59 protein-coding genes and 1 pseudogene (1 of these 60 only partly in view) are annotated in these 55,621 nt (G+C 58.0%); 33 read left to right on the forward strand and 27 right to left on the reverse strand.

The window, feature by feature from the left end; translation table 11 throughout:
* Together SJY13_RS12100 and SJY13_RS12105 are read right to left on the reverse strand one after the other, a co-directional pair.
* On the reverse strand, window positions 1-220 hold the 5' portion of the coding sequence (locus SJY13_RS12100; protein WP_377191235.1) for a ChaN family lipoprotein. 596 nt of this gene lie to the left of the window's left edge; the window shows 220 of its 816 coding nt (coding positions 1-220); it begins with the start codon at window positions 218-220; its stop codon lies off the left edge, out of view.
* Complete coding sequence (locus SJY13_RS12105; RefSeq protein ID WP_085822870.1) at window positions 217-1,095, reverse strand: RNA polymerase factor sigma-32; 879 nt, start codon at window positions 1,093-1,095, stop codon at window positions 217-219. The genes SJY13_RS12100 and SJY13_RS12105 overlap by 4 nt, the downstream gene beginning before the upstream one ends.
* Window positions 1,096-1,144: 49 nt before the next feature.
* On the opposite strand from SJY13_RS12105, the gene cobU reads away from it, so the two are divergent.
* The 4 genes from cobU to SJY13_RS12125 are packed head-to-tail and all read left to right on the forward strand — an operon-like array spanning window position 1,145 to window position 4,795.
* The gene (gene cobU / locus SJY13_RS12110) at window positions 1,145-1,717 is read left to right on the forward strand and encodes a bifunctional adenosylcobinamide kinase/adenosylcobinamide-phosphate guanylyltransferase (protein ID WP_377193627.1); all 573 of its coding nucleotides are present in this window, start codon (window positions 1,145-1,147) and stop codon (window positions 1,715-1,717) included.
* Window positions 1,714-2,292: a histidine phosphatase family protein gene (locus SJY13_RS12115; RefSeq protein ID WP_377191236.1), complete on the forward strand. Its 579-nt coding sequence runs from the start codon at window positions 1,714-1,716 to the stop codon at window positions 2,290-2,292. The genes cobU and SJY13_RS12115 overlap by 4 nt, the downstream gene beginning before the upstream one ends.
* A 58-nt stretch (window positions 2,293-2,350) precedes the next feature.
* Window positions 2,351-3,235: a glutathione S-transferase N-terminal domain-containing protein gene (locus SJY13_RS12120; RefSeq protein WP_377191237.1), complete on the forward strand. Its 885-nt coding sequence runs from the start codon at window positions 2,351-2,353 to the stop codon at window positions 3,233-3,235.
* A 45-nt stretch (window positions 3,236-3,280) separates the two neighbouring features.
* Window positions 3,281-4,795: a YifB family Mg chelatase-like AAA ATPase gene (locus SJY13_RS12125; protein WP_377191238.1), complete on the forward strand. Its 1,515-nt coding sequence runs from the start codon at window positions 3,281-3,283 to the stop codon at window positions 4,793-4,795.
* On the opposite strand, the gene gshB is transcribed toward SJY13_RS12125, so the two are convergent.
* The 3 genes from gshB to rsmI form a co-directional block, all read right to left on the reverse strand.
* Window positions 4,792-5,724, reverse strand: coding sequence for a glutathione synthase (gshB, locus tag SJY13_RS12130; protein ID WP_085822873.1), 933 nt, complete (start codon window positions 5,722-5,724; stop codon window positions 4,792-4,794). The two genes, SJY13_RS12125 and gshB, sit on opposite strands and share 4 nt — an antisense overlap.
* Before the next feature lie 61 nt (window positions 5,725-5,785).
* On the reverse strand, window positions 5,786-6,157 hold the full coding sequence (locus SJY13_RS12135) for a YraN family protein (RefSeq protein WP_377191239.1): 372 nt from the start codon (window positions 6,155-6,157) through the stop codon (window positions 5,786-5,788).
* Between the two features lies 1 nt (window position 6,158).
* A complete protein-coding gene (gene rsmI / locus SJY13_RS12140; RefSeq protein ID WP_377191240.1) occupies window positions 6,159-7,016 on the reverse strand; it encodes a 16S rRNA (cytidine(1402)-2'-O)-methyltransferase in 858 nt (285 codons plus the stop codon).
* 87 nt (window positions 7,017-7,103) lie between these two features.
* Here rsmI and SJY13_RS12145 point away from each other — a divergent pair, with 87 nt between their 5' ends.
* Genes SJY13_RS12145 through murJ form a run of 3 tightly spaced genes read left to right on the forward strand, consistent with a single transcriptional unit; the run spans window position 7,104 to window position 12,593 of the window.
* The gene (locus SJY13_RS12145) at window positions 7,104-8,276 is read left to right on the forward strand and encodes a penicillin-binding protein activator (protein ID WP_377191241.1); all 1,173 of its coding nucleotides are present in this window, start codon (window positions 7,104-7,106) and stop codon (window positions 8,274-8,276) included.
* Window positions 8,236-11,055, forward strand: a complete 2,820-nt coding sequence (locus tag SJY13_RS12150; protein ID WP_377191242.1) for a [protein-PII] uridylyltransferase — start codon at window positions 8,236-8,238, stop codon at window positions 11,053-11,055. Before SJY13_RS12145 ends, SJY13_RS12150 begins: the two co-directional genes overlap by 41 nt.
* Entirely contained in the window at window positions 11,052-12,593 is a 1,542-nt protein-coding gene (gene murJ, locus SJY13_RS12155; protein WP_377191243.1) for a murein biosynthesis integral membrane protein MurJ, read from the forward strand. The genes SJY13_RS12150 and murJ overlap by 4 nt, the downstream gene beginning before the upstream one ends.
* Here murJ and SJY13_RS12160 read toward each other — a convergent pair whose 3' ends face one another.
* On the reverse strand, window positions 12,594-13,280 hold the full coding sequence (locus SJY13_RS12160; RefSeq protein ID WP_377191244.1) for a rhomboid family intramembrane serine protease: 687 nt from the start codon (window positions 13,278-13,280) through the stop codon (window positions 12,594-12,596).
* 86 nt (window positions 13,281-13,366) lie between these two features.
* Here SJY13_RS12160 and trpS point away from each other — a divergent pair, with 86 nt between their 5' ends.
* The 13 genes from trpS (at window position 13,367) to SJY13_RS12225 (ending at window position 24,943) form a co-directional block, all read left to right on the forward strand.
* The gene (gene trpS / locus SJY13_RS12165; protein WP_377191245.1) at window positions 13,367-14,395 is read left to right on the forward strand and encodes a tryptophan--tRNA ligase; all 1,029 of its coding nucleotides are present in this window, start codon (window positions 13,367-13,369) and stop codon (window positions 14,393-14,395) included.
* 59 nt (window positions 14,396-14,454) lie between these two features.
* Window positions 14,455-15,318: a branched-chain amino acid aminotransferase gene (locus tag SJY13_RS12170; protein WP_377191246.1), complete on the forward strand. Its 864-nt coding sequence runs from the start codon at window positions 14,455-14,457 to the stop codon at window positions 15,316-15,318.
* A gap of 65 nt (window positions 15,319-15,383) precedes the next feature.
* Window positions 15,384-15,839: a universal stress protein gene (locus SJY13_RS12175; protein ID WP_085822882.1), complete on the forward strand. Its 456-nt coding sequence runs from the start codon at window positions 15,384-15,386 to the stop codon at window positions 15,837-15,839.
* Window positions 15,840-15,848: 9 nt separating this feature from the next.
* Entirely contained in the window at window positions 15,849-16,439 is a 591-nt protein-coding gene (locus SJY13_RS12180) for a 2-hydroxychromene-2-carboxylate isomerase (RefSeq protein ID WP_377191247.1), read from the forward strand.
* 69 nt (window positions 16,440-16,508) lie between these two features.
* Window positions 16,509-17,072, forward strand: a complete 564-nt coding sequence (locus SJY13_RS12185) for a NifU family protein (RefSeq protein WP_085822884.1) — start codon at window positions 16,509-16,511, stop codon at window positions 17,070-17,072.
* Entirely contained in the window at window positions 17,062-17,649 is a 588-nt protein-coding gene (gene tsaB / locus SJY13_RS12190; protein ID WP_377191248.1) for a tRNA (adenosine(37)-N6)-threonylcarbamoyltransferase complex dimerization subunit type 1 TsaB, read from the forward strand. The genes SJY13_RS12185 and tsaB overlap by 11 nt, the downstream gene beginning before the upstream one ends.
* The gene (locus SJY13_RS12195) at window positions 17,646-18,059 is read left to right on the forward strand and encodes a GNAT family N-acetyltransferase (protein WP_377191249.1); all 414 of its coding nucleotides are present in this window, start codon (window positions 17,646-17,648) and stop codon (window positions 18,057-18,059) included. The genes tsaB and SJY13_RS12195 overlap by 4 nt, the downstream gene beginning before the upstream one ends.
* 159 nt (window positions 18,060-18,218) lie before the next feature.
* The gene (locus tag SJY13_RS12200) at window positions 18,219-19,217 is read left to right on the forward strand and encodes a BMP family lipoprotein (protein ID WP_085823037.1); all 999 of its coding nucleotides are present in this window, start codon (window positions 18,219-18,221) and stop codon (window positions 19,215-19,217) included.
* Window positions 19,218-19,302: 85 nt separating this feature from the next.
* Complete coding sequence (locus SJY13_RS12205; RefSeq protein ID WP_377191250.1) at window positions 19,303-20,832, forward strand: ABC transporter ATP-binding protein; 1,530 nt, start codon at window positions 19,303-19,305, stop codon at window positions 20,830-20,832.
* Between the two features lies 1 nt (window position 20,833).
* Window positions 20,834-21,928, forward strand: coding sequence for an ABC transporter permease (locus SJY13_RS12210; protein ID WP_377191251.1), 1,095 nt, complete (start codon window positions 20,834-20,836; stop codon window positions 21,926-21,928).
* Window positions 21,928-22,896 carry an ABC transporter permease gene (locus tag SJY13_RS12215; RefSeq protein ID WP_377191252.1) on the forward strand — a complete coding sequence of 323 codons (969 nt, stop codon included), beginning with the start codon at window positions 21,928-21,930 and terminating at the stop codon, window positions 22,894-22,896. The genes SJY13_RS12210 and SJY13_RS12215 overlap by 1 nt, the downstream gene beginning before the upstream one ends.
* A 356-nt stretch (window positions 22,897-23,252) precedes the next feature.
* Window positions 23,253-24,173, forward strand: coding sequence for a sulfite exporter TauE/SafE family protein (locus tag SJY13_RS12220; protein ID WP_085822890.1), 921 nt, complete (start codon window positions 23,253-23,255; stop codon window positions 24,171-24,173).
* Between the two features lie 2 nt (window positions 24,174-24,175).
* Entirely contained in the window at window positions 24,176-24,943 is a 768-nt protein-coding gene (locus SJY13_RS12225) for a TIGR02186 family protein (RefSeq protein WP_085822891.1), read from the forward strand.
* 3 nt (window positions 24,944-24,946) lie between these two features.
* Here SJY13_RS12225 and SJY13_RS12230 read toward each other — a convergent pair whose 3' ends face one another.
* The 7 genes and pseudogenes from SJY13_RS12230 to SJY13_RS12260 form a co-directional block, all read right to left on the reverse strand.
* Window positions 24,947-25,675, reverse strand: coding sequence for an SDR family oxidoreductase (locus tag SJY13_RS12230; protein ID WP_377191253.1), 729 nt, complete (start codon window positions 25,673-25,675; stop codon window positions 24,947-24,949).
* Window positions 25,672-27,204, reverse strand: a complete 1,533-nt coding sequence (locus tag SJY13_RS12235; protein ID WP_377191254.1) for an ATP-dependent DNA helicase — start codon at window positions 27,202-27,204, stop codon at window positions 25,672-25,674. The genes SJY13_RS12230 and SJY13_RS12235 overlap by 4 nt, the downstream gene beginning before the upstream one ends.
* A 61-nt stretch (window positions 27,205-27,265) precedes the next feature.
* Window positions 27,266-27,904, reverse strand: a complete 639-nt coding sequence (locus tag SJY13_RS12240; protein WP_377191255.1) for an acyl-homoserine-lactone synthase — start codon at window positions 27,902-27,904, stop codon at window positions 27,266-27,268.
* Window positions 27,905-27,988: 84 nt separating this feature from the next.
* Window positions 27,989-28,708, reverse strand: a pseudogene (locus SJY13_RS12245) (helix-turn-helix transcriptional regulator).
* On the reverse strand, window positions 28,647-28,865 hold the full coding sequence (locus SJY13_RS12250) for a hypothetical protein (RefSeq protein ID WP_143534886.1): 219 nt from the start codon (window positions 28,863-28,865) through the stop codon (window positions 28,647-28,649). Before SJY13_RS12250 ends, SJY13_RS12245 begins: the two are co-directional and overlap by 62 nt.
* A 206-nt stretch (window positions 28,866-29,071) precedes the next feature.
* Window positions 29,072-30,358: a crotonyl-CoA carboxylase/reductase gene (gene ccrA, locus SJY13_RS12255; protein ID WP_377191256.1), complete on the reverse strand. Its 1,287-nt coding sequence runs from the start codon at window positions 30,356-30,358 to the stop codon at window positions 29,072-29,074.
* Between the two features lie 111 nt (window positions 30,359-30,469).
* Complete coding sequence (locus SJY13_RS12260) at window positions 30,470-31,858, reverse strand: 1-acyl-sn-glycerol-3-phosphate acyltransferase (RefSeq protein WP_377191257.1); 1,389 nt, start codon at window positions 31,856-31,858, stop codon at window positions 30,470-30,472.
* 129 nt (window positions 31,859-31,987) lie between these two features.
* On the opposite strand from SJY13_RS12260, the gene SJY13_RS12265 reads away from it, so the two are divergent.
* The 3 genes from SJY13_RS12265 (at window position 31,988) to deoD (ending at window position 35,139) form a co-directional block, all read left to right on the forward strand.
* Entirely contained in the window at window positions 31,988-33,970 is a 1,983-nt protein-coding gene (locus SJY13_RS12265; protein WP_377193629.1) for a methylmalonyl-CoA mutase family protein, read from the forward strand.
* 126 nt (window positions 33,971-34,096) lie between these two features.
* Window positions 34,097-34,414 (forward strand): H-NS histone family protein, encoded by a 318-nt coding sequence (locus tag SJY13_RS12270; RefSeq protein ID WP_085822899.1) that lies wholly within the window; start codon window positions 34,097-34,099, stop codon window positions 34,412-34,414.
* Between the two features lie 17 nt (window positions 34,415-34,431).
* Window positions 34,432-35,139, forward strand: a complete 708-nt coding sequence (gene deoD / locus SJY13_RS12275) for a purine-nucleoside phosphorylase (protein ID WP_377191258.1) — start codon at window positions 34,432-34,434, stop codon at window positions 35,137-35,139.
* A 38-nt stretch (window positions 35,140-35,177) separates the two neighbouring features.
* Here the strand turns inward: deoD and SJY13_RS12280 are convergent, their stop codons facing one another.
* From SJY13_RS12280 to SJY13_RS12335, 12 genes are all read right to left on the reverse strand, one after another.
* Complete coding sequence (locus tag SJY13_RS12280; RefSeq protein ID WP_085822901.1) at window positions 35,178-35,369, reverse strand: hypothetical protein; 192 nt, start codon at window positions 35,367-35,369, stop codon at window positions 35,178-35,180.
* 51 nt (window positions 35,370-35,420) lie between these two features.
* On the reverse strand, window positions 35,421-35,567 hold the full coding sequence (locus SJY13_RS12285; protein WP_377191259.1) for a hypothetical protein: 147 nt from the start codon (window positions 35,565-35,567) through the stop codon (window positions 35,421-35,423).
* A 128-nt stretch (window positions 35,568-35,695) separates the two neighbouring features.
* Window positions 35,696-36,475, reverse strand: coding sequence for a succinate dehydrogenase iron-sulfur subunit (locus SJY13_RS12290; RefSeq protein WP_377191260.1), 780 nt, complete (start codon window positions 36,473-36,475; stop codon window positions 35,696-35,698).
* Window positions 36,476-36,571: 96 nt separating this feature from the next.
* A complete protein-coding gene (locus SJY13_RS12295) occupies window positions 36,572-38,230 on the reverse strand; it encodes a glycosyltransferase family protein (protein WP_377191261.1) in 1,659 nt (552 codons plus the stop codon).
* 70 nt (window positions 38,231-38,300) lie between these two features.
* A complete protein-coding gene (sdhA, locus tag SJY13_RS12300) occupies window positions 38,301-40,106 on the reverse strand; it encodes a succinate dehydrogenase flavoprotein subunit (protein ID WP_377191262.1) in 1,806 nt (601 codons plus the stop codon).
* Window positions 40,107-40,124: 18 nt separating this feature from the next.
* The gene (gene sdhD / locus SJY13_RS12305; protein WP_377191263.1) at window positions 40,125-40,496 is read right to left on the reverse strand and encodes a succinate dehydrogenase, hydrophobic membrane anchor protein; all 372 of its coding nucleotides are present in this window, start codon (window positions 40,494-40,496) and stop codon (window positions 40,125-40,127) included.
* Between the two features lie 12 nt (window positions 40,497-40,508).
* Window positions 40,509-40,895: a succinate dehydrogenase, cytochrome b556 subunit gene (sdhC, locus tag SJY13_RS12310; RefSeq protein WP_377191264.1), complete on the reverse strand. Its 387-nt coding sequence runs from the start codon at window positions 40,893-40,895 to the stop codon at window positions 40,509-40,511.
* A 198-nt stretch (window positions 40,896-41,093) separates the two neighbouring features.
* Window positions 41,094-41,756 (reverse strand): DUF1194 domain-containing protein, encoded by a 663-nt coding sequence (locus SJY13_RS12315; RefSeq protein WP_085822908.1) that lies wholly within the window; start codon window positions 41,754-41,756, stop codon window positions 41,094-41,096.
* Window positions 41,757-41,814: 58 nt separating this feature from the next.
* Entirely contained in the window at window positions 41,815-42,843 is a 1,029-nt protein-coding gene (locus tag SJY13_RS12320; RefSeq protein ID WP_377191265.1) for a MaoC family dehydratase, read from the reverse strand.
* Window positions 42,843-43,049 (reverse strand): DUF1737 domain-containing protein, encoded by a 207-nt coding sequence (locus tag SJY13_RS12325; RefSeq protein ID WP_085822910.1) that lies wholly within the window; start codon window positions 43,047-43,049, stop codon window positions 42,843-42,845. Before SJY13_RS12325 ends, SJY13_RS12320 begins: the two co-directional genes overlap by 1 nt.
* Window positions 43,050-43,061: 12 nt before the next feature.
* A complete protein-coding gene (locus tag SJY13_RS12330; RefSeq protein ID WP_377191266.1) occupies window positions 43,062-43,616 on the reverse strand; it encodes an NnrU family protein in 555 nt (184 codons plus the stop codon).
* A gap of 6 nt (window positions 43,617-43,622) precedes the next feature.
* Window positions 43,623-44,480 (reverse strand): HpcH/HpaI aldolase/citrate lyase family protein, encoded by an 858-nt coding sequence (locus SJY13_RS12335; RefSeq protein WP_377191267.1) that lies wholly within the window; start codon window positions 44,478-44,480, stop codon window positions 43,623-43,625.
* A gap of 180 nt (window positions 44,481-44,660) precedes the next feature.
* Here SJY13_RS12335 and SJY13_RS12340 point away from each other — a divergent pair, with 180 nt between their 5' ends.
* Entirely contained in the window at window positions 44,661-44,960 is a 300-nt protein-coding gene (locus SJY13_RS12340) for a hypothetical protein (RefSeq protein ID WP_377191268.1), read from the forward strand.
* Here the strand turns inward: SJY13_RS12340 and SJY13_RS12345 are convergent.
* A complete protein-coding gene (locus SJY13_RS12345; protein ID WP_377191269.1) occupies window positions 44,957-45,712 on the reverse strand; it encodes a sulfite exporter TauE/SafE family protein in 756 nt (251 codons plus the stop codon). The two genes, SJY13_RS12340 and SJY13_RS12345, sit on opposite strands and share 4 nt — an antisense overlap.
* A gap of 161 nt (window positions 45,713-45,873) precedes the next feature.
* On the opposite strand from SJY13_RS12345, the gene mdh reads away from it, so the two are divergent.
* Entirely contained in the window at window positions 45,874-46,836 is a 963-nt protein-coding gene (gene mdh, locus SJY13_RS12350; protein ID WP_377191270.1) for a malate dehydrogenase, read from the forward strand.
* Window positions 46,837-46,841: 5 nt separating this feature from the next.
* Here mdh and SJY13_RS12355 read toward each other — a convergent pair whose 3' ends face one another.
* Entirely contained in the window at window positions 46,842-47,006 is a 165-nt protein-coding gene (locus SJY13_RS12355; protein WP_377191271.1) for a hypothetical protein, read from the reverse strand.
* Window positions 47,007-47,158: 152 nt separating this feature from the next.
* Here SJY13_RS12355 and sucC point away from each other — a divergent pair, with 152 nt between their 5' ends.
* The 8 genes from sucC to SJY13_RS12395 all read left to right on the forward strand — a co-directional run bounded on the left by sucC (window position 47,159) and on the right by SJY13_RS12395 (window position 55,559).
* Window positions 47,159-48,352: an ADP-forming succinate--CoA ligase subunit beta gene (sucC, locus tag SJY13_RS12360; protein ID WP_085822915.1), complete on the forward strand. Its 1,194-nt coding sequence runs from the start codon at window positions 47,159-47,161 to the stop codon at window positions 48,350-48,352.
* 6 nt (window positions 48,353-48,358) lie between these two features.
* Window positions 48,359-48,925, forward strand: a complete 567-nt coding sequence (locus SJY13_RS12365) for a hypothetical protein (RefSeq protein ID WP_377191272.1) — start codon at window positions 48,359-48,361, stop codon at window positions 48,923-48,925.
* Between the two features lie 24 nt (window positions 48,926-48,949).
* Window positions 48,950-49,831 carry a succinate--CoA ligase subunit alpha gene (sucD, locus tag SJY13_RS12370; RefSeq protein ID WP_282021639.1) on the forward strand — a complete coding sequence of 294 codons (882 nt, stop codon included), beginning with the start codon at window positions 48,950-48,952 and terminating at the stop codon, window positions 49,829-49,831.
* 125 nt (window positions 49,832-49,956) lie between these two features.
* A complete protein-coding gene (locus tag SJY13_RS12375; protein ID WP_377191273.1) occupies window positions 49,957-50,265 on the forward strand; it encodes a hypothetical protein in 309 nt (102 codons plus the stop codon).
* Window positions 50,266-50,273: 8 nt separating this feature from the next.
* Entirely contained in the window at window positions 50,274-50,816 is a 543-nt protein-coding gene (locus SJY13_RS12380) for a DUF805 domain-containing protein (protein WP_377193631.1), read from the forward strand.
* Window positions 50,813-53,770, forward strand: a complete 2,958-nt coding sequence (locus SJY13_RS12385) for a 2-oxoglutarate dehydrogenase E1 component (RefSeq protein WP_377191274.1) — start codon at window positions 50,813-50,815, stop codon at window positions 53,768-53,770. The genes SJY13_RS12380 and SJY13_RS12385 overlap by 4 nt, the downstream gene beginning before the upstream one ends.
* 2 nt (window positions 53,771-53,772) lie before the next feature.
* The gene (odhB, locus tag SJY13_RS12390; RefSeq protein ID WP_377191275.1) at window positions 53,773-55,287 is read left to right on the forward strand and encodes a 2-oxoglutarate dehydrogenase complex dihydrolipoyllysine-residue succinyltransferase; all 1,515 of its coding nucleotides are present in this window, start codon (window positions 53,773-53,775) and stop codon (window positions 55,285-55,287) included.
* Between the two features lie 2 nt (window positions 55,288-55,289).
* Window positions 55,290-55,559, forward strand: coding sequence for a hypothetical protein (locus SJY13_RS12395; protein WP_085822920.1), 270 nt, complete (start codon window positions 55,290-55,292; stop codon window positions 55,557-55,559).
* Window positions 55,560-55,621: the final 62 nt, after the last annotated feature.

Raw genomic sequence — 55,621 nt, forward strand, 5'->3', positions numbered from 1 at the left:
CTTCCTCGGTCACCATTTCCCACACCACGGCGGACGGAGAGACAATCGTCAACGCGTCTTTCTGCACAAGATGGTGTTGAGGATTGTCGTGGATTTCCCCAAGGATCACGACATCAGCAGATTTCATGGCTTCTGCCACATCATCAGGGATCAAATCATCGGCCTGGCCAGGTTTGCCCATAACCACAAGAGCGCAAAGCAGAATCGCAAAGTGTTTCATGCGATGAAGTGTTGCACCTCACGCGATTGCGCTTCAAGGTTCTTGCGCATTTTGCCGAAGGCTGCCGCCTCAAGCTGTCGCACCCTTTCCTTGGACAGACCCAGCTCTTGCCCAAGGCTTTCCAATGTCCGCGCCGGTTCGCGCAGCTTGCGCTCGCGCACAATAAACCGCTCGCGGTCGTTCAGCGCTTGCATGGCCGTTACCAGCCAGTCGCGCAGTTGTTCGGTGTCATGGCTGTTTTCCACCCTCTCGGCAGCCTGTTCGCGGTCATCTTCCAGCGCATCGATCCACTCACGCCCGTCTTCGTCGGCCGACTGCACTGCATTCAGCGAGAAATCCGAGCCGGACAGGCGACCTTCCATCATTTCCACATCCCGCAGAGGTACACCAATCTCAGCAGCAATCATCTGGTGCAACTGGTGACGGTCCAGATCCATACCATCGGACGCGGCCTCGCGTTCCAGCCGCGCCTGAACCCGACGCATGTTGAAGAAGAGGGATTTTTGCGAAGAGGTCGAGCCGGTCCGCACCATCGACCAGTTGCGCATGACATAGTCCTGAATGCTCGCCTTGATCCACCAGACAGCATAGGTTGAAAAGCGCACCCCACGATCAGGATCAAACTTGTCCGCCGCTTTCATCAGTCCCAGACCAGCCTCCTGGATCAGGTCATTCATCGGCGCGCCATAGCGTTTGAACTTGGCTGCCATCGAAATCGCCAGTCGCATATAGGCCGTAATGAGGCGATGCAGCGCCCGCTCGTCCCTGTCGTCACGCCACGCATATGCCAGTTTCAGTTCGGTTTCAGCGTCCAGCAGTTCGGCTTTCATTGCCTGCCGAGACAGTGAGAAATCTTTCGCAGTGTCCAGTGCCATGGAAATCTCCCCTTTTCACAGGCGCGGGTCGGGCTTGCCTTGCCGACTTATGGTCGATACGCAGAACAACACCGGGTGGATCACCAGAAAGGTAAGAACAGTGTATCCGGATTTAACCTTTGTGTTGGGCGGGGCGGCCTCAGGCAAGTCGGCATTTGCCGAGCAGGTCGTTGTTTCAGAAGGAAAAAACAAGATATACGTCGCCACATCACAAGTGTTTGATGATGAGATGGAACAGAAGGTTCAGCGCCACCTTGCCCAACGCGGCGCGGATTGGACAACGATTGAAGCCCCTCTTGATCTTGGGCCCGACCTGGCCCGCCTGACCCCGAACGACATCTGCCTGATCGACTGTGCGACCATGTGGCTGACCAATCATATGTTGGCCGAAAACGATCTGGATCAGGTGCAGAGCGCTTTGTTGCAGGCGCTGCGTAGCTGCCGCGCGCCTATTGTCATCGTCTCTAATGAAGTTGGTCATGGGATCGTTCCGGACAACGCTCTGTCGCGCCGTTTCCGCGAAGCACAAGGCCGGCTGAATATCGCGCTGGCGGCGCAGGCTGATCTGGCCGTTCAAGTCACCGCCGGGTTGCCGCTGGTTCTGAAAGGGCAACTGCCATGACGCGGCTGCATCTTGTTCGTCACGGGCCGACCCATGCCAAAACCATGGTTGGATGGTCCGACCTGCCTGCCGATCTCAGCGATCATGCCGCCATCGCCCGCCTGCACGATCACCTGCCAGCGCAGGCTATCGTCATCTCATCCGATTTGTCCCGTGCTGCAGATACAGCCTCGGCCCTTCAGGGAAGCCGCCTTCGCCTGCCCCATCACACAGATTTGCGGGAAATCCGCTTTGGCACGTGGGAGCTGCGCGGCTTTAAAGAGATCGAGGCAGAAGATCCCGAGTTGGCCTTTGCCTATTGGGACAATCCGGGCGACGTGCGCCCGCCAAACGGCGAAAGCTGGAACCAGGTTCGAACCCGCGTCGATGCTGTGATCGACGATCTGATTGCCGCCCACGCTGGGCATGATCTGATCATTGTGGCCCATTTTGGTGTGATTTTGACACAGGTGCAGCGGGCGCTGAATCTGGACGCGCAAGAGGCGTTCAGCCATCGGATCGACAACCTCTCCGTCACCGATATCACCCATCATGGCGACCGCTGGTCGGTGGGGCGGATCAATCACTGTCCGTGATCACACCTCGCACAAATCACTGATTTACGGACCGTTCCGGCCGCGCCATCCTATGCGCATGACTTATGATTTGTTTATCGGAGACCGCCTGTTTTCCAGCTGGTCCTTGCGCGGTTGGCTGATGCTGGAAAAGTTTGGCCTGCCTTACCGAAGCCACATGATCGGCCTGTATTCCGGCACGATGGCCGACGATATGAAGCCCCTCGCCCCGGCCCGATTGGTTCCGGCCTTGCGACTGCCTGATGGCACCGTGGTTGGGGAAAGCCTTGCCATGGCCGAAACACTGGCCGAGCGGCATCCGGAGGCCGGGCTATGGCCCGGTGACCCCTCCGCCCGCGCCACGGCGCGTTGGCTCTGCGTTGAAATGGCCGCTGGGTTCACCGCGCTGCGGGGGGAATGCGCGATGCAGCTCCAGCACTGCTGGCAGGGGTTTGCGCCCTCGGTCGAGACGCAAGTTGATCTGCACCGGATCGAGCACCTCTGGGCGCATGCGCGCAAGGTTTCCGGCGCGGCGTCCGGACCGCTGTTTGGTGTCTACTCGCTGGCCGATGTGTTCTATACCCCGATCGCAGCTCGGATCATCGGCTACGGTTTGCCCGTGTCGGATGCCAATCGCGATTATTGCTTGGAGTTGCTATCAGATCCATCCGTCCGGCAGTGGCGGGCAATGGGACTGACCGTATCATACGAACCGTTTCCCTATGAAACCGGACTGCCAACAGCCCAATGGCCCGTCGGCGAAACGTCAGGAGCTTTCCCTGCGAAGTCCGGGCCGTCAATCAACGCCGCTTGCCCCTATTCAGGCAAACCGGTCACCGATTTTCTGGATCTGAACGGACAAATCTGGGGGTTCTGCAACCCGTTTTGCCGCGACAAAACCGTCGCAGACCCCGAGGCGTGGCCAAAATTCACCGCTATGCGCGCCTCTGTTAACAATTCCTAAACTGCACCCGTGGCAGCAACGACTTGTTAACCAAAAAGGTCGTTCATGGTTGCTCGCGCTCATACTGTCGCTTTCCAAGGGGTAGAAGCTCGTCCGGTTGAGGTGCAATGCGCCGTCTCACCGGGCCTGCCTGCCTTTTCCATTGTTGGTCTGCCTGACAAAGCCGTGTCCGAGGCCCGCGATCGCATCCGCAGCGCCCTCAGTTCCATGGCCATCGCACTGCCCTCAAAGCGGATCACCATCAACCTGTCGCCCGCGGATCTGCCCAAAGAGGGCAGCCATTTCGACCTGCCCATCGCCGTCGCGCTACTCTCCGCGTTGGAGATCATCCCAGCCGACGCTGCCGAAGGGGCGGTGTCACTGGGTGAGTTGTCACTGGATGGCTCTCTGGTGCCCGTGGTTGGCGCGCTGCCCGCCGCCATGACCGCCGCGACCGAGGATCGCGCGCTGCTCTGTCCCCGTGCTTCCAGCGCCGAGGCCGCCTGGGTCGATGCCACACAGGTGATCGGAGCGGGGTCACTGGGCGATGTGGTGCGCCATTTTTCGGGTCAGTCACCCTTGCCCGCGGCACTGCCGGGTGAGGTGAATCTGGCGCTCAGCACCCGCGACCTGCGTGAGGTGAAAGGGCAGGAACGGGCCAAACGCGCGCTGGAGATTGCCGCAGCAGGACGCCACCACCTGATCATGATCGGCACGCCAGGGTCGGGCAAATCCATGCTGGCCGCGCGCTTGCCGGGTATTTTGCCGCCTCTGGCGCCAGCCGAGGCCTTGGAGACGTCGATGATCCAATCCCTGTGTGGATTGCTGGATGAAGGCGGCATCAGTCGCAGTCGTCCGTTTCGCGAACCGCATCACACGGCGTCAATGGCAGCGATTGTCGGCGGTGGTAAAGGCGCCAAGCCGGGCGAGATTTCGCTGGCCCATAACGGGGTCTTGTTCATGGACGAATTTCCGGAATTCCCGCGCACCGTGCTTGAAACCTTGCGCCAGCCGATTGAAAGCGGTGAGGTCATGGTTGCCCGCGCCAATGCCCATGTGAAATACCCCTGCCGGTTCATGCTGGTGGCTGCAGCCAACCCTTGTAAATGCGGATATCTGACGGATCCCGCCCGGGCCTGCTCGCGCGCGCCAGTATGCGGTGAGGACTATCTGAGTCGCATCTCTGGCCCGTTGATGGACCGGTTCGATTTACGGATCGAGGTGCCCCCTGTTGGGTTCACCGATCTAGACCTGCCACCGTCCGGTGACAGCTCGGCCATGGTTGCCGACCGTGTAGATCAGGCCCGTGCCATTCAGGCCGCACGGTTTCGCGAAACGCCCGCTATTCGACAAAACGCGGATGTCGAAGGGTCAGTGCTAGAGGAAATTGCCGCGCCTGACCCCGAGGGCAAAGAGCTGTTGTTGAAAGCTGCTGAGAAATTTGGCCTGTCGGCACGTGCCTTTCACCGCATTTTACGGGTGGCACGCACTATTGCTGATCTGGAGGGGGCCCCGGATGTACGGCGGCCCCATATCGCCGAAGCGCTGAGCTTTCGCATCAGCGGCAGCGCGGCGTCTTAAATCTTGGCCTCAATCGCCTGCCAGATTTTCTCCGCAATGTTGACGCCATCAAACCGTTCCAGCTCTTGGATGCCGGTTGGCGAGGTGACGTTGATTTCGGTCAGGTAATCCCCGATCACGTCAATCCCGACAAAAACCTGGCCTTTTTCTTTCAGCAATGGCCCGATTGCGGCACATATCTCAAGGTCCCGATCTGACAGACCGATTTTTTCGGGCCGCCCGCCCACATGCATGTTCGACCGCGTCTCTCCTTTTGCAGGAACCCGGTTGATCGCGCCGACCGCCTCTCCGTCGACGAGAATCACGCGTTTGTCGCCGTTACTGACATCGGGCAGAAACTTCTGCACAATCAGCGGCTCGCGCGAAAACCCGACGAACAGCTCGTGTAGAGATGTCAGGTTGCGGTCATTGGCATCCAGCCGAAACACACCGGCACCACCATTGCCGTAAAGCGGCTTTAAAATGATATCGCCGTGCTTTTCCTTGAAAACTTTGATCGTCTGAAGATCGCGCGCAATTGTTGTCGGCGGGGTCAGATCGGGGAAGTCCAGCACCAACAGCTTTTCCGGGTAGTTCCTGACCCAGAACGGATCATTGACCACCAGCACCTGCCCCTTGAGGCGGTCCAGCAAGTGCGTCGATGTGATGTAGTGCATGTCAAACGGCGGGTCCTGACGTAGCCAGACAACGTCAAAATCGGCCAGGTCCACTTCGCGCTCAGGGCCTAATTCCGCAGGGTTTCCAACCACCCGCTGGACCGTCATGTCGTGACCACGGGCTGTTATGCGCCCCTCCTGATAGGCCAGCTGGTCGGGGCTGTAGAAAAACAGAGTGTGCCCGCGCGCCTGCGCCTCTTCGGCCAGACGGAAAGAGCTGTCGGCATTGATATCCACGGCCCCGATCGGGTCCATCTGAAAGGCGATTTTCATGGCGTGTCCCTTAGCTTCACGCCAGATACATGGCCCAGCGAGGCCAAGGGTTCAATGGGGGTCAGACCTGATCAAAGGCGTTCTCGATGATTTGAACAGCGCCAGAGGCGTCGACCAGGGCCGCGTCAAAGCGCACATTCGTCAGCTGACCATTTGGTTCATTTTCCAGAAACTGTCCCGCAGACGCACAAATTCGGTCCATCTGGCGGCGATTGATCCGGGCTGCAGCCTTCTCGAAACTTGTGCTTTTCTTGACCTCTATGAACACAAGCCCCTCATCGTTGCGAGCGATCAGATCAATTTCACCACCCACCCCGCGCCAACGGCGGTGCGCAATAATATACCCGCGCCGTTCGTATTCTGAGGCCACTTGATGCTCCGCAGCCTGCCCGGCGTGGTAAGACACCGAACTGCGAACGGATCGTGGCGTCATGTCATCCCTTTCCCAGCTTCAGTGCCAGTTGGTAAATCGGGCGGCGCGGCAGCTTATACATCTGAGACACCAGATCAGCCGCATCCCGCACCGAATGAGTCTCCAGCGCGTGTGTCAACGCCTCTTCTATGTCAGATTCGTTAACGGTTTCCGAATGTCCCCGGTCCACCAGCAGAACAATTTCACCTTTAACCGTCTGCCCGCGGAGGTCCGCGGCCAGATCTGCCAGTGTCCCGCGCCGAACTTCTTCGAACTTCTTGGTCAACTCACGGCACATCGCAGCCTGGCGGTCATCGCCCAAAACCTGAGACAGGTCAGACAGGCAAGCCGCCACACGCTTGGGGGATTCGTAGAAAACCAGTGTACCGGGGACGTCACGCAACGCCTCGATCCGGGTTCGACGTGCGCCGGATGCGTTTGGCAGAAAGCCGGCAAAAAAGAAGGCATCTGTCGGCAACCCCGCCAACGTCAACGCCATCAGCGCTGCAGACGGGCCCGGCGCGCAGGTCACCATATGGCCCTCTTCTGCTGCCTGCCGCCCCAGATCATAGCCCGGATCGGCAATCAGCGGCATTCCCGCCTCGGAGGCGTAGGCCACCGATTTGCCCTGTTGCAACGCGTCCAGTATTTTACCCCGTGCACCAGCGCCGCTGTGGTCGTGATAGGCCTGAATGCGCCGCCCTTCCAACGGGACACCGTGAATTTCCATCAACCGCCGCAGGCTGCGGGTGTCTTCGGCCGCAATCACATCGGCCGAGGCCAGCACGTCCAATGCCCTGAGTGTGATATCGCGCGCGGCCCCGATCGGAGTGGCAACAAAATACAGGCCGGCGCCCAATCTGACGTTTTGGAAATTCAAAGCTGGACCCTCACAGCGTGACGTTTATTATCGCGGCGCAACGAATGGCAGCATCCCAAGCCGCCGGATCAGGGAGTTTTCATTTAGATGTTTACCGTTTGCAAGCCCGTTCGCAAGCTGGCGAAATCCGCCGCTGTCCTGGCCACCGCCGCATTTCTGGCCGCGTGTGACGCGGGCGGACTGGGCGGAGGCCCATCGATCAACACCTCCGAACCTGTGCCTGTTGCTCTGCTGGTGCCCGCCGGGTCGGCGAATTCCGGCGATGCGGCCCTGGCGCGCAGCCTTGAGAATGCAGCCCGTCTGGCCATGGCCGACCTTCAGAAGGTGAAGATTGACTTGCGTGTCTACGATACGCGGGGCAGCTCAAACACTGCGGCAAGTGTAGCGCAACAAGCGGTAGCAGACGGCGCAAAAATTATCATTGGCCCGGTATACGCACAGGCGGCAAACTCTGCCGGTCTTGCCGTATTGAACAACAACGTCAACGTTTTGTCCTTTTCAAACAACACCAGCATTGCGGGCGGCAACGTGTTCGTGCTGGGCCCCACTTTCAACAACACGGCCGGCCGGCTGGTCAGCTTTGCCGGGTCGCAAGGCAAGAACGGCATGGTAATCGTCCACAGCAACGATGCCGCCGGTCAACTGGGGCAATCCGCAATTGCAACTGCGCTGAGCAGCAGCCGGGTAAACAATGCCGGGACCGTCGGCTACGACCGATCGCAGCAAGGCGTCATCAACTCGGTCCCGACCATCAAGGCGACCGTGGATGCGGCAGGGGCGGATTCGCTGTTTCTGACAGCAACCACCGCCGGAGCGCTGCCGCTGTATTCTCAGCTGCTGCCCGAGGCGGGGGTTTCCCCCACAAACACGCAATACATTGGCCTGACACGATGGGATATCCCATCACAAACGCTGGAACTACCGGGCGTTCAGGGCGGCTGGTTCGCTTTGCCGGACCCTTCCAAGGCACAGGCCTATCGTCAACGATACAACAACACCTACGGCGAAGCCCCGCATCCGATCAGCGGGCTGGCCTATGACGGTATCGCCGCCATCGCCGCGTTAGTGAGCCAGGGCAAGTCCAACGCGCTGACTGCGGCTGCCTTGACACAGAATGCCGGTTTCCAAGGTGTAGGCGGTATCTTCCGCCTGCGGTCGAACGGTACGAATGAACGCGGTCTGGCTGTCGCCACGATCCAGAATAAACAGGTAGTAGTGATTGACCCTGCCCCACAAAGCTTCTCTGGCGCTGGATTCTGATCAACCGGTACTGACGCTCTCCCGCAAGGGTGAGCTGATCTGCCCGGCTGATGAAATCTTTGACGGTGGTGCCGTCATGGCGAAACTGTCAGAGGCCTTCGACACCACATCCGACAACGCCGCACGGCGTGGGGAAACCGTGCGTATTTTGCGGGATGCCCAAAAAGCCGGGCGGCAAGCGATTGCTGCGGCTTTTGCCAACCGACCGTTTGAAGCGCGGCCCTTGACGCATTCCTATACGTATCTGACAGACGGGCTGGTCTGCACCGCAATGAAAGTCGCCAGCCAGGATCTGCACCCGTTGGCCACGCCAACACAGGGCGAAAAGATCGCGGTGCTGGCCGTGGGCGGCTATGGGCGCGGTGAAATGGCGCCTGCCTCGGATGTCGACCTGCTGTTTCTGACCCCCTACAAGATCACCGCCTGGGCCGAGAGTGTGATCGAATCCATGCTCTACATCCTGTGGGATTTGCGGCTGAAGGTGGGGCATTCATCGCGCACTATTAAAGATTGCCTGCGTCTAGGAGCCGAAGACTTCACCATCCGCACCGCCATGCTGGAACAGCGTTATCTGGCCGGTGACACTGACCTCGCGGCCGAATTGGACGCGCGCCTGAAGGCCGATCTGTTCAAGGGTAGCGAGCGCCAGTTCATCGAAGCCAAGCTTCAGGAACGCGACGAACGCCACCACAAACAGGGTCAGCGTTACATGGTCGAGCCCAACGTCAAAGAAGGCAAAGGCGGGCTGCGCGACCTTCAATCGCTCTATTGGATCGCGAAATACATCTATGGCGTTCAGGACGTGGCCGAACTGGTGCCACTGGGCCTGTTCACGTCCGAGGAATTCAGCACTTTTGTCGAGGCCGAGGATTTCCTCTGGGCTGTGCGATCACATCTGCATCTGGTGACCAACCGCGCCACCGAACAGCTGACCTTTGATATGCAGGTCGAGGTTGCGGCCCGCATGGGCTACGAAGACAGGGCGGGCCGCCGTGCCGTTGAAGTCTTTATGCAACGCTATTTCCGCGAAGCGACCCGCGTCGGGGAATTGACCCGCATTTTCCTGACCAAACTTGAGGCGTCTCATATGAAAGGCGCACCGTTGCTAGAGCGTATCTTTCGCCGCCGTCCACGGGTCAAAGCGGGTTATAAGGTCGTGCATGGCCGTCTGGATGTGGCCGATCCCGACACCTTCCTATCTGATAAGCTGAACCTCCTGCGTCTGTTCGAGGAAGGCCTGCGCACAGGCATGCTGATCCATCCGGACGCGATGCGTCTGGTCAGCGCCAACCTGACATTGATCGACGATGACATGCGCGAAAACAAAGAGGCACAGCGCATCTTCCTGGATCTGATGCTGAAACACGGCAACCCGGAACGCGCCCTGCGTCGGATGAACGAACTGGGTGTGTTGTCCGCCTTCCTGCCCGAATTCGAACACATCGTCGCGATGATGCAGTTCAACATGTATCACAGCTATACAGTGGACGAGCACACCATCCAGTGCATCGTGAACCTGGCCCAGATTGAGCGCGGTGAGCTGGTTGAATCGCTGCCTTTGGCCTCGTCGATCCTGAAGGAAGGGGTCAACCGCAAGGTTCTGTATGTCGCGTTGTTGATCCATGACATCGCCAAGGGACGACCCGAGGACCACTCGATCCTGGGGGCGAAGATCGCCCGCAAGGTAGCGCCTCGACTGGGGTTGAACAAAGCGGATTCGGAAACAGTGGAATGGCTGGTGCGTTATCACCTGTTGATGTCGGATATGGCGCAAAAGCGCGATATCTCGGACCCACGCACGGTGCGGGACTTTGCCAAAGCAGTGAAAACGGTCAAACGTCTGGACCTACTGACAGTGTTGACGGTCTGCGATATTCGAGGCGTGGGGCCAAACACGTGGAACAACTGGAAAGCCACCCTGCTGCGTGCCTTGCATGCGGAAACCAAGCGCGCCCTTGAAACCGGGATGGAGGACCTGAACCGGGCCAACCGCGGGGCAGGCGCCAAGAAAGCCCTGCGCACAGAGCTGGAGGGTTGGTCCAAGGCAGACCTCAAGACTGAAACGGGGCGGCATTACGACCCCTATTGGCAGGGCCTGAACCTGTCGACCCATGTTGAGTTTGCCGAGATGTTGCGGGAACTGGACCGCAGCGGCGATGCCGGAGCCATGGAAATCCGCCTGCACCCGGACGAAGATCGCGATGCGACCCGAGCCTGTTTCACAATGGCCGATCATCCCGGTATTTTTGCCCGCATCGCCGGCGCACTGGCGTTGGTTGGCGCCAACGTGGTCGATGCCCGCAGTTACACCACCAAGGACGGATACGTGACCGATGCGTTTTGGATTCAGGACGCCGACGGCCACCCGTTCGAGGCCAGCCGTCTGCCACGCCTGACCCAGATGATCCACAAGACACTCAAAGGCGAGGTGGTAGCGCGCGACGCGTTGAAATCGCGTGACAAGATCAAGAAACGCGAACGGGCCTTTAACGTGCCGACCCATATCATCTTCGACAATGAAGGGTCCGAGATCTACACGATCATTGAGGTCGACACCCGCGACCGGCCCGGCCTGCTGTACGATCTGGCGCGTACTCTGGCCGCCGGAAATGTCTATGTCGCCAACGCGGTGATTGCCACCTATGGCGAACAAGTGGTCGATACGTTCTACGTCAAGGATATGTTCGGGCTGAAATACCACTCGGAAAGCAAGCAACGCGCGCTTGAGGCCAAGCTGCGCAAGGCCATTACTGAGGGCGCAGAGCGCGCGGAATCATGAAACAGATCCGGCTGTTCTCAGGCCTGTTCACGGTCGGCTTCTGGACCTTGGCCAGCCGGATTCTGGGCTTTTTGCGGGAAATCCTGCTGACCGCCTATATCGGACCGGGCCCGGTGATGGACGCCTTTGTCGCCGCCTTCCGCCTGCCCAACATGTTCCGCCGGTTCTTTGCTGAGGGCGCGTTTAATGCAGCCTTTGTACCAATGTTCTCGAAACGGCTGGAAGGCGAGGAAAACGCCGAAGGTTTTGCGCAAGATGCCTTTAACCTTCTGGCGGTGGCCGTTCTGGGGCTGGTCGGTCTGGCCATGGTGTTCATGCCCGCTTTGGTTTGGGCTACGGCCGAAGGGTTTTATGGTGACGAAAGGTTCGATCTGGCCGTCGATTACAGCTATGTGGTGTTTCCCTACATCCTGTTTATGTCGCTGGCGGCGCTTTTTTCCGGGGTGTTGAATGCAACGGGCCGGTTTGCAGCGGCTGCTGCCGCGCCGGTGCTTTTGAACATCTTTGCATGCACCGCCCTGATCGCAGGCGCGGTGTCAGGGGGTGAAGTGATCCGCTGGCTGATCACAGTCATCCCTTTGGCCGGTATCGCGCAGCTTGCATTGGTCTGGATCGCAACCGAACGTGCGGGTATTCGCATCCGGCCCGGCCTGCCCAAGCTGAACCCCGAGATGCGCCATATGGTGCGTATCGCCGTTCCCGCTGCACTGGCCATGGGGGTCACGCAGATCAACCTTGTGGTCGGTCAACTTGTTGCTTCGAAAACCGAAAAAGCCGTTAGCTGGCTGTTTGCAGCGGACCGTCTGTACCAACTGCCTTTGGGCGTCGTGGGCATCGCCGTCGGCATTGTCCTGCTGCCCGACCTGTCACGGCGACTGCGTGCCGGTGACAAAGACGGTGCGCGGAACGCCTTTTCCCGCGCCGGAGAGTTCACGCTTTTGCTGACCATCCCGTCTACGGTGGCCTTCGTGGTTCTACCGTTGCCCATGGTCTCGGTCCTGTTCGAGCGGGGACAGTTCAGCGCCGAAGACACGGCCGCCACCGCCATGGCCGTCGCGATTTATGGCGTCGGTCTGCCCGCTTTTATGTTGCAGAAACTGCTGCAACCGCTGTTCTTCGCGCGCGAGGATACAAGATCCCCGTTCCACTATGCTGTGGTTGCGATGATCACAAATGCCGGGCTGGCCTTTGGACTTTATCCGATTGTAGGCTGGATCGCGCCCGCCATCGCAGCCTCGGTCGCGGGATGGGCGATGGTTGGTCTGTTGATCCTCGGCGCGCGCCGTATGGGCGAAGAGGCCCGGTTCGACGACAGATTAAAACGCCGTGCGTGGCGCATCGTGGTGGCGTCACTGGGGATGGGCGTCGTCCTTTATATCGCTATTCACCTGTTTGGCTGGGCATTCGAGCTGTCCGGATGGCGGTATCTGGCGCTGATCATCCTGATCAAAGTTGCCGCTGCCACTTATTTCTTCCTAGGCCACCTTCTGGGTGCTTTTGAGCTGTCCGATTTCAAACGTGCCCTGCGCAGGTCGTGATCAATCGCGGCGAATGCGTCGAACAATGCGCGCCCAGCCACCTGGTGCCAGAAAGAATGACAACCCAAAGCCTGTAGCAAACCCGCCAAGATCAGCCACCCAGTCGGACGTGCCGCCAAACAGCAGGCCAAAGACCAGTTGAATCCCCATCAAAGCCGCAATCAGACCAAATGCGCGAGATTGGTTTTCACCGATCAATGACAGTTTACGCCATAGCAACCAGGTGAACGCGCCGATCAGGCCGTAGACGGGCGGGAACCCTCCAACCAGCGGATAATTCGGGTCCAGCAGAAGCGCATAAGCCAGCGCACCGCCTACGCCGGACAACACAAAGATCGCCAGCATCTGCACTCCGCCAAAAACCTCGGCCACCATCTTGCCCATGGCCAACAGGAAAACGCAGACGAAGATGGCCTGCGTGAATGTGCCGGATACAAACGGGTAAGTTACAAAGCGAATGACATGTTCAAACGACCAGCGCCCGTTTTCGACCATCCAGTCGAAGATATCAGGCGAGAAGGAATAGTTTTGCAACGCATCCAGTCGCCACCCCACCGCCGACGGCCCGCCCACCAGACCTCGGGCCCCCAATGTAAAAGCCAGCTCGATTCCCATTATGAACAGAACCAGCGCCACCACCACGGGCGGCAGAGGGTTCACGGCGGGTGTATAATGCTCACTGCTCATTGGGCGGGCCTTTCGCGGCTGTTGACGTCCCTTGACGCCATGGGTAATCGACGGAGGCTGATTTTTCCAGACGGGAGTTCCTTTCGATGACCGAAACCCAGTTTACGCCGCGCGTGTTTTCCGGTGCGCAGCCCTCGGGCAATTTGCACCTTGGCAACTATTTGGGTGCCTTGCGGAACTGGGTTCGGATGCAAGGGTCCGATTATCAGACGATCTATTGCATGGTCGATCTACACGCGGTCACCGTTTGGCAGGATCCAAAAGAATTACGCCATGCCACGCGCGAGCTGTGTGCAGGGTACATCGCGTCTGGCCTGGACCCGGAAAAGTCGATCCTGTTCAACCAAAGCCAGGTGCCTGAACACGCGCAACTTGCGTGGATATTCAACTGCGTCGCCCGACTGGGCTGGATGCAGCGCATGACCCAGTTCAAGGACAAGGCTGGCAAGAACGCACAGAACGCATCGCTGGGTCTGTTTGCCTACCCGGCGCTGATGGCCGCGGATATCCTCGTGTATCACGCGACGCATGTTCCGGTGGGTGATGATCAAAAGCAACATCTGGAACTGACCCGTGATATCGCGACCAAGTTTAACCATGACTATGGCGTTGACTTCTTTCCCCTAACCGAACCGGTGATCGAAGGTGCGGCAACTCGGGTCATGAGCTTGCGGGATGGGTCAAAGAAAATGTCCAAGTCCGACCCATCGGACATGAGCCGCATTAACATGACCGATGATGCTGACACGATCGCCAAGAAAATCCGCAAGGCAAAGACCGACCCCGAGGCCTTGCCCTCGGAGATCGAAGGTCTTGAGGATCGTCCCGACGCGCGCAATCTGGTGAACATCTTTGCGGCGCTCAGCGATCAGACGGTGGAACAGGTTTTGGCCGATGTCGGCGGAAAACAGTTCGGTGAATTCAAGCCGATGCTGGCAGAACTGGCGGTTTCAAAACTGTCGCCTATTTCGGCTGAAATGTCCCGCCTGATGGGCGAAGAGGCCGAGATTGACAGGATACTTGCCCGTGGTGCGGAAAGGGCGCGCGCGATTGCGGCCCCGATCCTGCAACAAACCTACGACATCGTGGGCATGGTCGGCGCAAAACTGGGCTGATTGCTCTGGACCTTGCCGCGACGCCTTCCTAGGTTTGCGCAAATGCTTGGGAGGGCGTCATGGCAGTCGGCAAAAACATCCGCACCTTTTTCGAAGGGCAGTGGCATAGCGGGGACGCCCCGATCATGCGGGCTGCCGATCATGGCGCATGGCTGGGTTCTTCGGTCTTTGACGGTGCGCGCTTTTTCGATGGCCTGGCACCGGACCTGGCGGCTCATTGCACCCGCGTGAACAGATCGGCCCAGGCGCTGATGCTGACCCCAACCGTCACAACCGAGCAGATGGTCGAGATCATCCGTGAAGGGCTAGAATCCTACGACATTGGATCGGCCGTCTACATCCGGCCGATGTATTGGGGGATCGACGGCGACGCCACCGCCATCGTCCCACAGGAAAACAGCACAGGCTTTGCGATCTGCCTTGAGGAAATTCCGATGGCGCCCGAGACCGCCTCGGCCACGCTGGGCACCACGCGATTCCGTCGCCCAGTGCTGGAGTCCGCTGTTGTGAATGCCAAGGCAGGATGTCTTTACCCCAACAATGCGCGGATGTTGCAAGAGGTGCGCGCCAAGGGGTTCTCGAACGCGCTGGTGGCAGATGCGTTGGGGCATGTCGCTGAAACCGCAACCGCCAATATCTTTATGGTCCGCGATGGCGAGGTGTTCACACCCACGCCAAACGGCACCTTTCTGGCAGGTATCACCCGCGCCCGTCACATCCGGAACCTGCGTGCTGACGGCGTCACTGTACACGAAGCTATCCTCAGTTTCGAAGACTTCCACAAAGCGGATGAGGTCTTCATGACCGGCAACATGAGCAAGATCACCCCGATTACCGCGCTGGAAGACACGCGGTATCAGGTTGGCCCGGTCGCGCGCCGAGCGCGCGAGTTGTACTGGGACTGGGCTGCCACCACGCGTTGATCACCCTCTTGTTGCAAGCACGCATTTGGTCGGGCATGATCGCCCGAAATGAATGAGGACACCCCATGCGCAAATTCCTGGTTGTTCTGGATGACAGTCGTGAATGCCTGAACGCAATGCGCTTTGCCGCCATGCGCGCAGCCCATACCGGGGGCGGCGTGGCAATTCTGTCGGTTATCCCACCTGATGAGTTCAACCACTGGATCGGCGTGGCCGAAGTGATGCGGGAAGAAGCGCGCGAGCGTATCCACGCCCATTATGAGGTTTTCGCCAAATGGATGCGGGACAAACAGGGAGTCGACCCTGAACTCGCGATCCGCGAAGGAGAGCCGGTGGCGCAGATCATCGAACATGTTCAGTCCGAGTCTGAGATAGGCGTGCTGGTTCTGGGTGCGGGCACCGACAAGAAAGGCCCCGGCCCTCTGGTCACGCAACTGACCAAGAACTCGGGCAGCCTGCCCATTCCGATCACCATCGTGCCCGGCGACCTGAGCAAGGAAAAACTGGAAGCGATCACCTGAGGCCCAACAATGCCGCGCATTCAATTCTGGTTCGAGTTTGCCTCGACCTACTCCTATCTGAGCGCGATGCGCATCGAAGAACTGGCAGTGCAGCACGGTGTTTCGGTGGACTGGCAGCCTTTCCTGCTGGGGCCGATTTTTGCGGCACAGGGCTGGGACAATTCGCCATTTAACCTGTACCCCGCCAAGGGCCGCTACATGTGGCGTGACATGGAACGTCTTTCCGCCCAGCGCGGCCTGCCCTTCAAACGGCCAGACCCGTTTCCCCAGAATGGCCTCAAGGCCGCCCGAATGGTTCTGGCGATCCAAGACCCGGTCCAAAAGGCTGCGTTTGTTCGCGCCGTGTATTCTGCTGAATTCGGTAATGGCCTGAATATCTCGGATGATGCGGTGCTGGGTGATTGCCTGTCCTCTGTGGGACTGCCCGTCGAGGCGCTAGCCCGCACTCAGGATCCCGCGATTAAGGCAGCACTGATTGAGCAGACGAGTACCGCCCAAAGCAAAGACCTGTTCGGCGCGCCCAGCTTTGTGGTCGGGGATGCGCTTTATTGGGGCGATGACCGGTTGGATGACGCAATAATGATGGCTTCCACTATTTAGAATGGTTCCAAATCTTGACTTCCCCGGCGCGGACCCGCATATCAGATGCAACTGAAACGGAGCTGCGCCATGTTCATCCAGACCGAATCCACGCCGAACCCGGCAACGTTGAAATTCCTACCCGGCCAGACCGTGCTGGAAGCGGGCACGGCGGATTTCCCAACACCGGACGCCGGAGAGAAGTCACCTCTGGCCAAGCGTATCTTTGCGGTCAGCGGCGTCACGGGCGTATTCTTTGGCAACGATTTCGTGACCGTGACCAAATCGGACGACGTGCAGTGGGACCACATCAAGCCCGCCATTCTGGGCGCGGTGATGGAGCATTACCAATCCGGTCAGCCAGTGATGGGTGCGGGTGTGGAAACCGCCTCGGGCCATGCCGAACATACGGGCGAGGATTCTGAAATTGTCAACCAGATCAAAGACCTGCTGGACAGCCGCGTGCGTCCGGCAGTGGCCCAGGACGGCGGTGACATCACATTCCACGGCTTTGACCGAGGTGTTGTTTACCTGCATATGCAGGGTGCCTGCGCGGGCTGCCCGTCCTCGACCCTGACGCTGAAGATGGGGATCGAGAACCTGCTGCGCCACTACATCCCCGAAGTGACAGAGGTTCGCCCTGTTGCCGTCTGACCCGATCATTCTGGCGTTTGATACATCGGCCGCGCATTGCGCGGCCGCTTTGTTGCGGGGTGACACCATCGCCGCATCCCGGGTCGAACACATGTCGCGCGGACAAGCCGAGCGGCTGATGCCCCTGATCCAGGACCTGTTAACCGATACCGGGTGCACCTGGAACGACCTTACCGCCATCGGTGTCGGCATCGGACCGGGCAATTTCACCGGCATCCGTATTTCGGTTTCTGCGGCGCGAGGTCTGGCCCTGGGGCTTGGAATTCCCGCCGTGGGTGTTTCCGGATTTGACGCGTTGTCCAATATGGCCAAGGACGGCCTGCCAGCGATCCGCGCACCCCGCGAACACGTCTATGTCGCGCTGCCAGCTCAAGAACCGGTGTTGATGGCGCAGGCAGACGCAGAATCACTCGGGTCCTTGATTCTGAACGATGACCCTGATGCGCAGGTTCGGGCTATCGCCCGGGTCGCTGCGCTCGGCTGGCAGACAGTTTCCGAACCTCCGGCCCCGCTTTATGTCCGGCCTGCAGATGCCGCCCCATCCAAGGATTCACCTCCGGTATTGCTGGACGAATGACACCGCAGGATCTTGCACATATCCATGCGGCGGCCTTTACCCAGTCGCGCCCTTGGACCGCAGATGAATTCGCAAGCCTGTTGTCCAATCGTTTTTCTCATCTTGTTGAAAAAGAACAGTCTTTCGCACTGTTTCAGGTCATCGCGGACGAGGCCGAATTGCTGACAATCGCAACCCACCCCGGCGTTCAGTGTCAGGGTTTGGCGTCGCTACTTATGCAGGACTGGCATGAAAAAGCCCAGGAGTTGGGCGCCACCCGCGCCTTCCTGGACGTTGCCGCCGACAATCACCCGGCAATCGCGCTGTACAAACGTTTTGGGTACGCGCCATGCGGGCGGCGCAAGGCATATTATCTGATTGAAAACGATCGCAAAATCGATGCTATTGTAATGGAGCGCAGTCTGCGCTGAATCTTTTGGCTGAAATTTTTCGACCATATGGTCAAAAATCAGTTGACCGCGGCTGTTGCAAACGTCCTTAATTCCCGCCATCACAACAGTTATGCTCGCTCACAGTGGGTAAACGGGGCTATCTTGGCCCCGACCGATAATAACAAACGGGAGTATCAAATGACCCTGATGAAATCCTTGATGGGTGCTGCCGCCACCGTCGCGCTGACTGCTGGCGCTGCTTTGGCTGATCCAGCACTGATCTTTGACCTGGGTGGCAAGTTCGACAAATCGTTCAACGAAGCGGCCCATAACGGCGCGTCGCGTTGGGCCGAGGAAACCGGTGGCACCTATCGCGAGATTGAAATGCAATCCGAAGCGCAGCGCGAACAGGCCCTGCGTCGGTTTGCCGAGGCAGGTTCAAACCCGATCATCACCATGGGATTCGGTATGGCCGACCCGCTGAGCGCCGTTGCCTCTGATTACCCTGACACGACCTTTGTTGTGATCGACGTGACATGGCTGGACGCACCAAATGTGCGTCAGGTTGGTTTTGCCGAACATGAAGGGTCGTATCTGGTTGGTATGATGGCCGCTATGGCCTCAGAGTCAGGCACTGTCGGCTTTATTGGTGGGATGGATGTTCCACTGATCCGTCACTTTGGCTGTGGCTATGCGCAAGGCGCCAAGGCCGTGAACCCGGACATCAACGTCGTTGCCAACATGACCGGCACGACACCTGCGGCGTGGAACGACCCGGTTAAGGGTTCTGAACTGACCAAGGCGCAGATCAGCCAGGGCGCTGACGTTGTCTATGCCGCAGCTGGCGGTACCGGCGTTGGCGTACTGCAAACTGCCGCTGACGAAGGCATCCTGTCGATCGGCGTGGACAGCAACCAGAACCACCTGCACCCCGGCAAAGTTCTGACCTCGATGCTGAAACGTGTGGACGTTGCCGTTTTTGAGGCAATGAGCGCTGGTGACAACGTCGAAACCGGTGTGTTCACCATGGGTCTGGCCCAGGATGGCGTTGGCGTTGCGATGGACGACAACAACGCAGCCCTCGTGTCCGATGACATGAAAGCTGCGGTCGACAAAGCCCGTCAGGACATCATCGACGGCAACGTCTCTGTTGTCAGCTATTACGAGAACGACAGCTGCCCGGCACTGCAGTTCTGATATCACGCGGGGCGGGGGTATCCCCGCCTCGTTTCCACTTTGCCGCGTTTCCAACTGCGGCCCTTTCGGCAATTGAGGACAAGACATGACCGTCCCCGCCATTGAGCTCAAAGGGATTTCCAAAGCCTTTGGGCCGGTTCAGGCCAACAAAGACATTTCCATCAGCGTCGCCCCCGGCACGATCCACGGGATCATCGGTGAAAACGGTGCGGGCAAATCCACGTTGATGAGCATTCTCTACGGGTTTTACAAAGCCGACAAAGGCGAAATCTGGATCAAGGGAACCAAGACCGATATCCCTGACAGCCAGGCCGCGATTGCGTCGGGCATCGGTATGGTGTTCCAGCATTTCAAGCTGGTTGAAAACTTCACCGTTTTGGAAAACATCGTTCTGGGGGCCGAAGATGGCGGCTTGCTGGCCCCGTCGCTGTCCAAGGCCCGCAAAGAGTTGAAGGACCTTGAGGAAGAATACGAGCTGTTCGTCGACCCCGACAAACGCATCGACGAGATCGGCGTTGGGATGCAGCAGCGGGTCGAAATCCTGAAGGCGCTGTATCGCAAGGCCGAGATTCTGATTCTGGACGAGCCCACTGGTGTGCTGACCCCGGCCGAGGCCGATCAGCTGTTCCGCATCCTCGACCGTCTGCGGGCCGAGGGCAAAACAATCATCGTCATCACCCACAAGCTGCGTGAGATCATGGAGAACACCGATACTGTCTCGGTCATGCGGCGCGGTCAGATGACGGCAACGGTCAAAACCAATGAAACCAGCCCCGAGGAATTGGCCGAGCTGATGGTGGGTCGCAAGGTTCTGCTGCAGGTCGACAAGGTGCCCGCACAGCCTGGTAAACCGATTCTCGAGGTCGAAAACCTGCGGGTATTCGATTCGGCGGGTGTTGAACGCGTCAAAGGCATCGACCTGACCGTCCGCGCTGGCGAGATCCTTGGCATTGCGGGCGTTGCTGGCAACGGCCAGTCGGAGTTTCTGGAAGTTCTGGGCGGGATGCGTCCGGGTCAGGGCAACATCCGGCTGAACGGCGCGCCATTGGCGCTCAGCGGTGCAGGCTCGGACGGTCAGGCGCGGCGCGCGCAGCACATTGCCCACGTACCCGAGGACCGGCAGCGCGAAGGTCTGATCATGGATTTCCATGCCTGGGAAAACGTGGCCTTCGGCTATCATCGCGACCCGGCCTATCAACGCGGCATCTTTATGGACAACGCCGCCCTGCGCGCCGACACCGAGGCCAAGATCGAAAAATTCGACGTGCGCCCCCCCGATGCCTGGCTGGCGGCCAAGAGCTTCTCGGGTGGTAACCAGCAAAAGATCGTCGTCGCCCGCGAGATTGAGCGGAACCCCGATCTGTTGCTGGTTGGTCAACCAACCCGCGGGGTCGATATCGGCGCCATCGAATTCATTCACAAACAGATCGTCGCGCTGCGCGATCAAGGTAAGGCGATCCTGCTGGTTTCGGTCGAGCTGGAAGAGATCTTCTCACTTTCAGATCGGATCGCGGTGATGTTTGACGGACATGTCATGGGCGAACGCCTGCCCCATGAAACAGACGAAAAAGAACTGGGCCTGCTGATGGCCGGTGTTGCGGGAGAGGCCGCGTAACATGGATAAAATGCCCAAATGGGCCGATGTCGTTCTGATCCCGCTGATCAGCCTTCTGTTGGCCACTATCCTGTCCGCTCTGGTGATCCTCGCCATTGGAGAAAACCCGATTGAGGCGGTGAACCTGATGGTCACCGGCGCGTTGGGATCGACCTATGGCTGGGGCTATACGCTCTATTACGCGACCAATTTCATGTTCACAGGGTTAGCCGTCGCGGTGGCATTCCACGCCCGCATGTTCAATATCGGGGGCGAAGGTCAGGCGATGCTGGGCGGGCTCGGCGTTGCCATCGTTTGCCTGTATGTGCCTTGGCCACATTGGAGCATCGCCTTGCTGGCCGCCTGCGCCGCGTCGATGATCTTTGGGGCGGCCTGGGCTGCAATCCCAGCCTATCTGCAGGCCAAGCGCGGCAGTCATATCGTGATTACGACAATCATGTTCAACTTCATCGCCGCCGCCCTTCTGAATTACATGCTGGTCAACGTGATGCGGCCTCAGGGCTCGCAAGACCCGGCGACAGCACGTTTCCCCGAAGCGGTGCATCTGCCGACCTTCCAGTCCATGTTCTCGACTGCTGAGAACATTGTCTTTCGGGGGGCGCCTGCGAATATTTCGTTCTTTGTGGCCATTCTGGCCTGCTTTGTTGTCTGGGCTCTGATCTGGCGGACCCGGCTGGGATATGAACTGCGCGCCTACGGTCATTCCGAAACCGGTGCGGTCTATGCAGGGATTTCGCCGGTGCGTATCACCATCATCGCCATGCTGATCTCAGGCGCGCTGGCGGGGTTGATGGCCACCAACAACGTGATGGGTGAAGCCGAACGGCTGGTTCTGAATTCGACCGAAGGGGCCGGGTTCATCGGGATTGCTGTTGCGCTGATGGGCCGGTCACATCCCTTCGGAGTGTTCCTGGCCGCGATCCTGTTCGGATTCCTTTATCAGGGCGGTGCCGAACTGGCGTTGTGGACGTCGATCCCGCGCGAATTGATCGTTGTTATTCAGGCGCTGGTGATCCTGTTCACCGGGGCGTTGGACAACATGGTTCGGATGCCGCTTGAAAAGCTGTTTCTCAGCCTGCGGAAGGAGGCCGAGTGATGGAGTTTTTCATAACACTCATCCAGGTTCTCGACTCGACTGTTCGTCTGGCCACCCCGTTGCTGCTGGCGTGTCTGGCTGGGCTCTATTCGGAACGCGCTGGCATTTTCGACATCGGACTGGAAGGCAAGATGCTGATGGCGGCCTTCTTTTCGGCAGCTGTTGCGGCGGTGACGGGCTCGGTCTGGCTGGGGCTGTTGGCTGGCATCGCCTCTTCGCTGGTTCTGTCCGGTTTGCACGGGCTGGCCTCGATCACCTTCAGGGGAAATCAGCTGATTTCAGGGGTTGCGATCAACTTCCTTGCGTCGGGCCTGACCGTACTGATCGCCCAAAGCTGGTTCAAACAAGGAGGTCGCACGCCCTCTTTGTTTGGTGGGGGGCGATTCGAGCCGATCACCTTTCCCTTTGCCAACTCACTGAGCAACGTGCCGATCATCGGGCCAATCTATGCCGAGCTGTTGTCCGGCCACTCGATACTGGTCTATGTCGCATTCCTGATGGTGCCGCTCACCTGGTGGGTTCTGTATCGCACCCGGTTTGGCTTGCGCCTGCGCGCTGTGGGTGAAAATCCGGCGGCTGTGGATACGGCTGGTGTGTCCGTAGTTGGCTTGAGATTCGCTGCTGTTGCCATCTGCGGCGTGCTCTGCGGTATTGCCGGGGCCTATCTGGCCACCGCCTTGCAGGCCGGATTCGTTAAGGAAATGACGGCCGGACGTGGGTTCATCGCGCTGGCCGCGCTGATCTTTGCGAAATGGCGACCGTGGCATGCTATGGGCGCCTGCCTGCTGTTTGGTTTGCTTCAAGCCGTGGCGCTTCGGTTCCAGAACATCGATCTGGGCGGCGTGGTCATTCCGGTGCAGGTCATGGACGCCCTGCCCTATATCCTGACAGTTGTCATTCTGGCCGGATTCGTGGGCAAGGCCATCCCGCCACGGGCGGGGGGCGAGCCTTATGTGAAAGAACGCTGATAGGTCCAGTTTCGAACTCCTTTCAGTCCTGTTCGCTGCGCCGCCGCATGCAGAGTTGATTTTGCATGCGGCAACCGCTCTAAAGGGGTATGCGTATGTTTCCTGCAATAGCCCGCCTCGGAACACAGCTTGCCGGGGTGCCGGAGCCGCAGTGTTGCCTTGCAATTCAGTCAAAACAACGCATTCGACCGTACCAACTGATCAAGGGTCAGCGGTTTAAATCGCACGATCGACAGTCCTCCACCGTGTGGCACAGCGGGTTCACCGCTGTTCGCCGCGCTCAAGCCAAACCATATTTTTCTGAGGCAAGCAGTATTGCAGGGCGCAATGCATCTGGCCTCAATACATAGTCCATCATGCAAATTTACCTTCCCATCGCCGAAGTTTCCGTAAACGCCTTTTTGCTGTTGGGGCTGGGGGGCATGGTTGGCATCCTGTCGGGCATGTTCGGCGTCGGGGGCGGATTTCTGATGACGCCGCTGTTGTTCTTCATTGGCATCCCACCAGCCGTCGCCGTTGCAACCGAGGCCAATCAGATCGTTGCCTCATCCTTTTCCGGCGTGCTGGCGCATTTCCGACGAAAGACGGTGGATCTGAGGATGGGGACGGTCCTGTTGACCGGAGGGTTGATAGGTGCTGCCCTAGGGGTGGTTGTGTTCAATTATCTTAAAAGCCTGGGCCAGGTCGATCTGCTGGTGACGCTTTGCTATGTGGTCTTTCTGGGCGTCGTCGGCGGCCTGATGTTCATCGAAAGCGTGAACGCCCTGCGCAAGTCCCGCAAAGGCACGGCGGGGCCCGCAAAACGGCGCCAGCGCGGCTGGGTTCATTCGATGCCTTTCAAGATGCGCTTTCGCACCTCAGGCCTTTATATCTCGGTCATCCCACCGATGTTGGTGGGGCTGTGTGTCGGGGTTCTGTCCGCGATCATGGGTGTCGGCGGAGGGTTCATCATGGTGCCGGCGATGATCTACCTGTTGGGTATGCCCACCAAGGTTGTTGTCGGGACCTCGCTGTTTCAGATCATCTTCGTGACCGCCTTCACCACGATGCTGCACGCCACCACGAACTATACGGTCGACATCGTTCTGGCCGTTCTGCTGCTGGTGGGTGGCGTCATTGGCGCACAGATCGGCACAGTGATCGGAGCAAGGATGCCAGCAGAACAGCTCCGGGTGCTTCTGGCGGCCTTGGTTCTTGTGGTCTGCGGCAAGCTGGCGTTGGATTTGCTGCTTGAACCGTCCGAGCTCTACTCGCTTGGCAGAGACGGGGGGCACTGATCATGCTGAAACGCCTGATTGCCCTGCTGGCACTGTGCTGCACTCCCGCGCTGGCGGTTGAGGAACAGGTCGTGCTGGGGCTCAGCCAGGACCGGGTTGCTATAACGGCCAATTTCGACGGCTCGGAAATTCTGATTTTTGGCGCCATCAAGCGTGAAGCCCCTATCCCACCGGGTCCCCCACTTGAGGTCATTGTAGCTGTAGCCGGACCTTCGAGCCCTGTAACCGTACGCCGCAAAGAGCGGAAACTGGGCATCTGGGTCAACACCGACAGCGTGCTTGTCGACCTTGCCCCCAGTTTTTACGCTGTCGCTACCAGCGCGCCCCTTGAGGCAATCCTGTCGGGCACCGAAGACCTGCGCTATCGGATATCCATCGAGCGTGCCATCCGCTCGGTCGGGGCAGCGATGCATATCCGGGGCGCGCAGAACTTTGCAGACGCTGTAGTGCGTATCCGCGAGGATGAAGGTCTTTATTCGATCCGCGAAAACACCGTCGCTGTGGACGAGCAGACCCTGTTCCGGACCTCGATTGCGATGCCTGCTGACCTAACCGAAGGGGATTACGTCGCGCGCATCTACCTGACGCGCGGCAAGATGGTTGTCTCGCAGTTCGAAACCACCATCGACGTCCGCAAGGTTGGATTGGAAAGGTTTCTTTACAACATGTCCCGCCAGCAACCCGTCTGGTACGGCCTGATGTCGCTGGTTATTGCGATTGCGGCAGGTTGGAGTGCATCCACGGCCTTCAGGCTGCTGCGTGAGAAGTAACTGCTATCCGCGACCGATGTAGGGCATCGTGGTGGCCATCACAGTCATGAACTGCACGTTGGCCTCAGGCGGCAAATTGGCCATATGCAAGACCGAACGCGCTGCGTCTTCCACTGCCATGGTCGGATCGGGCTGCTGACCAGCGGCCTTGGCGGCGTCGACCAAGCCCTGCACAATCGGCGTGCGCGCATTACCGATGTCAATCTGACCACATGCAATGCCGAAATCCCGCCCGTCCAGGGACAGGCTGCGCGTCAGGCCGGTGATGGCATGTTTGGTGGCCGAATAATGCACCGAGTTCGGACGCGGCACATAAGCAGCGATCGAGCCGTTATTGATGATGCGCCCACCCTGCGGCGTTTGGTGGCGCATGATCCGAAACGCCTCGCGCGCACACAGGAACATACCGTTCAGGTTCACGTTGACGCTGTTGTACCAGTCCTCCAACGCGATCTCGTCAATGGTGCCACCGGGCGCAAATATCCCTGCGTTGTTAAACAGCACGTCCAGGTGACCGGCTGTTTCCTGAAAGGTTGAAAAGGCGGTTAGGATCGCATCAGGGTCCGTCACATCCGCCACCAGTGGAATCGCGTTTGGGTGGCTCTTGGCCATTTCGTTCAGCCTGTCCGCACTGCGCGCCAACAGGCCAACTGTCCAGCCTTCGGTCAGAAACAGCTCGGCCGTAGCGCGACCTATGCCCGAACTTGCCCCTGTGATGATGATGGAAGTCATATTTCTTCGGCCTCAAGGGTCAGAGACGCTGCTGGTGCGGCCCGCAGGTCGTCTACGCGCAGCGGATAGGTGGGCTTGGCCAGACGGTTCCGCACCACCCAGATCAAACGCTCCTGCGCGCGGGTGATGGCCACATATGCCAGCCGTTTCCACAGTGGTTGTCCAGCCTCTGTCCTGCCCATCCGAGCGGCAGCATAGATATCCGGCGCAAAGACCTGAACCGTGTCCCATTGCGACCCTTGCGCCTTATGGATGGTAACGGCGGCCCCATGCAGAAAAGTCGCCCCCATGCGGGCAGCATAGGGAATAAACGGCTCTTCTTCGTCGGGCATTTCGATTTTGACAATCGACGCCGCGCTGACCTGCGGGTCCTCGGCGCCGATCACGTGCAAACGCGAAAACCCCGGCTTGCGTCCAGGTCCCAGGTAAACGACCTGCGCGCCCTTGATCAACCCGCGCGCCTCAAGGTCGAGACGCTTCTTGCGGTGCTTCAGCGGCAGCTCGATACCGTCGCAAATCAGCGGCTCCCCCTCCAGCAGTTCGGTATCCGGTGCGCTATGAACGTTCCGGAACGCCTGGATCAGGCGAATGCGCGTGGCGTTGCGCCAGACCAGAACCGGGCTACGCGCCATCAGGTCGACCTCGACCCGTTGCCCCCATACGACACGATCGTCCTGTCGTGCAGTTTGCTCGACCAGACGTTCAAAATCCTCGAACCCCATCTGAGGGTCCGCCAGCGCATGCGCGAGGTCCAGAATGGGGTTGTCAGCCTGCTGACGGTGGACGCGGTGCAGGATCAGTTTACGCGGGTCCGGCAGCGCCTCGAACACCATACTGCCTGACTGGTTGACCGGCGCCAGCTGCGCCGGATCGCCAAACAGCAAAAGCGTAGGAAAGATTTCCTGCAGGTCTTCGAATTGGCGATCATCCAGCATCGAGGCCTCATCTACAAAGCCAATATCCAGCGGCTCGTCCCGGCGTTTCCAGCCAGTGATGAAATCCGATCCCCGCAACCCGGCAGCCGCCAGCGCGCCGGGGATCGACTTGTTGTTGGCATAAAACGCGGCCGCGCGGTCCAGGGCTTCGTCGGTCAGCCCTTCGATCTCGGGGCGGTCATCGTTCCCGGCCAGCCAGTCAGCAATCCGTTCATATTCGGGGTCATAGACCGGGGTGTAAAGAATACGGTGAATCGTTGTCGCGGGCACACCCCTTAGGCGTAGAACGCTGGCGGCCTTGTTGGTGGGCGCGAGGATAGCCAGGCTGCGTTTATCTCGTGCTTTGCGGCTTTCGAAATCACCGGACACGATCTGCACGCCGGTCTCGGCCAGCGCCTTGTAAAGCTCGGCCAGCAACAAGGTTTTGCCGGATCCCGCCTTGCCGATCACTGCCATGACGCCGGATTTGCCTGCGCCGGGCAGTTTCAAGAGGGCATCATCATCCAGATCGACACCTGCGGTTTTCAGCATCTCTGAGATGCTGTCATAGGCGGCAGCCTGATCGTCCGAGAAGGTCACTGGGGGCAAAGACATAGCGCGACCCTACAGGGCCGCGCCAGCTATCGCCAGATAGGGAATTGAGTTTTCCCGCCCTCTACGCCGACAGCGCGAATCTGTGCTGTCGACCAGTGCCAAAGGCCGTTTTGAACCAGAGCCGCGACAGCTCTCGCGGGATGCCGGCACGTTCGGCCACACGGTTACAATCCGCGGCCGAATAGGGCCAGAGCCCGACAGAAATCCGATCCCGCCCAGAGCCCTCGGCCCCCAGCACCTCGGGCGAAGATCCGATAAGACGATAGATCCGAATCATCCGAGCATCAAATACGCCTGCGATATGGGTCAAGCCGAACCCCTCCATAACCTCGCCACCGCTGAGCATGATAGCCCCGGCGGTATGAGGGCCGGCCGTGCGGGACAGGCAAAACCGCGTCACCTCCCAGATCAGCGGGCTGTTTATCGGGCGGCCGCCGGTCAGGTGGCCGAACACCTCGTTTGTCATTACAGGGCCGGTGGTCGGCAGGATGCGCATCGAGCCCCCATGGCGGCCATCCTCTTCCTCCCAGATGACATAGAGCGGGTTCAGATCGTCATATTGATCCCGCTCTTCCCCTTTCTCGTTTACGTGAACATCCCAGCCCAGCCGGGTTTTGAACTGATCTGCGCGATCCTGAAACATCCCCTCGGCCAAATCCGGAAACTTGTGCAGTTCGTCGGCAAACAAATAGCGCAACATGACTTTTTTCCCCTTGTCGTCCTGTGCAAGAACGAAGGGGGTACGAAGTCATGGTTAATTTCCCGTTTTAAGAACGGACGCGCCTTAAACCACTATTAATCCTCTACTCAGGGCCGTGGCGATCGCATGGGTGGTGTTCTGCGCCCCAAGTTTGGCGCGCGCGCTTTCGATATAAACCCGAAGCGTGTGCTCGGAAATGGAGAGCGAATGCGCCACTTGCGCCCGGCTGTAACCCAAGGCCAGTAGGGTCATAGCGTCCACTTCGCGCGGCGACAGTCCCCGCGGAACATCCGGCCGTCGACTGCGTTCGAATTCCAGTGCTTTGCGATTGAAGAAATGTGCGATCAGAATCAATTCACGCCCATGTGAGTCGATGAATCTCTGCTAGGTCTCGTCGTCACAGGTGTGATTGACTGTGAACAAAGCGAACTGCCCGTTTGGACCACGGATGGGAATCGAATAACCCTGATTGCCGACACCGTGACTTAGCGCATCCTGCAAAAAGGCTTTGGCCACCTTGCCGGACCAGTCCAGCGTTTTCCAGTCAACAGGATGGAACCGCTGGAAGCAGCCTAGAATGACAGGGTCAATGCGATGGTAATTTCGCTCGCGGTACGCTTCGGCCCAGGCATCGGGATAAGTGGTATACCCGTATTGTTCGCCAGCCCCGTCGACCCAATGGTAAATGAGATGTTCGATTTGCAGCCTGTCGCGAATCCGGACGGCGACAGTGCTTAATTCTTCAAGCGTGCTGGTGCTTTCCAAGTCCTCCAGGACCTGGCTCATATCGAGTTTTGTTCCCATCCGCGGGCGCCCGTACCTCAGTCTTCATGGACGCGATTTCCGCCGCCGCGATCAGTTTGGTGTCATCCAACTGCTCGGCAAGCGCAATCAAACCGTTCTCAACCGCGAAGGCGTTGAGGTCCGACAAAACGTCCAGTATCCACTCATTTTTCGCCATCAGGGTCTCTCCGAAACGGTTAACGAAGGGTTAACACAACCATAACATGTACATAGTTTTTTTGACTATTCACTGGTTTCTACTCCCCAAAAATAGGGGGGTCGACATCCGTAAGCCGCTGAAATTACTGCATGTTCTTCCAAATAGAAAACACCCGCGAGTCGAATGGTCGATTCGCGGGTGCAATTAATTATTTTTATTGCTGCTTAGCTGCGCGCTTCCAGAACCTCTTCCAAAGTACGCATTCCGGTCCGCGGTGCCTGAACCAAAACCGACATGTTGCCGGGCTTATGTTCGTTCCGCAGCATCTTCATATGCGCTTCGGGAAGATCGCTCCACGAGAACACCTCGGACATGCAGGGGTCCAGACGGCGCTCGACCATCAGCTGGTTTGCGGCCGCTGCCTGCTTCAGGTGCGCAAAATGCGACCCCTGAAGACGCTTCTGGTGCATCCACATGTAGCGGACGTCAAAGGTCAGATTGTAACCGGTGGTCCCGGCACAGATCACAACCATACCGCCCTTTTTCACCACAAATGTCGACACCGGGAAGGTGCTTTCGCCCGGGTGTTCGAACACCATGTCAACGTTGTTGCCCTTGCCTGTGATGTCCCAGATGGCCTTGCCGAACTTGCGGGCCTCTTTGAACCAGTCGGCATATTCCGGAGTGTTCACCGTCGGCAGCTGACCCCAGCAGTTGAAATCTTTGCGGTTCAGAACGCCCTTGGCACCCAGGTCCATGACAAAGTCACGTTTGCTTTCGTCCGAGATCACACCAATGGCGTTTGCACCGGCTGTATTGATCAGCTGGATCGCGTAAGAGCCCAGACCACCCGACGCCCCCCAGACCAGAACGTTCTGGCCGGGCTTCAGGTCATGCGGCTCGTGACCGAACAGCATCCGGTAGGCCGTGGCCAGTGTCAGCGTGTAACAGGCGCTTTCTTCCCAGGTCAGGTGCTTGGGGCGCGGCATCAGCTGCTGCGCCTGCACATTAGTGAACTGCGCGAACGAGCCATCGGGGGTTTCATAACCCCAGATGCGCTGGCTGTCCGAATACATCGGATCGCCGCCGTTGCAGGCCTCATCATCGCCGTCATCCTGGTTGCAGTGAATCACAACCTCGTCGCCAACTTTCCAGCGCTTGACCTTGTCACCCACAGCCCAAACGATGCCGGACGCATCAGAACCCGCGATGTGGAACGGTTGTCCATGGCCGTCGAACGGGCTGATCGGTTTACCCAGCGACGCCCAGACGCCGTTGTAGTTTACGCCAGCGGCCATCACCAGAACCAGCACTTCGTGGCTGTCCAGCTTGGGTACATCGACCACTTCCAGCTGCATGGCCGTGTTTGGCTCGCCGTGGCGCTCTTTGCGGATGGCCCACGCATACATTTGTTTCGGGACAAAGCCCATCGGAGGGATTTCACCCATCTCATAGAGGTCTTTTTCCGGTGCCTCGTACGACGCGATGCCGCTGTCGGTGTCCAGAGCCATATTGGCCTCCTTTGTTTTAAACGTTTGCCGCGATGCAGAATCGCTTGCCTATTCGATGGAATATGGGCCGAGAAGAAATATTGCAACTGATTTTGACGCCATTTTGTAATTTTATGACCCAGCAGGTGCAGAAATTTCCTTTGCGGTCGCAGCAATCACAAGGGTTTCATTCAATGGCGCTGACGCCGCATAATAATCCAACAGGTCAACTCTTTGACCAGACAGAGTTATTTTTCCACCGTCGCGCCGCAGGATGCGACGGTCAACCAGTTGATCGATGGCAGCCCGTATCGGCACCGGACCGGGGTCCGCGGAAATTCCGTCACGTCGCATCAGCTTGCCAATCAGGTCAACCAAATCGTCTTCGACCCATTCCCTCTTGTCTCGCACCAGCCAGCAGGCAGCGGGTCCGGGGACCAGAGGGATTTCGGCCGCGATACGCCCAATCAGCTCGCGCGCCAGATCCGTCATGAGGTTGCGATCATGATCCGCCCGAAACGTATTCAGCGAGATTGGCTGCCCATATCGGACCGACGCTATCCCGAACCGCTTGTATCGCCCGATTAATCGCTGACCGATCTGTTTCAGAATCCACCACGTGATCACACCAATGCGGGCCCGAAAGCGTCTTTGGTTGCCCAGCGCGGCCTTGGTCAGGATCGTATCTTCAAGAACCCGGTCGTAATTCAATGCAACCGGTACAAAGACAACGTCTCTACCCTCGATCGACGTGCCATCAATGATGTATTTCAGCAGACCTAGCTTTGGACGCCCCAATGCACCGGTCAGGCTAAGCCCGCCTTCGGGGAACATGGCTTGTGTCACCCCGGCCTCGGTCGCGTGTCGCACGTAACAGGCCAGCACTTGCCGGTATAGATCGCTGCCGGATTTGCGGCGAATGAAATACGCTCCCATAGCCCGGATCAGACGGCTGAGAGGCCAGACTCTGGCCCATTCTCCCACCGCGTAAGACAATGCCGATTGCCGCGCCGCCAGATAGGTGACCAGCACGTAGTCCATGTTACTGCGGTGGTTCATGACAAAGACAACTGTCGCTTCGGGGTCAATACCTTTCAGGGCATCTTCGTCTTTATGGCTAAGCCGTACGTCGTAGAACGCATTGCTCAGCATCCGGGCCATGCGGATGGCGATGCTGAAATAGGCGACCGCGGAAAACGACGGAACAATCTCGCGCGCATAGCCGCGCGCCTGTTCAAAAGCCACAGCCTCGGGCATGCCTGTTTCTCGCGCATGCGCCTGCACCGCCTGCCCGACCTGCGGGTCATAGATCAACCGCTGAATCATATCGTGACGCCGCGCCAGCTTGAACGGTTGTATCGGCCGTTGCAGGCGTTGGTTTACCCGTTTGACCGCCCGTTCAAGGCGACGGCGAAAGAACCAGCGCACCGATGGGAACAAGAAATGCGAGGCCAGAGTGACCGCGGCAAACACCACGATCAGCAAAAACAGCCAAAGCGGAAGCTCCACGGTCTGAGTCATTTGCGCACCCTGCCACCAAACGCTGCGTCCTACAATCTGAAGAACCCGATATGCCGCGACGCAGCGAATTGACATATCCCGAAAATTGCGCTTTAGAACCCAAGAACGTAATTTTGTTGCCCACCCCAGATACGAGGCCTCGCTATGACGCAGACGCAGAAAGATCGCCCCTGGCTCATCCGAACCTATGCCGGTCATTCCACCGCAAAAGCTTCGAACGCGCTGTATCGTGGGAACCTGGCGAAAGGTCAAACCGGGCTGTCCGTGGCCTTCGATTTGCCGACTCAAACCGGCTATGACAGCGACCACACGCTGGCCCGAGGTGAGGTTGGCAAGGTAGGCGTGCCTATCGGACATCTAGGTGACATGCGGGTTTTGTTCGATCAGATTCCGTTGGAACAGATGAACACCTCGATGACGATCAACGCCACAGCCCCTTGGTTGCTGGCACTTTACATCGCCGTGGCCGAAGAACAGGGCGCGGACGTGTCGAACCTGCAGGGCACCGTTCAAAACGATCTGATTAAGGAATACCTGAGCCGCGGAACGTATGTCTGCCCGCCGAAACCGTCGCTGAAGATGATCGCCGACGTGGCCGAGTATTGCTATACCAACGTGCCAAAATGGAACCCAATGAACGTGTGTTCCTATCACCTGCAAGAGGCTGGCGCGACGCCCGAGCAGGAACTGTCCTACGCCTTGGCCACAGCGATTGCCGTTCTGGATGAGTTGCGCCCACGGGTGCCGGCCGAGGATTTTCCGGCGCTGTGTGGCCGGATTTCGTTCTTTGTGAACGCCGGCATACGTTTTGTTACCGAAATGTGCAAAATGCGGGCTTTTGTCGACCTTTGGGATGAGATTTTGCAACAACGCTATGGCGTTGAGGATCCCAAATTCCGCCGCTTCCGCTATGGCGTTCAGGTAAACTCGCTGGGTCTGACCGAGCAACAGCCTGAAAACAATGTCTACCGCATCCTGATTGAGATGCTGGCCGTAACACTGTCGAAAAGGGCCCGCGCCCGAGCGGTGCAATTGCCCGCCTGGAACGAGGCGCTGGGATTGCCGCGGCCCTGGGATCAGCAATGGTCGATGCGGATGCAGCAGATTCTGGCCTATGAGACCGACCTGTTGGAATATGGCGATCTGTTTGATGGCAACCCGGCTGTTGATGCCAAGGTTGAAGAGTTGAAAGAAGGCGCGCGTGCGGAGCTGGCAAACCTGGATTCGATGGGCGGCGCTGTCGCTTCGATCGAATACATGAAGTCACGCCTGGTGGATTCGAACGCAGAACGTCTGAACCGGATCGAACGCAACGAAACCATCGTTGTCGGCGTGAATAAATGGACCGAGGGCGAGCCTTCGCCGTTGGAAACCGAAGATGGCGGCATCATGGTCGTCGACCCGGCGGTCGAGCAGGAACAGATTGATCGCCTGAACGAGTGGCGGGCTTCGCGCGATGATGCGGCTGTGGCTACCGCTTTGGCAGCGCTTCGCGAAGCAGCGCAAACCGGCACCAACGTGATGGAGCCGTCGATTGCCGCCGCTAAGGCTGGTGTGACCACCGGAGAATGGGCCGAAGAGATGCGCAAGGTCTATGGCACCTATCGCGGCCCGACCGGCGTGTCCGGCTCGGTTTCAAACAAGACCGAAGGGCTGGAAGATCTGCGTGCTGCCGTGGATACGGTCAGCGATAAGCTGGGGCGCCGCCTGAAGTTCCTGGTCGGCAAACCCGGCCTGGACGGCCACTCAAACGGGGCCGAGCAGATTGCCTTCCGTGCCCGCGACTGTGGCATGGACATCAATTATGAAGGCATCCGCCTGACACCCGAGGAAATCGTTACCGCCGCGATCGAAGACAAGGCCCATGTGATTGGCCTGTCGATCCTGTCGGGCAGCCATATTCCACTGGTGCAGGACGTGATGAACCGTCTGCACGAAGAAGGGCTGGACAATGTTCCGGTGATTGTCGGAGGCATTATCCCGGATGACGATGCGGCCAAGCTAAAAGCAATGGGTGTGGCTGAAATCTACACTCCCAAGAACTTCGAATTGAACACCATAATGGGTGACATCGTAACGCTGGTTGATCCGCAGAATCTCGCTGCTGAATAACAATCGTTCTACTTCGTATATCTCAACATCTATTCCTTTAACAAAAGGGATAGATAAATGCCGTGCGTCGAACTACGGTGCGCTATTGCGTCCACTCATGACGGTTTATCGGAACGGAGAATAACGATGGCGATCAGCCTGGAAAAAATGTCGCGCAAAGACCTGTTGGAATTGCGTAATAACGTTGAAAAAGCGCTAAAAGACGCCGAAAAACGCGAACGCAAAGAAGCCTTGAAAGCAGCCGAAAAAGCGGCGGCCGAATTTGGGTTTTCACTGTCTGAGTTATCAGAGGTCAGCGGCGGGGCCAGTAAAGGTCGAAAAGCAAACGCAAAATACAAAAACCCAGCCAATCCGGATCAAACTTGGTCGGGTCGCGGGCGCAAACCGCAATGGATTCACGACGCCCTGAAATCGGGTGCCGACATTTCAGATTTGGAAATCTGACAGGAATTGGTGTCAAAATGACAATTCACATCGGTGCTGAAAAAGGCGAAATCGCTGAAACCGTTTTATTGCCTGGTGACCCCTATCGTGCGAAATGGGCAGCTGAAACGTTTTTGAATGACGTCAAGCTGGTCAATAACGTGCGCGGGATGCTGGGTTTTACCGGAACCTGGCGCGGAAATCCGGTTACAATTCAGGGCAGCGGCATGGGAATGCCGTCCCTGTCGATCTATGTGAACGAACTGATCCGGGATTACGGGGCCAAAACCCTGATCAGAATTGGGTCTTGTGGGGGTATGCAGGACAGCGTCAATGTTCGCGATGTCATTCTCGCGATGACATCAACAACGCTCAGCACCCCGTCGCGCGGTATCCTGAAAGAGTTGAACTTTGCGCCCTGCGCGGATTGGGGTCTTCTGCAAGCCGCCGCCACGGCCGCTGCTGCCAAGGGTACGCCAACACATATTGGCGGGATTTATTCCTCGGACGTGTTCTATGACGAACGATCCGATCTGAACGAGCAGATGGTGCGGCACGGCATCCTCGGGGTCGAGATGGAGGCCGCCGAGCTTTACATCCTTGCCGCACGTCACAAATGCCGGGCGTTGGCGGTGCTGACCGTTTCCGATCACCTTCTCACTGGTGAGGCCCTGCCCGCGTCCGAACGCGAAAGCAGCTTTGGCGATATGGTCGAGATTGCACTGCAGGCCGCCTTTCCGGGCTAAGCCCAAACACGGACCGGGCGGGCGACCGCCCTACTCCGTCAGGGCTTTCGGTTCAGGCACTGGGTCGGGGCGTCTTCGCCTTTCTGTTGCGCGCCGCAATAGGTACAGGTCCAAAACCCTTCTTTGCGGTGCTGCCGCCACCGGCAGTCCCGCGTCAAAGAGGATGTGCGCGCGCGCCAGGCAAAATAGGCGAACACTCCGACAAGCAGTAAAAGCAACAAAACGGGCATGCCAGTGCAGTGCCCGCTTTGGTCAAAATTTACAAGTGCAGGAAGATAAGATCAGGCGGCGTTCGCGTATTCGAACAGCTCTGGTTCCCGCTGCGCATCCGTTTGTGGCGTGTCCGGGGTGTAATAGGCCCAAGCCTGTCCCAGCAGTTCCAGCGCTTCAGCTGCTTTTGTTTTGGTATCTGCGTGTTGTGTCTGCATCGGAGCGATTCCGTCTTGGTTTCATCACTCCTCCCTGTTCGAACCATACATTCGAACAGGTTTGATCACATTGGATAGTTTCGCATTCTTGCCATGCGCTGACCGCAAGACGGCCGAAGCAACCAGGTTCAGACGGCGCGTTCGACCATCATCTTTTTGATCTCGGCAATCGCCTTGGCCGGGTTCAGACCCTTCGGACAGGTCTTGGCGCAGTTCATGATCGTGTGGCAACGGTACAGTTTGAATGGGTCTTCCAGCTCATCCAAACGCTCACCCGTTGCTTCATCCCGGCTGTCTATGATCCAGCGATAGGCATGCAACAAGGCGGCGGGGCCGAGATATCGATCGCCGTTCCACCAGTAACTCGGACACGAGGTCGAGCAGCTGGCGCACATCACACATTCATACAGACCGTCCAGTTTCTTGCGATCTTCAATGGACTGCTTCCATTCCTTTGCCGGACGGTTGGTCTTGGTCTCGAGCCACGGCATGATCGAGGCGTGCTGGGCGTAGAAGTGTGTCAGATCCGGGATCAGGTCCTTGACCACCGGCATATGCGGCAGCGGATAGATTTTCACATCGCCCTTGATCTCATCCATGCCGTAGATACAGGCCAGAGTATTGATCCCGTCGATATTCATCGCGCAAGACCCGCAGATACCTTCGCGGCAGGACCGGCGAAAGGTCAGGGTCGGATCAATCTCATTCTTGATCTTGATCAGCGCGTCCAGAACCATCGGACCGCAGCTGTCCATATCGACGAAATAGGTGTCCACCCGCGGGTTCTGCCCATCTTCGGGGTTCCAGCGATAGATCTGAAACTTGCGAACAGTGCCGGAGCCTTCGGGCTTGGGCCAGGTTTTGCCGGTGGTGATCCGGGAATTCTTTGGGAGAGTCAGTTGTACCACGTTAGAAACCTCCGGAAGGGTATGGACCGATTGAAAAAGAAACCAACCCGCATGAAACTGAAAAAACAGATTTCGTCGGGACATGCATTTGACGAGTCATACTTCGCCTCCAACTTCGACTGGTTGTTCGCGGTTCTCGGCCAATTGATGGAAGACACACAAAATTTTCGTTGCTCGCTCTGTGAAGGAATGCCGCTCCTGCATAAGCTTGGCAAACTCAAGACGCTTTTTGCGCGTTGCATCAGTTTCCGATAACGCCGCTTTCACCACCTTGTTAAAGCTTTCCTCGTCTTCAAAAAGGTAAACGAATTCACGAAGATCTGCCGGCAACCACGCGACATCATCGGAAACCGGAACCGCACCACACGCTAGCGTGTCGAAAATTCTATTCGAGACTTGTCCGTTTTCTTTCATCTGAGGCGTGTGGTCGTTCAGCACAATGTCTGCCTTGGTGTACACCTCTGACAGACCAGAGTTGTCTATCCCATCTGCGCAAAGATACTTCTCGAATTCAGTACCTTTCCAGCCCGGTCCCCAAATTTTCAAATCGCGCCCTGATCGTGCTGCATAGGCAGATGAGGGGCGTTCGAATCCAGACCTGTTTCTTCCAACGAATACCAATCCGTCACCGCGAAGAGACTGGCGTGGCCGCATTATTTCGGAATCGAATCCTTGTGGCAAAAGCGATGACTTTTCTGCGTACTCAGTTGACAGCGCTTCTTCATACATTTTGCCTGATGCCAAAAACACGTGATCGGCCTGTGCAAAGTTTGTTGGCCGCATTCTTTTTGAGATCGACCAGAAGACGCATGTTCTACCAGGTTGCTTGCTGAAATTTGCGCGCCCTCGCAGCACAATGTCCAGCCCTCCTGGATTGCTGTTTGCGTACCATTCGTCCTGAGGGTCAATCGAAGTACGATATCCCATTCGGGAAAACGCTTTCGCCAAACCAAGCGCAAAATAATAGTCGCCCCAATCGCCCAAAACTTCGCGATTTGGCGCCGCGACCTTAATCGCTATATCTGGGTTTTGGTCCCAGCCTTCGGCTAATAATCGGGGGCAAGAAGAACCCCACCTACTTTCAACCGCAGAAACTATATCCAGCGCATCAAAGTACCTTGCGCTTCCGTAATCATCGAGATCTATGGAAACAAACTCTGAGAGGATGTCGTCATACGCATCGGACAAAACAGAGTTGTTGGCATCAAGCCCTGTCACAATCACAAGGCCCGTCGGCGCACAGTCGACAACTTCCAACTCCAAATCTGGCCTGTACTTTTGGAGGATCGGAACAATTTTCCAGACATCACCTGTCCAGCTCTGTGTTTCCCGTTGTCTTTTGGTGATGGCATTATTCCAGGGCACACAATCATGCATGACAATCACGCTTTCGCGTGAACACTGGCGTTCGGTATTGATAAAATCCCTGAGGAGAAACTCCATCAGATGCATGCCGTCAAGGAAAGCCAGATCAATTTTTGCGCCCAAAGTCGTCAGATGGTCTGAGGCAAAGAACTCGTCGCTTTCACATTGAAACAGATGAAGCTCGGGTTTTGGTCCAATCACCTCATGCCGGACTGCGAAAACAGGATCTACTGATATCGACTTTGAGTGGCTTAGCCTCAGACTGGCTCCGGTCTGCGTGCCGATTTCAAAATACCATTCAGGCTTTAGCGTCAGATGCAAACGCTTGAGAAACTCAAGATAATGCAGCCCGTCCGCAAGGCGGAAACCGTCTTGTGCCAATTCAGCCATTTCCGCCCTCCTTCGTTTTGCTGTCACTCCAATGGCGCAATACTGCACTCATACTAAGTGTTGCGTCCAATTAGAAAGTCCGTGCTTTGGGCGCGATTTTCTTGAGGCTGATGCCGCCTTCGGCTTCGGTGCTGAGCGGATCGACGATCACCGGGCGATAGCTGAGGTCAACCTTGTTGCCCTCGACCCGTGACACGGTGTGGACGCGCCAGTTCTCGTCGTCGCGTTCGGCAAAATCCTCGTGCGCGTGGGCGCCGCGAGATTCTTTGCGTGCCTCAGCACCAACGATAGTGGCCAATGCGCTTGGCATCAGGTTGGTCAGCTCCAGCGTCTCCATCAGGTCGCTGTTCCAGACCATTGACCGGTCCGAGACTTTGATGTCGTCCATCTTGGCGGCAATCGCCGTCATCTTCTCGACACCTTCGGCCATGGTTTTGGCGGTTCGGAACACGGCCGCGTCTTCTTGCATGGTCTTTTGCATCTCAAGCCGCAGGTCCGCAGTCGGGACCGATCCGCTGGCGTTGCGCACGGCATCAAACCGATCAAACGCAGCATCGACCGATGTCTGGTTCAGAACCGGGTTCGAGGCCTCGGCATCGACAACCTTACCGGCCCGGATTGCAGCCGCTCGGCCAAAGACCACAAGGTCGATCAGCGAATTTGAACCCAGACGGTTTGCGCCATGGACAGAAGCACAACCGGCCTCACCCACGGCCATCAGGCCAGGAACTACGCCGGTCGGATTGTCAGCGGTCGGATTCAGGACCTCACCCCAATAGTTGGTTGGGATACCGCCCATGTTGTAATGTACAGTCGGTAAAACCGGGATTGGTTCCCTGGTCACGTCCACACCCGCAAACACGCGCGCGGATTCCGAAATCCCTGGCAGACGCTCCGCCAGAGCCTCAGACGGCAGGTGGCTGAGGTTCAAGTGAATATGATCGCCACCGTCTCCGTGACCTCGGCCTTCTCGGATCTCCATGGTCATCGAACGCGAGACATAGTCACGTGGCGCAAGATCCTTGTATTGGGGCGCATAACGCTCCATGAACCGCTCACCTTCCGAGTTGGTCAGATAACCGCCCTCACCACGTGCGCCCTCGGTGATCAAACAACCCGAGCCGTAAATGCCGGTTGGGTGGAACTGCACAAACTCCATGTCCTGCAGGGCCAGACCGGCACGGGCCACCATACCACCACCGTCGCCAGTGCAAGTGTGGGCTGAGGTGGCGCTGAAATAGGCACGGCCATAACCGCCGGTTGCCAGCACCACCATCTTGGCGTTGAAGACATGCATGGTGCCGTCGTCCAGCTTCCAGCACACGACACCCTGACATTGCCCGTCCTCGGACATGATCAGGTCGATGGCAAAATACTCGATATAGAACTCGGCGTTGTTTTTCAGCGACTGGCCATAGAGCGTATGCAGGATCGCGTGGCCGGTCCGGTCAGCGGCGGCACAGGTGCGCTGCACCGCTGGGCCTTCACCGAACTCGGTGGTATGGCCACCGAAAGGACGCTGATAGATCTTGCCTTCTTCGGTCCGGCTGAAGGGCACACCGTAATGTTCCAGCTCGTACACGGCCTTAGGGGCCTCACGCGCCAGATACTCCATCGCATCGGTGTCACCCAACCAGTCCGAACCCTTGACGGTATCGTACATGTGCCACTGCCAGTGGTCCGGGCCCATGTTCGACAAGGACGCGGCAATGCCGCCTTGCGCCGCAACAGTGTGCGAACGTGTCGGGAAAACCTTGGTCACACAAGCTGTGCGCAACCCTTGTTCCGCCATGCCCAGGGTGGCCCGCAGACCTGCCCCACCGGCGCCGACAACGACCACGTCATATTCGTGTGTTTCGTATTCGTATGCAGCCATTTCTTTCAGCTCCGGGAATTAGAGGGCAATGCGCGCGATGGCGAACAGTCCGGCGGCAGCAGCGCCGTAAGACAAGCAGGTGACAAGGATGATCAGAACCTTTTCCATGGTGCCATGGACATAGTCCTCAAGCATCACCTGCGCACCTTCGGCAAAGTGTTTGAAACCGATAAGCAGCGTCAGCGCGGCGACAATCGCCGGGAAGGGGCGCGAATAATAGTCCAGCACCAAGTCAAAGGGCTGCCCTAGCACCGGACCGAATGTGAAGATGAACAGCGGAACAAGGATCAGCAAAGCCACCGAGGTGACTTTCATCCGCCAGAAATGTGCTGTTCCGGATTTTGCAGAGCCCAACCCGGTCGCACGTTTACGGTCTGTCAAATAACGCATGTCAGCCCTCCCTTACGCGACGATCAGCAAGGTGATCGCGGTCAGAACGACCGAACCGATCACAACCGCCCAACCCAGCTTTTCCGCAATGGGCAGGTCCAGCCCGTACCCGTTGTCCCAGATCAAGTGCCGGACACCAGCCAGGGTGTGATACCACAGCCCCCAAAGCGACAGCGCCATAACCAGATCACCCAGAACCGAAGTAAGCCACCAGTTTGCGCGTTCAAAAGCCTCGGGCGAGGTGGCCGCAGCCAGAAACCACCAGACAATCAACAATGCCGCCACAAGCAGGGCGTTTCCGGTAATGCGCGTCAGGATGGATGTGATCGAGGTCAGCTGAGGACGATAGATCGACAGATGCGGCGATAACGGGCGGTTGCCCCGATTGACATCGGCCATGGCGGCTCCTTTTCGGTTGGCTTCCGAAGGTTTTACTGTTTTTTGCCTCTCTGTCACGTGCTGCAGATGCAAAAAAGCCGATAATTGCTGCAAAATCACGGATATTGCACGATTGTGATCACACAAAATCACCCCGTGATCACAAATAAAACTGAGTTCGTCAGATGTTAGCGCCTACACGGCGAATCTGTGATCGGCCTAGTCAAGACCGGCAGTCTGCTGTGTGACCTCGCGCAACAACTTTTTACGAATTCGTTCCGGGTAATCCGCGAAACCAGTGGCTGAAACCACGAATGCGCCCTCGCCCACGATAACGTTTTCAAAGAAATAGGCAGTCAGGTCCGGTTCGCTTTCCTCAATGGCAATTGCGTTCACTGTCACGCCCTTGGTGCGCAGTGTCGCGTGCAATTCCGAGGGCTCAACCCCTTCGTTGGAAACCCCATCGCCGGAAATATCGATCAGATGACGTTTGCAGTTCTTCACGCTGTCAAAACTGGACATCGTCATCTCCAGCGCTTCACCGATTGCGGTTGAGAAATTGCGCCAAACCCTGGGGTCCCTGGCAACCTGATCGGCAAACCGGTCAAGCGTTTCAAAACTGTCAATATGGGTCCAGGGGACAGTGATCTTTTGACGCGAAGAGCCCGTCCATTGCACCAGCATCAGCCGCGCCTCGCCGCGCAGCAGCGCCTCGGACACGATGGGATCGCGCAGCCCTGCGGCCAGACCGTCCATTTGAATTCTGTATTCAGTTGAATCAACCGAGCCCGACACATCCACCGCCAGCGCCAGCGCAAGGTCGCAGGCCATAGCGGGCGGGGTCAGGCAAAGGCAGGCAGCAATGGAACGGAACAAGACCATGATCGCAGCCTAGCACGAATGTCACGGGCCGCGATCACATGAATGTGGGGCGGACGCCTCAGACTGGCATCAGTGCCCAATAATCCAGATCCAGCAGGACGTTGGACATGTATCGGCCTTCGGTGTTTTTCAGCTCAAAAGGTTCGCCACCTTTGGTGGCCACCAGCCGCAAGCGTACGGCGCCGACACCCGGCACGTCGGTTTCGGCTTTGTCCAAAACTTCGGACCAGGCCTTGATCGTATCGCCCGCGAAACAGGGGTTGGCATGCGCGCCACCGTTCAGGCCAACGATCATCTGGGCATTGGCAAGCCCGTTGAAGGACAGCGCCCTTGCCATCGAGATCACGTGCCCGCCGTAAATTAACCGCCCCTCAGGGCGGAAGGTCAGGTCGAAATGCACTTTGGCGGTGTTTTGCCACAAACGCGTGGCCAGCATGTGCTCGGCCTCTTCCACTGTCACACCGTCGACGTGGTCAATGGTTTCCCCGATCTGGTAGTCGCCCCAGCGATGCGCCTCACCCGACTGGCTAAAGCTGTAAGCCGAGAAATCAAGGCCCTGAGGCACCACCAGATCGCCTGGTTCCAGTACCTTTTTAAGATCAGGCAGCACGGTTTCAGGTGCAGCGGCGTCCGGATTTGCCTTGCGCACCATAACCCAGCGCACATATTCGATCACCACCTCGTCGCGTTGGTTCAGACCTCGGGTCCGCACCCAGACCACACCGGTCTTGCCATTCGAGTTCTGCTTGAGGCCAATCACCTCGGATTCCGACCGCAACGTGTCACCGGGATATACCGGTTTCAGCCAGCGCCCCTCGGCATAACCCAAGTTGGCCACCGCATTCAGCGAGATATCCGGCACGGTCTTGCCAAACACCACGTGAAAGGCCGCCAGATCGTCAATCGGGCTTTTTGGCAGGCCACAATTCCGGGCAAATTCATCCGAGGAATAAAGCGCATGCCGCGCCGGATAAAGCGCGTGATACAACGCCCGCTCGCCATCAGTCACAGTGCGCGGCACCGCATGGTGCAGGACCTGACCGATGGAATAATCCTCGAAAAAGCGGCCCGGATTGGTTTTTGCCATTATTGCTGTCCCAGTTTCATGTCGGGGGAGTAATCGGCCGCGACGTCTTTGGTCACGGCCTGCGCACAGCGCATCACGCTGTTTGCTGCGTCGTATGCGTAAGACGGGTCGCCATGCAGTTCCCATCCTTTTGCCAGCGCATCTGACACTTTGTGGCAGAAGGCCGAGGTGTCTTCTTCGGTCAGAAGTCGATAGAGTTTTGCCACGATATCCGCCTCTTACGACCCAAACGGCGACGGACCAACCAGCCCGTGAATATAGCCGATGATGCCCAGCAGCACGATTGACGCGACAAAGAACATCGCATCTTTGCCATAGGTCCCAGGCTCGCCCGGGGTCCAGTCAGGTTCGGATCTGTTGATCACGATCACTTCAACTACGGCCCAGGCCAGCAATCCGCCAAACAGGACGATCGAGGCCAGATCACCGTTCACCAGCAAATGTGCAAAAGCCCAAAGCTTCATCCCGCCCAGCATCGGATGACGCATCTTGTTCAGCAGGCGACCTTTTTGACCTGCCGGGCTCATCATGTAGATGGCGATCAGCACCAGTAGGTTGTTGATATGCACCATGAAGGTGGGTGGCGCCCAGACAAAGATTGTGTCGGTCATGCGGTAGCCGAAGATCATCAGCAAAATGGCCGTGACCAGCACCAGCGCAACCGCACCCTTGCCGCCATTGCCCATTGCCGCGCGCTGCGCTGGCATCAGGCGTTTGAACAGATGTGCGGCCCACCATAGCGCCACACCAAGAATCAGAAGAAAAAAGCCCATGCTGGCTTACCCCGCTTGCAAAGCTGTAATTGCCTCTGCTTTTGCCAGAATTTCACGGGCGGTTGCAACGTGCAGGTTTTCCACGATCTTGCCATCGACGACAGCGACACCCTGTCCCTGCGCTTCGGTCTCTTCAAACGCGGTGATCTGGCGGCGGGCCAGATCGATTTCCGCATCCGAAGGCGCGAAGGCGTCGTTGGTCACGTCAACCTGTGCCGGGTGGATCAAGGTTTTGCCGTCAAAACCCATATCGCGGCCCTGCGCGCATTCGGCCGCCAGGCCTTCGCTGTCCTTGAAGGCGTTGTAGACGCCGTCGACAATGATCAGCCCCTCGGCCTTGGCGGCCAGCAAACACAGCCCCAGCGAGGTTTGCAACGGCAGGCGATCTGGGCGGAACCGGGTCTGCAATTCCTTGGCCAGATCGTTGGTGCCCATGACAAAGCCCGCCATCAGCGGATGCGCGGCAATTTCGGCGGCGTTCAGCATCCCGCGAGGCGTTTCCATCATCGCCCAGATCGGAATGTCGCCCGTGATTTCGGCCAGCGCATCAACGTCCGCGGCAGAGTTCACCTTGGGCAGCAGGACCACATCAGCGTCCATGTCGCGCACCGCCTCGGCGTCAGCGCGACCCCATTTTGTATCCAGCCCGTTGATGCGCACGATCTTGACCCGTGAGCCGTAGCCACCGGTGGCCAGCGCGGATTTCAGTGTTTCGCGGGCGTTGTCCTTTTCATCCGCAGAGACCGCGTCTTCGAGGTCAAAGATGATGGCGTCCACCGGCAAGGTACGTGCCTTGTCCAGTGCCCGGTCACGGGAGCCCGGGATATAGAGAACGGAGCGATAAGGGCGCTGACGGGGATCCATTGGCTACTCTCGTTGAAATAATGTTGCGCGGAATGGGGCATTTTTTGTTGGAAAGTTCAAGCGCAAAATCGCCGCACTGCAGCATTTAGGCTCTTTGCGACGCAACGTGCGTTGCCTTAACCGGATATCGGTCCGGGACCCGCACCCTGTTTGCCAGATGGAATCGATAAAGGGTCGCAGATGAAAAACACGCTGTTCAAGATGACGATGGGCCTTGGAATCATGGTTCTGGCCGCGCAACAGGTTCACGCCCAAAACTGCGCACCGCGCAGTGATGTAGTCAACAGGCTGGCCGAAACCTACGGCGAGACACGCCGGGGCATCGGCATAGCCCGGCAAGGCGCTGTGATAGAGGTTTTCACCTCGGACCGGACCGGAAGCTGGACAATTACTGTGACGCTGCCGGACGGGATGACCTGTCTTGTGGCCTCGGGTCAGACTTATGAGACGATGACAGAGACTCTGCCGCCCAACACCTAAGTCAAGGCGTCCCAGATCAGCTTGCTACCCGACAGCGTAAGCAACACATAAGCGATCGCAAAGAACAGGCGTTCGGACAGCATGAAATGCGCCCGGACGCCCAGCCACGCGCCTAGGATTGCAAACGGGGTCAGCAGCAGATCGGCCCAAGCGGTTTGCCATGTAAACAGCCCCAGATAGGCGTAGGGAACAAATTTCGCGGCATTGATGACCCAGAAAACCAGCACCGTGGTGGCCTGAAACTCGGTCTTCGACAGGCGTTGTGACAGCAGGTAAACTGCTGCGGGCGGGCCTCCGGCATGGCTGACAAAGCTGGTGAACCCTGCGACCAGCCCCGCAAACAATCCCGCAGGCGGTGGCAATCTTTTGGCGAAACCGCGAATCCACCCGTTGCTTTGCGCAAAGTGCCAGATCACGAATCCGACAGAGATTCCCCCGATCAATAGGCGCAGCAAGTCATCATCGGTCACACGATACAGCCACGCCCCCAAGACTACGCCCGGCACAGCCCCAAGCATCAGCAGGCGTGCATCCGGCCAGCTCCAACGCTTCCAATAGGGGCCCAGCGTGGCCACATCGATCACCATCAGAATCGGCAGCATCAGCGCCAAAGCCTGTCCCGGTGTGAGGATCAGCGCCAGAATCGACGAAGACGCAAACGCCACTCCCGAGCCGAACCCACCCTTCGAGATACCGGCAAAGATCACTGCAGGGATCGCCACAACAAAAAACATCGGGGTCAGTTCGAACATGCGGCGTCCCATGAATAGGCCTGTCTCACAAGCGGTTTAGCGCAATCAGCGGGATCAGCGCAAACGGTATGCGGTTGCATGCCGCGCCGCTGGACCCTTGCGCCACGGCCATTTAGCGACTAGCAAAACCGCGATTTCAAAACCGACCGGAGATATTCCAAATGGCCAGACCCAAGATCGCGCTGATCGGCGCAGGTCAGATCGGCGGCACGCTCGCCCACCTCGCAGCAATGAAAGAACTTGGGGACGTCGTTCTGTTCGACATCGCCGAAGGCACACCGGAAGGCAAAGCGCTGGATATCGCCGAATCCGGTCCCTCCGAAGGGTTTGACGCATCTCTGAAGGGCACGCAATCCTACGCAGACATCGCAGGCGCCGACGTTTGTATCGTTACCGCCGGTGTTCCGCGTAAACCCGGCATGAGCCGCGACGACCTGCTGGGCATCAACCTGAAAGTCATGAAGTCGGTCGGCGAAGGCATCGCCGCCAACGCGCCGGACGCATTTGTCATCTGCATCACCAATCCGCTGGACGCGATGGTCTGGGCGCTGCGCGAATTTTCTGGCTTGCCCCACAACAAGGTCTGCGGCATGGCAGGCGTTCTAAACTCGGGCCGGTTCGCGCATTTCCTGTCGGAAGAGTTCAACGTCTCCATGCGCGACGTCACCGCCTTTGTTCTGGGCGGCCACGGCGACACCATGGTGCCGTCGGTGCGCTATTCGACCGTTGCAGGCATCCCGCTGCCCGATCTGGTCGAAATGGGCTGGACCACGCAGGAGAAGCTGGACGCTATCGTACAGCGCACCCGGGACGGCGGCGCTGAGATCGTTGGCCTGCTGAAAACCGGCTCGGCCTTCTATGCACCTGCCACTTCGGCGATCGAAATGGCTGAAGCCTATCTGAAGGACCAAAAGCGCGTCCTGCCCTGTGCCGCCTATTGTAACGGCGAACTGGGTGTCGAAGGCATGTATGTCGGCGTACCCACCGTGATCGGTGCCGGCGGGATCGAGCGGATCGTCAACATCACCCTGAACGAAGAAGAACAAACCGGTTTCGACAATTCGGTTAACGCCGTGAAGGGCCTGATCGAGGCCTGCAAAGGCATCGACAACTCGCTGGCCTGATCTCTTCAGATCTGACACATGAAACCGGCCCCAATGCGGGCCGGTTTTTCTTTTGTCCCATCCCGATATTGCAGATGCACCTGGTCGGAGATGTTGGCGCAAACGTCGCAAATGCCTTTTATGAATGTGTTTTCGACCGCCCCTTCGCCAAAAGTCGAATCAATCAGCATTCCCGCTTCGCTTTGTGATCACACCAAAAAAACCTGTGATCACAAATAGTGAAAATCTTCGTGAAAAACTGCTTTTGCGTCAAAAAAGCCTTTATTATTGCCCCGTAGACACCTCTATATCGGTCTAATCGTAGTCAAACGGGACAGTTTCGATGAACATTCACGAATATCAGGCCAAAGCGCTTCTTCGCAGCTATGGCGCTCCGGTTTCTGAAGGACGCGCAGTGCTGCGCGCCGAAGAAGCCAAAACCGCAGCCGGTGAACTGGACGGGCCCCTTTGGGTCGTTAAGGCACAAATCCATGCGGGTGGGCGCGGCAAGGGGTCATTCAAAGAAGCCGACGCTGGTGAAAAAGGCGGTGTCCGTCTGACCAAATCGGTCGAGGAAGCGTCTGAGGAAGCCAAGAAGATGCTGGGCCGCACGTTGGTCACCCATCAAACCGGCCCCGCAGGCAAACAGGTCAACCGCATCTATATCGAGGCCGGGTCTGGCATCGAAACCGAATTGTACCTGGCTCTGCTGGTGGATCGCCAGACCAGCCGCATTTCTTTTGTCTGCTCGACCGAAGGCGGCATGGACATCGAAGAGGTGGCTGCGGCCACGCCTGAGAAAATCCTGTCCTTCTCGGTGGACCCTGCGACGGGCTATCAGGCCTATCACGGCCGCCGCATCGCATTCTCGCTGGGCCTGCAGGGCGCGCAGGTCAAGCAATGCGTCAAACTGATGAGCCAGCTTTATGCCGCCTTCGTCGAGAAGGATATGGAGATGCTGGAGATCAACCCGCTGATCGTGTCCGACAGTGGCGACCTCAAGGTGTTGGACGCCAAAGTCAGTTTTGACGGCAACGCGATGTACCGCCACCCGGATATTTCAGAACTGCGCGACACCACCGAAGAAGATTCCAAGGAACTGGAAGCCTCGAAATACGACCTGAACTACATCGCGCTGGATGGTGAGATCGGCTGCATGGTCAACGGTGCCGGTCTGGCGATGGCGACGATGGACATCATCAAGCTCTATGGGGCCGAGCCTGCCAACTTCCTCGACGTGGGCGGTGGCGCGACCAAAGAAAAAGTGACCGAAGCGTTCAAGATCATCACCTCGGACCCGCAGGTCAAAGGCATTCTGGTCAATATCTTCGGCGGCATCATGCGCTGTGACGTCATCGCCGAGGGCGTTGTCGCCGCGGTGAAAGAGGTCGGCCTGCAGGTTCCGCTGGTCGTGCGTCTGGAAGGCACGAATGTCGAGAAAGGCAAAGAGATCATCAACACCTCTGGCTTAGACGTGATCGCTGCAGACAACCTGAAAGACGGTGCCGAGAAGATCGTGAAAGCGGTTAAGGGTTAAGCTCCAGTGCTACGTAAGCCTATTATTGCCGGAATTATGTTTCTTGCAGCGTGCCAAAGCACATTGGAAGGAAACTCTATCGCTAGAGAACAACAGCGGCCAGACGACGGCATAGAAGCGTTTACAAGTGCGTGCATTAAGACCGACGCAACTCGCGAAAGTGCACGTCGTGTTTTTGACAATTTCAACATCTTCAGGACAGTACGGAACTCTGCGAACGGAACTTTCCCAGGTGGTGAATTCATCGATCAGGCTTATGCAAAAGAAGTCGGACCAAGAGGAATTGAACACTACCTTAAAAGCCGTTTGGGAGAGCACGAGTCATATTGTGTGGTCCGTATTCGCGGTCTTTGGATGAATGACGCGCAACAACCGATTTCAAATGCGCTTTCTGAGGATGGTTTCAAATACGTCGAGAACTTCGCACAAGCACAGGAACAAGATTTCCAGATATCGAAATTGTCTGGCGTCTATCAAAACCGCGGTCGGTACTTTTTACTGATTGCAGCGCAGTCTGCACAAAGGGCCGGCCGTATCACTGATTTGGAGTTCTACGAGCTCGCAACGAAGTAACGCTAATTACAGGAGCCACACAAAATGGCAGTCCTCATCGACGAAAATACCAAAGTGATCTGTCAGGGCTTTACCGGCTCGCAGGGCACATTCCACTCTGAACAGGCCATCGCCTATGGCACCAAAATGGTTGGCGGCGTGACCCCGGGCAAAGGCGGGATGACCCACCTTGACCTGCCCGTGTTCAACTCGGTCCACGAAGCTAAGCATGTGACCGAAGCCAACGCATCGGTGATCTATGTTCCGCCGCCGTTTGCGGCTGACTCGATCCTCGAAGCGATTGATGCCGAGATGGAAGTGATCGTCTGCATCACCGAAGGCATCCCGGTTCTGGACATGATGAAGGTGAAACGTGCGCTGGAAGGCTCAAGCTCGCGCCTGATCGGGCCGAACTGCCCCGGTGTCATCACGCCAGACGCCTGCAAGATCGGCATCATGCCCGGCCACATCCACAAGCGCGGCTCGGTCGGCGTGGTGTCACGTTCGGGTACGCTGACCTATGAGGCCGTCAAGCAGACCACCGATGTGGGTCTGGGCCAGTCCACCTGTGTGGGCATCGGCGGCGACCCGATCAAAGGCACCGAGCATATCGACGTGCTGGAATGGTTCCTGGCGGATGATGAAACCCATTCGATCATCATGATCGGTGAGATCGGTGGTTCAGCCGAGGAAGAAGCCGCGCAGTTCCTGGCGGATGAGGCCAAGAAAGGCCGCAAGAAGCCGACCGCCGGTTTCATCGCAGGCCGCACGGCCCCTCCGGGCCGCCGCATGGGCCACGCGGGCGCGATTGTCGCCGGTGGCAAAGGTGGTGCCGAGGACAAAATCGAAGCCATGCGCGCAGCCGGCATCGTCGTGGCCGAAAGCCCGGCGCAGCTGGGTGAAGCTGTGCTGGAGGCGATTGGGTAAGTGACCAAAGACCGGGCATATGCACTTAGGGCAGCGCCCGGCCCGAGGGTGGGCGAGGAGCGCCCGCCCTCGGGCCGGGCGGGTCGGGCGCTGCCCAGCGTTGCCCGCCGGGCAGAACATGCATCATGAAAATTCTTAAGATCATAGGTCTTCTATCCTTTCTAGTAGGCGGCTTTCTGACTTTATCCTATTGGGGTCTGTCGTTTCCGGAACGCTTGGCTCAAGAAAAGGCGCCGGATGGGATCAAGGTGGTCTTGGTCGATTTCCCAAGCGATCCAAACATCGTGACCTTTGATCCGAGTCTGATTTCTGCGGATGAGTTGTTCACCTTTGGCAGGCAGCTTTGTGGCTACACTCCGGTTGTGTCAGAGTTGGAGCCGACGTTCTATGACAGGTTGCGCGACCGTCAACGCGCCAGCATAGTTTGCGGGTGATGAAGATGATGACCTTCTCTGACGCCATCCGCACCTGTTTCGCCAAGTTCTTCACCTTCTCGGGTCGCGCCTCGCGGCCCGAATACTGGTTCTTTTTCCTGTTCATCGTGATCTGGAGCTTTATCGCCGGGGTCATCGATTGGCAGTTCTTCACACAGGTCGCAACAACTCAGACCGATGAAGTCAAACAAGTCACCGCAACGTCAAACCAGCCGGTGCAAAGCATCGTCAGCCTGATCGTGTTCTTCCCGCATTTGGCCGTCGCGTGGCGGCGGATGCATGATACCGGGCGCAGTGGGCTTTTTGCTTTGTTGCCGATCCTGTTGATTGTCGGTGCCTTTGTTGTGCTGATCTTTGGCATCGGACTGTCGGACCAGTTCCAGCATGGCGGGGGTTTGAACATCCTGTTCACCCGCGCGACTTTATTGATTGTTATACCGACCCTCTTAATCCTGATGATCTCGCCCCTCCTGGTCCTGTGGTGGCTGACCCGCCCCAGCCAGCCAGGCACCAACCAATACGGTCCCAACCCAACAGAGGTAGCCCAATGACCGAACATACGCCCAACTCTGCCTTTCATGCCTCAAGCTTTATGCAGGGGCATAATGCTGAATATCTGGAGCAGCTTTATGCCCAGTACGCCAAGGACCCGAACGCTGTAGATGCGGCCTGGGCCGAGTTCTTCCGGGCGATGGGCGATGCCACGCCGGACGTTCAGCGTGAGGCCGAAGGGCCGTCCTGGGCGCGCACCGACTGGCCGCCGATGCCATCCGATGATCTGACCGGTGCGCTGACTGGCGAATGGGCCGAGATCGACGCCAAGGCAGCAGGCAAAAAGATCAAGGACAAGGCGGCCGACAAGGGCGTTGCAGTCAGCGAGGACCAGATCAAACGCGCCGTGCTGGACAGCCTGCGAGCGCTGATGCTGATCCGGGCCTATCGTATTCGGGGCCATCTGGCCGCCAATCTGGACCCGCTGGGGATGCGGGCTGCCAGCAATCATCCGGAACTGGACCCTAAGACCTACGGCTTTTCTGACGCGGATATGGATCGCCCGATCTTTATCGACAATGTTCTGGGCCTGCAGATGGCCTCGATGCGGCAGATCGTCGACATCGTAAAACGCACCTATTGCGGCACCTTTGCGCTGCAATACATGCATATCTCGAACCCCGAAGAAGCCGCCTGGCTGAAGGAGAGGATCGAAGGGTATGGCAAGGAAATCGCGTTCACTAAGGAAGGCCGCAAGGCGATCCTGAACAAGATGGTCGAGGCTGAAGGGTTCGAGAAGTTCCTGCACGTCAAATACATGGGCACCAAGCGGTTTGGCCTGGACGGGGGTGAGGCTTTGATCCCCGCGATGGAGCAGATCATCAAGCGCGGTGGCGCGCTGGGGGTTCGCGACATCGTCATCGGCATGCCGCACCGGGGCCGTCTGAACATCCTGGCCAATGTGATGCGAAAGCCATACCGGGCCATTTTCAACGAATTCCAGGGCGGCAGTTTCAAACCCGAGGATGTCGATGGATCGGGCGATGTTAAATACCACCTCGGCGCCTCCAGTGACCGCGAGTTTGATGGCAATTCGGTTCACTTGTCTTTGACGGCAAACCCCAGCCACCTTGAGGCCGTAAACCCTGTAGTCATCGGTAAAGTGCGCGCCAAGCAGGATCAGATCGGTGATACAGACCGCACCAAGGTCATGGGCATCCTGCTGCATGGCGACGCAGCCTTTGCCGGTCAGGGAGTTGTAGCCGAGGGGTTCGGTCTGTCCGGGCTGAAAGGTCATCGGACCGGCGGCACCATGCATATCGTGGTGAACAACCAGATCGGGTTCACCACCGCGCCGCATTTCAGCCGCTCCAGCCCCTACCCCACCGATATCGCTCTGATGGTCGAAGCGCCGATCTTCCACGTAAACGGCGACGATCCCGAAGCGGTGGTTCACGCCGCCAAGGTGGCAACCGAGTTCCGGCAGAAGTTCCACAAGGATGTGGTACTGGATATCTTCTGCTATCGCAGGTTCGGGCATAACGAGGGCGATGAGCCCATGTTCACCAACCCTATCATGTACAAGAAGATCAAGACCCATAAGACCACGCTGTCTTTGTACACCGCCCGGCTGGTCAAAGATGGTCTGATCCCCGAGGGCGAGATCGAGGATATGAAGGCCGCCTTCCAGGCCCATCTGAATGATGAGTTTGAGGCCGGCAAGGATTACAAACCCAACAAGGCCGACTGGCTGGACGGGCGCTGGTCGCATCTGGACAAGAACAAGGATGACTACGTGCGCGGTGATACCGCGATCACGCCCGAGACCCTGGCCCAGATCGGCAATGCCCTGACCCACGCGCCCAAAGACATTACGGTTCACAAGACTGTCGCGCGGCTTTTGGATCATAAGAAACAGATGTTCGACAATGGCACCGGATTCGACTGGGCAACGGGTGAGGCACTGGCCTTCGGCGCGCTGCTGACAGAAGGGTACCCTGTGCGTCTGTCCGGGCAGGATGCGACGCGGGGAACCTTTAGCCAGCGTCATTCAGGCTTTATCCACCAGGAAACCGAAGAGCGGTATTATCCGCTGAACAACATCCGCGAAGGGCAGTCGAAATACGAAGTGATCGACTCGATGCTGTCCGAATATGCGGTACTGGGCTTTGAATACGGGTTCTCGCTGGCTGAACCCAACGCCCTGACCCTATGGGAGGCGCAGTTTGGTGACTTTGCCAACGGTGCGCAGATCATGTTCGACCAGTTCATCAGCTCGGGCGAAAGCAAATGGCTGCGCATGTCCGGTCTGGTCTGCCTGCTTCCGCACGGGTTTGAAGGGCAAGGTCCTGAACACTCGTCCGCGCGTCTGGAGCGGTTCCTGCAGATGTGCGGTCAGGATAACTGGATCGTGGCCAACTGCACGACGCCTGCGAACTACTTCCACATCCTGCGCCGTCAGCTGCACCGCACCTTCCGCAAGCCGCTGATCCTGGTGACCCCGAAATCACTGCTGCGCCACAAACTGGCCGTCAGCAAGACCGAGGAATTCACCACCGGGTCAAGCTTCCACCGGGTGCTGTGGGATGATGCACAGCAAGGCAATTCGGACACCAAACTGGTTAAGGACGACAAGGTCAAACGGGTCGTGATGTGTTCCGGCAAAGTCTATTTCGACCTGCTGGAAGAACGCGATGCCCGGGGTATCGACGATGTCTACCTGATGCGGATCGAACAGTATTACCCCTTCCCCGCGCATTCGCTGATCAACGAGCTTGAGCGCTTTAAGGGTGCTGAGATCATCTGGTGTCAGGAAGAGCCCAAGAACCAGGGGGCCTGGTCGTTCATCGAACCGAATATCGAATGGGTTCTGACCCGCATTAAGGCCAAACACACAAGGCCCCGCTATGTCGGTCGCGCCACTTCGGCCTCGCCCGCGACGGGTCTGGCCAGCCAACACAAAGCCCAACAAGAAGCGCTGGTGAACGAAGCGCTGAGCATTGAAGGAAAGTAATGATGTCCATTGAAGTTCGTGTTCCCACGCTGGGCGAGTCCGTTACCGAAGCCACAGTTGCAACCTGGTTCAAAAAGCCCGGCGATGCGGTCGCTGTAGATGAGATGCTGTGTGAGCTTGAGACCGACAAAGTCACCGTTGAAGTGCCCGCACCTTCAGCTGGTGTGATGGGTGAAATTATCGCCGCCGAAGGTGAAACCGTTGGGGTTGATGCGTTGCTGGCGACGATCGCGGCGGGCGAAGGGGCTGCTCCGGCGCCGGCCGCAGCGGCACCTGCCCCTGCCCAGGCGGCAGCGTCCGGCGGCAGCGTTGACGTCATGGTGCCCACTTTGGGTGAATCCGTGACCGAGGCAACCGTATCGACCTGGTTTAAACAAGTCGGCGACAGCGTCGCGCAGGACGAGATGCTCTGTGAGTTGGAGACAGACAAGGTCTCGGTCGAGGTTCCGGCCCCGGCCGGGGGTGTTCTGGCGGAAATCATGGCACCAGAAGGCGCAACGGTGGACGCGACAGCCAAACTGGCCGTGATCTCGAGCGCGGCGGCAGGGTCGGTTACCGCCCCGGCAGCAGTCGCTGCACCGGCAAACGGTGGCGACTCGGTCGGTGGCAAAGACGTGGCAAACGCCCCCTCAGCCGAGAAGGCCATGGCCGAGGCCGGGCTGTCAGCTGATCAGGTCACCGGCACCGGCCGCGACGGTCGGATCATGAAAGAAGACGTGGCCAAGGCGGCAGCAACCGCCTCTGCTCCGGCATCTGCACCAGCAGCGCCTGCCCCCGCAGCCCAAGTCCCGCGCGCACCAGTTGCCGCTCAGGATGCGGCGCGCGAGGAGCGGGTCAAGATGACCCGGTTGCGCCAGACCATCGCCAAGCGTCTGAAAGACAGCCAGAACACCGCGGCCATGCTGACCACCTACAACGAGGTGGATATGACCGAGGTGATGGCCCTTCGTAACCAGTACAAGGACCAGTTTGAAAAGAAGCATGGCGTGCGACTGGGCTTTATGTCCTTTTTCACCAAGGCTTGCTGTCACGCACTGAAAGAGGTTCCCGAGGTCAACGCCGAGATTGACGGCACCGACATCGTCTACAAGAACTTCGTTCACATGGGTGTCGCCGCTGGTACCCCCACTGGCCTTGTGGTGCCAGTGATCCGCGATGCCGACAGTATGTCCTTTGCCGAAATTGAAAAAGCCATCGCCGAGAAAGGCAAACGCGCCCGCGACGGCAAGCTGAGCATGGACGAAATGCAGGGCGGCACCTTCACCATCTCGAACGGTGGTGTCTACGGCTCGTTGATGTCGTCGCCGATCTTGAACCCTCCGCAATCGGGCATTCTGGGGATGCACAAGATTCAGGACCGACCAATGGCGATCAACGGTCAGGTTGTCATCCGCCCGATGATGTATCTGGCCCTGTCCTATGACCACCGGATCGTGGATGGCAAAGGCGCGGTGACCTTCCTTGTCCGCGTGAAAGAGGCGCTGGAAGATCCACGCCGCCTGCTGATGGACTTGTGACCATGGCAACACATGTACTCTGGCAGGCCGATGTGGCCGATTTTGATGTCTGGCTGAAAGTGTTTCGCGAGGATCAGACCTTGCGAAAGGCGGCGGGTATCAAGGATCTTCACGTCTGGCGCGATCCCGATCGCGCCAATCACGCCGTAGCCATGTTCGAGATCACCGATCTGGGTAAGGCCGAGACCTTTTTGGAATCTGAGGCTATGGCGCTTTATCACGAGCGCGGCGGTGTCGCTCATGTCGAAATCAAGCTGTTGAAACCGGCTTAACCGAAATTTTGGGCGACCTGTTTTTGTCGGCCGCCCGCATATGTTTAACTCCTCGGGGTTTA

It is taken from the genome of Ruegeria meonggei (assembly GCF_042768335.1).
Taxonomy (GTDB): Bacteria; Pseudomonadota; Alphaproteobacteria; order Rhodobacterales; family Rhodobacteraceae; genus Ruegeria; species Ruegeria meonggei.

Bases quoted from the DNA above. Each gene is read 5' to 3' on its own strand.
- SJY13_RS12355 (WP_377191271.1), bottom strand. From the start codon at position 47,006: ATGCTGATTGATTCGACTTTTGGCGAAGGGGCGGTCGAAAACACATTC.
- trpS (WP_377191245.1), top strand. From the start codon at position 13,367: ATGACCGAAACCCAGTTTACGCCGCGCGTGTTTTCCGGTGCGCAGCCC.
- SJY13_RS12170 (WP_377191246.1), top strand. From the start codon at position 14,455: ATGGCAGTCGGCAAAAACATCCGCACCTTTTTCGAAGGGCAGTGGCAT.
- SJY13_RS12320 (WP_377191265.1), bottom strand. From the start codon at position 42,843: ATGGCAAAAACCAATCCGGGCCGCTTTTTCGAGGATTATTCCATCGGT.
- SJY13_RS12285 (WP_377191259.1), bottom strand. From the start codon at position 35,567: ATGCAGACACAACACGCAGATACCAAAACAAAAGCAGCTGAAGCGCTG.
- SJY13_RS12380 (WP_377193631.1), top strand. From the start codon at position 50,274: ATGACCTTCTCTGACGCCATCCGCACCTGTTTCGCCAAGTTCTTCACC.
- SJY13_RS12185 (WP_085822884.1), top strand. From the start codon at position 16,509: ATGTTCATCCAGACCGAATCCACGCCGAACCCGGCAACGTTGAAATTC.
- SJY13_RS12205 (WP_377191250.1), top strand. From the start codon at position 19,303: ATGACCGTCCCCGCCATTGAGCTCAAAGGGATTTCCAAAGCCTTTGGG.
- SJY13_RS12315 (WP_085822908.1), bottom strand. From the start codon at position 41,756: ATGGTCTTGTTCCGTTCCATTGCTGCCTGCCTTTGCCTGACCCCGCCC.
- SJY13_RS12180 (WP_377191247.1), top strand. From the start codon at position 15,849: ATGCCGCGCATTCAATTCTGGTTCGAGTTTGCCTCGACCTACTCCTAT.
- SJY13_RS12145 (WP_377191241.1), top strand. From the start codon at position 7,104: ATGTTTACCGTTTGCAAGCCCGTTCGCAAGCTGGCGAAATCCGCCGCT.
- SJY13_RS12335 (WP_377191267.1), bottom strand. From the start codon at position 44,480: ATGGATCCCCGTCAGCGCCCTTATCGCTCCGTTCTCTATATCCCGGGC.
- SJY13_RS12195 (WP_377191249.1), top strand. From the start codon at position 17,646: ATGACACCGCAGGATCTTGCACATATCCATGCGGCGGCCTTTACCCAG.
- sucC (WP_085822915.1), top strand. From the start codon at position 47,159: ATGAACATTCACGAATATCAGGCCAAAGCGCTTCTTCGCAGCTATGGC.
- SJY13_RS12395 (WP_085822920.1), top strand. From the start codon at position 55,290: ATGGCAACACATGTACTCTGGCAGGCCGATGTGGCCGATTTTGATGTC.
- mdh (WP_377191270.1), top strand. From the start codon at position 45,874: ATGGCCAGACCCAAGATCGCGCTGATCGGCGCAGGTCAGATCGGCGGC.
- SJY13_RS12385 (WP_377191274.1), top strand. From the start codon at position 50,813: ATGACCGAACATACGCCCAACTCTGCCTTTCATGCCTCAAGCTTTATG.
- deoD (WP_377191258.1), top strand. From the start codon at position 34,432: ATGACAATTCACATCGGTGCTGAAAAAGGCGAAATCGCTGAAACCGTT.
- odhB (WP_377191275.1), top strand. From the start codon at position 53,773: ATGTCCATTGAAGTTCGTGTTCCCACGCTGGGCGAGTCCGTTACCGAA.
- SJY13_RS12240 (WP_377191255.1), bottom strand. From the start codon at position 27,904: ATGTTGCGCTATTTGTTTGCCGACGAACTGCACAAGTTTCCGGATTTG.
- SJY13_RS12260 (WP_377191257.1), bottom strand. From the start codon at position 31,858: ATGACTCAGACCGTGGAGCTTCCGCTTTGGCTGTTTTTGCTGATCGTG.
- SJY13_RS12330 (WP_377191266.1), bottom strand. From the start codon at position 43,616: ATGGGCTTTTTTCTTCTGATTCTTGGTGTGGCGCTATGGTGGGCCGCA.
- SJY13_RS12225 (WP_085822891.1), top strand. From the start codon at position 24,176: ATGCTGAAACGCCTGATTGCCCTGCTGGCACTGTGCTGCACTCCCGCG.
- SJY13_RS12235 (WP_377191254.1), bottom strand. From the start codon at position 27,204: ATGTCTTTGCCCCCAGTGACCTTCTCGGACGATCAGGCTGCCGCCTAT.
- SJY13_RS12270 (WP_085822899.1), top strand. From the start codon at position 34,097: ATGGCGATCAGCCTGGAAAAAATGTCGCGCAAAGACCTGTTGGAATTG.
- sdhC (WP_377191264.1), bottom strand. From the start codon at position 40,895: ATGGCCGATGTCAATCGGGGCAACCGCCCGTTATCGCCGCATCTGTCG.
- SJY13_RS12210 (WP_377191251.1), top strand. From the start codon at position 20,834: ATGGATAAAATGCCCAAATGGGCCGATGTCGTTCTGATCCCGCTGATC.
- SJY13_RS12160 (WP_377191244.1), bottom strand. From the start codon at position 13,280: ATGAGCAGTGAGCATTATACACCCGCCGTGAACCCTCTGCCGCCCGTG.
- SJY13_RS12340 (WP_377191268.1), top strand. From the start codon at position 44,661: ATGAAAAACACGCTGTTCAAGATGACGATGGGCCTTGGAATCATGGTT.
- SJY13_RS12295 (WP_377191261.1), bottom strand. From the start codon at position 38,230: ATGGCTGAATTGGCACAAGACGGTTTCCGCCTTGCGGACGGGCTGCAT.
- SJY13_RS12125 (WP_377191238.1), top strand. From the start codon at position 3,281: ATGGTTGCTCGCGCTCATACTGTCGCTTTCCAAGGGGTAGAAGCTCGT.
- SJY13_RS12250 (WP_143534886.1), bottom strand. From the start codon at position 28,865: ATGGCGAAAAATGAGTGGATACTGGACGTTTTGTCGGACCTCAACGCC.
- SJY13_RS12215 (WP_377191252.1), top strand. From the start codon at position 21,928: ATGGAGTTTTTCATAACACTCATCCAGGTTCTCGACTCGACTGTTCGT.
- murJ (WP_377191243.1), top strand. From the start codon at position 11,052: ATGAAACAGATCCGGCTGTTCTCAGGCCTGTTCACGGTCGGCTTCTGG.
- cobU (WP_377193627.1), top strand. From the start codon at position 1,145: ATGGTCGATACGCAGAACAACACCGGGTGGATCACCAGAAAGGTAAGA.
- SJY13_RS12120 (WP_377191237.1), top strand. From the start codon at position 2,351: ATGACTTATGATTTGTTTATCGGAGACCGCCTGTTTTCCAGCTGGTCC.
- SJY13_RS12175 (WP_085822882.1), top strand. From the start codon at position 15,384: ATGCGCAAATTCCTGGTTGTTCTGGATGACAGTCGTGAATGCCTGAAC.
- SJY13_RS12115 (WP_377191236.1), top strand. From the start codon at position 1,714: ATGACGCGGCTGCATCTTGTTCGTCACGGGCCGACCCATGCCAAAACC.
- SJY13_RS12230 (WP_377191253.1), bottom strand. From the start codon at position 25,675: ATGACTTCCATCATCATCACAGGGGCAAGTTCGGGCATAGGTCGCGCT.
- sucD (WP_282021639.1), top strand. From the start codon at position 48,950: ATGGCAGTCCTCATCGACGAAAATACCAAAGTGATCTGTCAGGGCTTT.
- SJY13_RS12200 (WP_085823037.1), top strand. From the start codon at position 18,219: ATGACCCTGATGAAATCCTTGATGGGTGCTGCCGCCACCGTCGCGCTG.
- SJY13_RS12345 (WP_377191269.1), bottom strand. From the start codon at position 45,712: ATGTTCGAACTGACCCCGATGTTTTTTGTTGTGGCGATCCCTGCAGTG.
- SJY13_RS12135 (WP_377191239.1), bottom strand. From the start codon at position 6,157: ATGACGCCACGATCCGTTCGCAGTTCGGTGTCTTACCACGCCGGGCAG.
- SJY13_RS12375 (WP_377191273.1), top strand. From the start codon at position 49,957: ATGAAAATTCTTAAGATCATAGGTCTTCTATCCTTTCTAGTAGGCGGC.
- SJY13_RS12220 (WP_085822890.1), top strand. From the start codon at position 23,253: ATGCAAATTTACCTTCCCATCGCCGAAGTTTCCGTAAACGCCTTTTTG.
- sdhD (WP_377191263.1), bottom strand. From the start codon at position 40,496: ATGCGTTATTTGACAGACCGTAAACGTGCGACCGGGTTGGGCTCTGCA.
- sdhA (WP_377191262.1), bottom strand. From the start codon at position 40,106: ATGGCTGCATACGAATACGAAACACACGAATATGACGTGGTCGTTGTC.
- SJY13_RS12105 (WP_085822870.1), bottom strand. From the start codon at position 1,095: ATGGCACTGGACACTGCGAAAGATTTCTCACTGTCTCGGCAGGCAATG.
- SJY13_RS12280 (WP_085822901.1), bottom strand. From the start codon at position 35,369: ATGCCCGTTTTGTTGCTTTTACTGCTTGTCGGAGTGTTCGCCTATTTT.
- ccrA (WP_377191256.1), bottom strand. From the start codon at position 30,358: ATGGCTCTGGACACCGACAGCGGCATCGCGTCGTACGAGGCACCGGAA.
- gshB (WP_085822873.1), bottom strand. From the start codon at position 5,724: ATGAAAATCGCCTTTCAGATGGACCCGATCGGGGCCGTGGATATCAAT.